Here is a 57,671-nt window from a genome sequence, read left to right as displayed (position 1 = left end):
GAGCAGGGTGGCCCCGAAGGCCTGAACGGACGCACGGCGCGCGGGCCCGGCCTGCGGGTGCGGGGCCCGGCGTGCGGGCGCGGGTTCGGGCCCGGTGTGCTGGTGTGCCGCGGGGCCCGGCCCGTGGCGGAGGGGCCTGGCCCGTGGCGGAGGGGCCTGGCCCGTGGGTGTGGATGGTGGTGGGGTCCCGGCTTGCGGGTGAGGGTGGCCGGGGGCCCCGGCCCGTGGGTGTGGATGGTCCTGGGGCCCCGGCCTGCCGTCAGGCGTTCAGCGCCGCGATGTTGGCTGCCCGGCGCGCGAGTACCTCGTCCCGCCGGTCCGCCGACTGCCCCAGCGCGGCCTTCCGTTCCCGTGCGGAGAGCCGGTCCAGGTAGAGCCGCCCGTCGCAGTGGTCGGTCTCGTGCGCCAGGCAGCGGGCGAAGTAGCCGGTGCCCTCGATCACGAGGGGCTCGCCGTCCCGGTCGAACCCGCGCACCACGGCCCGGTCCGGACGCGGCACCTCCATGGTGGCGCCCGGCACCGAGAGGCACCCCTCCGCTTCGTCGAGGAGCCTCCTGCGCGAGGCCCCGAGCGGCTCCAGGACCGGATTGACGAGATGCCCGACGTGCCGCACCCCGTCGTCGTCCGGGCAGTCGTACACGAACACCCGCAGATCGACCCCGACCTGGTTCGCGGCGAGCCCGGCCCCGTCCGCGACGTACATGGTCAGGAACATGTCGTCGATGAGCGCGGCGAGGTCCGGACCGAACTCGGTGACGTCCCGGCACGGCTTGTGCAGGACCTCCTCGCCGGCCTCGGTGATGCGCCGGACCTTCCCCTGCCGGGCCCCGGGCGCGAGCCGCGGGTACGAGTCGACGGGACGTCCCTGCACGAAGACGCTCGGCATCTGTTGCTCCCTCTGGTGAGTGCCGTGGTGGCGGGAGAACGGGCCCCGGTGTCGGAGCCGCCCCGCCCTGCGGGACTCATGACAGCAGAACGCCCGGGCCGGTCCCAGGAGCAGTCCGGCCACACGCGGCCGTCGGGCCGGTTCGATTCGGGGCGTACGGGACTTTCGGCCCGTCAGGGGAGCGAGATGTCGGCGCGGTCGTACGGCTTGTCGTCAACACCGTGCCAGGCTGGGACAATTCGGGCGCGTGATGCCGGAGTGGCGGAAGCGCATGGGCGGGCCGTGACGCCGAGGGGGCTTCAGAAGGGCCCTGAGGGGCCCTGGAGCGCCTCGGGGCGGGGAGAGGGGCAGTCGGGAGCCCGGGTGCCCCGGGCAGGCCGGGAGGGCCGTCGCCTGGGAGCGGCAACGGCCCTCGAGCCCGTATGTGCGGAGGTTCCGGACGGCGTGCGACGTCAGAGGACGCGGACCGCGCCCGACGCCGGGTAGCCCGACAGGTCCTGGATGACGACACCCTTGGACGGGTTGGCCGCGTCCAGGTACTGGCCGTTCCCGATGTAGACGCCCACGTGGTACGCGGAGCCCTTGCCGCCCCAGTACAGGATGTCGCCGACCTGGATGCTGGAGAGCGGGACGTCCGTACCGGACATCGACTGGTCCTGAGAGACGCGCGGCAGGTCCACACCAACCTGCTTGTACGCGGCCTGCACCAGGGAGGAGCAGTCCCAGGCGTTGGGACCGGTGGCGCCCATGACGTAGGCGTCGCCCACCTGGGCCTTGAGGAACGCGATGACCGTCGCGACGCTGCCGCTGGCGGGCGCCGACACGGACGTGGAGGCGGACGCGGACGCGGAGAGCGTGGCGCGCTCGGTGCTGCGGTTGGCGCGCTCGGCGGCGGCCTTGCGGGCGGCCTCGGCGGCCTTCTTCTTGGCCTCCGCCTTCTGCTTCGCCTCGGCGAGGTCCTTCTTGGCCTCCGTGGCGGCCTTGGCAGCGGCGGCGTCACGCTCGGCGCGCAGCTCGTAGTTCGCCGCGGCCTGCTGGGTGGCGGCGGCGGACTGGGCGACCTGAGCGGACATGTCGGCCGTCAGGGTGGGCAGTTCGATGGTCTGCGTCACCGGCTCGGCGGCGCTCGCCGAGGCCGACGCACCCGCCGCTGCCATGCTGAGAACGCCACCGGCAACGCCGGCGCGCAGGGCGATCGAGGAGGTCGCGCTGCGGCGGGGTTTCCGGTGGCTGCGTATGTGAGCGGTGTGGGACATGGGAATAACCGGTACCAGGGGCTCCTTCATATCTTCAAGAAACGTGTGCTGCGCCACAGTTACTCAATCGGGCCCCGAAAACCCCCGAACGAGACCCTTTATTGACGCCCTAACGGACATTGCGGGCTCCCCGTGACCAGCCTGTGATCACGGTGTTTGATCAATACGCCCGAATTGCCCCGCGCCTACCATCGGTTGGGTTGATTGGCCAAGCCCCGTTCTCATGGACCTCTCATCCATGTGACGGAGGTCACGCAACGGCTGCCCTGCCGGTCGCGTCCCGGCGCGTAGATCACGGCCGTGTCACGACCTCGCGAAGATCGTGAACGCGTGCACGCGTCCACACCTCGCCCCATGAGCCCCCTGACGTGTGAACGCGCCTCTACCAAGAGATCAAGTCCACCGCGAATTTGCATGCAAGAGAACCCTCTTGATATTGAGACGCCCCCTCCGGCCTGCGCTGACAAGCCAAAATGTCACCTCTCGTGATCACTCGGACGCTTCGCGTGTGAAGATCACCGCTCATCCGACTTCATGATCGATCGTCAGGTGGTGGAGATCACAAAGCTTGTGCAATACCCCGTGTCGCAGATCACAGAGCGTCGGGCATAAGATGCACGCGGTTGGGCTTGTGACCTGCTTCACATGTTCCCGATCTTCGCCGGGGCGGGCGGGGTTCGAGGGACAGGAGGGGCGGAAGTGAGCCCGACGCAATCCGCCAGCAGTCAGTGCCGACTGAGAGGAGCGAGGAGCGGTGAACGCTTATGCGCCCATCCTCGTACTGGGAGCCCTCGGGGCAGGCTTTGCGATCTTCTCCGTGGTCATGGCCACGTTGATCGGGCCCAAGCGGTACAACCGGGCCAAGCTCGAGGCCTACGAGTGCGGCATCGAGCCGACCCCCACGCCGGCCGGTGGCGGGCGCTTCCCCATCAAGTACTACCTGACGGCGATGCTCTTCATCGTCTTCGACATCGAGATCGTCTTCCTCTACCCCTGGGCCGTCACCTTCGACGCCCTGGGGATCTTCGGGCTCGTGGAGATGCTGCTCTTCGTGCTCACCGTCTTCGTCGCGTACGCGTACGTGTGGCGGCGCGGCGGCCTGGAATGGGACTGAGGGGCCACACGTCATGGGACTCGAAGAAAAGCTGCCGAGCGGCTTCCTGCTGACCACCGTCGAGCAGGCCGCGGGCTGGGTGCGCAAGGCCTCGGTCTTCCCCGCCACCTTCGGCCTCGCCTGTTGTGCCATCGAGATGATGACCACCGGCGCCGGCCGTTACGACCTGGCGCGCTTCGGCATGGAGGTCTTCCGCGGTTCGCCCCGCCAGGCGGACCTGATGATCGTCGCGGGCCGGGTCAGCCAGAAGATGGCGCCGGTGCTCCGGCAGGTCTACGACCAGATGCCGAACCCCAAGTGGGTGATCTCCATGGGGGTCTGCGCCTCGTCCGGCGGCATGTTCAACAACTACGCCATCGTCCAGGGCGTCGACCACATCGTGCCGGTCGACATCTACCTCCCCGGCTGCCCGCCCCGGCCGGAGATGCTCATGGACGCGATCCTCAAGCTCCACCAGAAGATCCAGGGTTCCAAGCTCGGCGTGAACGCCGAGGAGGCCGCCCGTGAGGCGGAGGAAGCGGCGCTCAAGGCACTGCCCACCATCGAGATGAAGGGGCTGCTGCGGTGAGCGACGCGAACGGCAACGGTGCCAACCCCGAGAAGGACCTCAGCGCGTCCAACCTCCCCGGGCAGCGCGGCCAGGGCGGCGAGGAGATCCGCGTCCAGCGCGGCATGTTCGGCGCGAACAACGGCGGCGACACCACCGGCTACGGCGGCCTGGTCCGCTCGGTCCGGCTCCCGGGACCGGCGAGCCGCCCCTACGGCGGGTGGTTCGACGAGGTCGCCGACGAGCTGGAGGGCGCCCTGGAGGAGCAGGACCTGCTCCCGGGCAACGCCATCGAGAAGACGGTCGTCGACCGGGACGAGCTCACCTTCCACATCGAGCGCGAGCATCTCCTCCTCGTCGCCCGCACCCTGCGCGACGACCCGGCCCTGCGCTTCGAGCTGTGCACCGGCGTCAGCGGCGTGCACTACCCGGACGACAAGGGCCGCGAGCTGCACGCCGTCTACCACCTGCGCTCGATCACCCACAACCGGGTGATCCGCCTGGAGGTCAGCGCCCCCGACAGCGACCCGCACATCCCGTCGCTGTTCTCGGTCTATCCGACGAACGACTGGCACGAGCGCGAGACGTACGACTTCTTCGGAATCGTCTTCGACGGCCACCCCGCCCTGACGCGGATCATGATGCCGGACGACTGGCAGGGCTTTCCGCAGCGCAAGGACTACCCCCTCGGCGGCATCCCCGTCGAGTACAAGGGCGCCCAGATCCCGGCTCCGGACCAGCGGAGGTCGTACTCATGAGCACCTCGCACGCTTCTCCTCGCGAGACCACCGAGGGCACCGTCTACACGGTCACCGGCGGTGACTGGGACGAGGTCGTCGAGACCGCCGCCCGCGCGGACGACGAGCGCATCGTCGTCAACATGGGCCCCCAGCACCCCTCCACCCACGGTGTGCTCCGCCTGATCCTGGAGATCGACGGCGAGACCGTCACCGAGGCCCGCTGCGGAATCGGTTACCTGCACACCGGCATCGAGAAGAACCTCGAATACCGGACGTGGACGCAGGGCACCACGTTCGTGACGCGCATGGACTACCTGACGCCGTTCTTCAACGAGACGGCGTACTGCCTCGGCGTCGAGAAACTCCTCGGCATCGAGGACCAGATCCCGGACCGCGCCTCGATCATCCGCGTGCTCCTGATGGAGCTGAACCGGCTCTCCTCGCACCTGGTGTGCATCGCCACCGGCGGCATGGAACTCGGCGCGACCACGATCATGATCTACGGCTTTCGTGATCGTGAACTCATTCTCGATATCTACGAGCTGATCACCGGCCTGCGGATGAACCACGCGTACATCCGCCCCGGCGGCCTCGCCCAGGACCTGCCGCCCGGCGCGGTGGACCAGATCCGCGAGTTCGTGAAGAAGATGAAGAAGAACCTCCCGGAGTACGACAAGCTCGCCACCGGTAACCCCATCTTCAAGGCCCGTATGCAGGACGTCGGCTACCTGGACCTGGCCGGCTGCATGGCCCTCGGCGCGACGGGCCCGATCCTGCGCTCCACCGGCCTGCCCCACGACCTGCGCAAGGCGCAGCCGTACTGCGGCTACGAGACCTACGACTTCGAGATCCCGACCGCCGACACCTGCGACTCCTACGGCCGCTTCCTCATCCGGCTGGAGGAGATGCGCCAGTCCCTGAGGATCGTCGAGCAGTGCCTGGACCGGCTCCAGCCCGGCCCGGTCATGGTCGCCGACAAGAAGATCGCCTGGCCGGCCCAGCTCGCCCTGGGCCCCGACGGGCTCGGCAACTCCCTCGACCACATCAAGAAGATCATGGGCACCTCCATGGAGGCCCTGATCCACCACTTCAAGCTGGTCACCGAGGGCTTCCGCGTCCCGCCGGGGCAGGCCTACGCGGCGGTCGAATCGCCCAAGGGCGAACTCGGGGTGCACGTCGTGTCCGACGGCGGCACCCGCCCCTACCGGGTCCACTTCCGCGACCCGTCCTTCACCAACCTGCAGGCCATGGCGGCGATGTGCGAGGGCGGCCAGGTCGCCGACGTCATCGTCGCGGTGGCGTCCATCGACCCCGTGATGGGAGGCGTCGACCGGTGACCACATCGTCTTCCGAGCGGGGCGTCAGCCTGGGCATGCCCGAACTGCCCGCCCCCGCCTACCCGGACGACGTCCGGGCCCGTCTGGAGACGGACGCGCGCGAGGTCATCGCCCGCTACCCGGACTCCCGGTCCGCCCTGCTGCCGCTGCTGCACCTCGTGCAGGCCGAGGAAGGCCATGTCACCCGCACCGGCATGCAGTTCTGTGCGGACGTGCTCGGCCTGACCACGGCCGAGGTCACCGCGGTCGCCACCTTCTACACCATGTACCGCCGCCGGCCGAGCGGCGACTACCAGGTCGGGGTGTGCACCAACACCCTGTGCGCCGTCATGGGCGGGGACGCCATCTTCGAGGAGCTCCAGGAGCACCTCGGCGTCGGCAACGGCGAGACCACGGGCGACGGCAAGGTCACCCTGGAGCACATCGAGTGCAACGCGGCCTGCGACTTCGCGCCGGTCGTGATGGTCAACTGGGAGTTCTTCGACAACCAGACCCCGGCCAGCGCCAAGAGCCTCGTCGACGACCTGCGTGCCGGGCGGCCGGTCACGCCCACGCGCGGGGCGCGCATGTGCACCTTCAAGGAGACCGCCCGGGTCCTGGCCGGCTTCCCCGACGAACGGGAGGGAGCCGTGGAGTCCGGGGGGAGCGCGGGACCGGCCTCCCTGATCGGCCTGAAGCTCGCCAAGGGCGAGGCCTCTCCCGCCCGTGTGGTGCACCCGCGCGGCGAGGCGGCCCGGACCGGGGCACCGCACGAGCCGTCACCGACGGAGCACTTGAGCTCGCACGACGCGCCGCAGGACACGTCGGCCTCCGACCCGGCCCACCCGGCCGGGCCCACCGCCGAGGAGGGGGAGTGATGACCTTGGCACCCGAGTTGAAGGACACGAGCCCCGAGAAGCTGCTCGCACCGGTGCTGTCGGCCTTCTGGGACGAGGACAAGTCCTGGACGCTGGACGTGTACCGGCGGCACGACGGCTACGAGGGGCTGCGCAAGGCGCTCGCCATGTCGCCGGACGACCTGATCGCCTACGTCAAGGACTCCGGTCTGCGCGGACGCGGCGGCGCGGGCTTCCCCACCGGGATGAAGTGGCAGTTCATTCCCCAGGGGGACGGAAAGCCGCACTATCTTGTTGTCAACGCCGACGAGTCGGAGCCCGGGACGTGCAAGGACATCCCGCTCCTCTTCGCGAACCCGCACAGCCTCATCGAGGGCATGATCATCGCGTGTTACGCCATCAGGTCGTCGCACGCCTTCATCTATCTGCGTGGTGAAGTCGTCCCCGTGCTGCGGCGGTTGCACTCCGCCGTGCGCGAGGCGTACGAGGCCGGCTTCCTCGGCGAGAACATCCTGGACAGCGGACTCGACCTCGACATCACCGTGCACGCGGGCGCGGGCGCGTACATCTGCGGTGAGGAGACCGCACTGCTCGACTCGCTCGAAGGCCGCCGGGGCCAACCGCGGCTTCGTCCCCCCTTCCCTGCCGTCGCGGGCCTCTACGCGTGCCCGACTGTGGTGAACAACGTCGAATCGATCGCGTCGGTTCCCGCGATCCTGCAGCGGGGCAAGGAATGGTTCCGGTCGATGGGGAGTGAGAAGTCGCCCGGCTTCACGCTCTACTCCCTCTCCGGCCATGTCGCCGGCCCCGGCCAGTACGAGGCGCCGCTCGGGATCACGCTCCGCCAGCTGCTCGACATGAGCGGCGGGATGCGCCCCGGGCACCGCCTCAAGTTCTGGACGCCGGGCGGCTCCTCCACCCCGATGTTCACCGACGAGCATCTCGACGTCCCTCTTGACTACGAAGGAGTGGGCGCCGCGGGTTCCATGCTCGGCACGAAAGCACTCCAGTGCTTCGACGAGACGACCTGCGTGGTCCGTGCCGTCACGCGCTGGACGGAGTTCTACGCCCACGAGTCCTGCGGCAAGTGCACGCCCTGCCGCGAAGGCACCTACTGGCTCGTGCAGTTGCTGCGCGACATCGAGGCCGGCAAGGGACAGATGTCCGACCTCGACAAGCTGAACGACATCGCCGACAACATCAACGGCAAGTCCTTCTGCGCCCTCGGCGACGGCGCCGCCTCGCCGATCTTCTCCTCGCTGAAGTACTTCCGCGAGGAGTACGAGCAGCACATCACGGGACGGGGCTGCCCCTTCGACCCGGCCAAGTCGACGGCCTGGGCCGACCGCACGGAGGTGACCGCATGACCGTGACCACCAATGCTCCCTCAGGCGGGGGAGAGGCGGCGGTCCCGCCGGAGGACCTCGTGTCGCTGACGATCGACGGCGCGGAGATCAGCGTGCCCAAGGGCACCCTGGTCATCCGGGCCGCCGAGCAGCTCGGCATCGAGATCCCCCGTTTCTGCGACCACCCCCTGCTCGACCCGGCCGGTGCCTGCCGGCAGTGCATCGTCGAGGTCGAGGGCCAGCGCAAGCCCATGGCCTCCTGCACCATCACCTGCACCGACGGGATGGTGGTGAAGACCCACCTCACCTCGCCGGTCGCGGAGAAGGCCCAGAAGGGTGTGATGGAGCTCCTGCTCATCAACCACCCGCTGGACTGCCCGGTCTGCGACAAGGGCGGCGAGTGCCCGCTGCAGAACCAGGCCATGTCGCACGGCGGCGCCGACTCCCGCTTCGAGGGCCGCAAGCGGACCTACGAGAAGCCCGTCCCGATCTCCACGCAGGTGCTGCTCGACCGCGAGCGGTGCGTGCTGTGTGCCCGCTGTACCCGGTTCTCCAACCAGGTCGCGGGCGACCCGATGATCGAACTGGTCGAGCGGGGCGCCCTCCAGCAGGTCGGCACCGGCGAGGGCGACCCGTTCGAGTCGTACTTCTCCGGCAACACCATCCAGATCTGCCCCGTCGGCGCGCTGACCTCGGCGGCGTACCGATTCCGCTCCCGCCCCTTCGACCTGGTGTCCTCCCCGTCGGTGTGCGAGCACTGCTCCGGCGGCTGCGCCACCCGCACCGACCACCGGCGCGGCAAGGTCATGCGGCGCCTGGCGGCCGACGACCCCGAGGTCAACGAGGAGTGGATCTGCGACAAGGGGCGGTTCGGGTTCCGGTACGCGCAGCAGCGCGACCGGCTCGAGACGCCGCTCGTGCGCAACGCCGAGGGCGAGCTGGAGGCGGCCTCCTGGCCGGAGGCGCTGCAGATCGCGGCCCAGGGGCTGCTCGCCTCCCGGGGCCGCACCGGTGTCCTGACCGGCGGCCGCCTCACCGTCGAGGACGCCTACGCGTACAGCAAGTTCACGCGCGTGGCGCTCGACACCAACGACATCGACTTCCGCGCGCGCGTGCACAGCGGCGAGGAGGCCGACTTCCTCGCCGCGCAGATCGCCGGGCGGGGCCGGGACCTCGACGGCACGGGCGTCACGTACACCGCGCTGGAGAAGGCCCCGGCGGTGCTGCTGGTCGGGTTCGAGGCGGAGGAGGAGGCGCCCGGCGTCTTCCTGCGGCTGCGCAAGGCCTGGCGGAGGCACGGGCAGAAGGTCTACTCCCTGGCCACGCACGCCACGCGCGGTCTGGAGAAGGCCGGCGGCACGCTGCTGCCGGCGGCACCCGGCACCGAGACCGAGTGGCTGGACGCGCTCGCGAGCGGTGCCGGGCTGGAGGACGACGGTGCGCTCGCCGCCGAGGCGCTGCGCGCCGAGGGAGCGGTGATCGTCGTCGGCGAGCGGCTGGCGGCCGTGGCCGGCGGGCTCACCGCCGCCGTCCGTACCGCCGCCGCGACCGGTGCCCGGCTGGTGTGGATCCCGCGCCGGGCCGGGGAACGCGGCGCGATCGAGGCGGGTGCGCTGCCGTCGCTGCTGCCGGGCGGGCGCCCGGCCACCGACCCGCGGGCGCGGGACGAGGTCGCCGGCGTCTGGGGCGTCGCGGGGCTTCCGCACCGCTACGGCCGTGACACCGGCCAGATCGTGGAGGCCGCCGCGACCGGTGAGCTCCAGGCCCTGCTGGTCGCGGGTGTGGAGATCGCCGACCTGCCCGACCCGGCACGCGCGCGTGCGGCGCTCGACGAGGTGGGCTTCCTGGTCTCGCTGGAGCTGCGGCCGAGCGAGGTCAGCCGCAAGGCCGACGTCGTGCTGCCCGTCGCGGCGGTCGCCGAGAAGGCCGGCACCTTCCTCAACTGGGAAGGCCGCATCCGCTTCTTCGAGGCGGCGCTCAAGCCCGACCAGATGACCCGCCGCTCGGCGCCCACCGACGCGCGCGTGCTGCAGATGCTGGCCGACGCCATGGACGTCCATCTCGGACTGCCGGACCTGCGCACCGTGCGCGGCGAGATCGACCGGCTCGGCGCCTGGGACGGACCGCGGGCGGGCGAACCCCTGGAGACCGCGGCCGCGCTGCCGCGGCCGGCCACCGGGGAAGCCGTGCTCGCGGGGCACCGGCTGCTGCTCGACCAGGGCCTCCTCCAGCAGGGCGACGAGGCCCTCGCCGGGACCCGGCACGCGGCACGCGCGCGGGTGTCGTCCGCGACGGCCGCCGAGGCGGGCGTCAAGGACGGCGACCTGCTCGCGGTGACCGGCCCCCAGGGAGTCGTGGAACTCCCCCTCCAGATCAGCGACATGCCCGACCGGGTGGTGTGGCTGCCGCTGAACTCCACCGGCGGCGGCGTCGCCTCCGACACCGGGGCGCGGCCCGGCTCCCTCGTCCGCATCGGCCCGGCGACGCTCGCCGGCGAGGCCCCAAAGGAGGTGGAGGCATGAGCCCCCAAGGAGGCGGCGGCATGAGCCCTTTCCTCGCCGCTGAAGACCTCTCGATGTTCGGCACCGACCCCTGGTGGCTGGTCGTCATCAAGGCGGTGTTCTGCTTCGCCTTCCTGATGGTGACCGTGCTGGTCTCCATCGTCATGGAGCGCAAGGTCGTCGCGTGGATGCAGTTGCGCATCGGCCCCAACCGGCACGGCCCCTGGGGCATGCTCCAGTCGCTCGCCGACGGCATCAAGCTGATGCTGAAGGAGGACGTGATCGTCAAGCGCGCGGACAAGGCGGTCTACGTCCTCGCGCCCGTCATCGCGGCGATCCCGGCCTTCATGGCGATCGCGGTGATTCCCTTCGGCCCGGCCGGCAACGAGATCTCGATCTTCGGCCAGCGCACCACGATGCAGCTCACCGACCTGCCGATCGCGATGCTCTACATCCTCGCGGTCGCCTCGGTCGGCATCTACGGCATCGTCCTGGCGGGCTGGAGCTCCGGCTCGACGTACCCGCTGCTGGGCGGCCTGCGCTCGTGCGCGCAGATGATCTCCTACGAGATCGCGATGGGTGCCGCCTTCGCCTCGGTGTTCCTGTACTCGGGATCGATGTCGACCTCGACGATCGTCGAGCAGCAGGCCGACCGCTGGTACATCGTGCTGCTGCCGGTCTCCTTCGTCATCTACATCGTCACGATGGTCGGCGAGACCAACCGCGCCCCCTTCGACATGCCGGAGTCCGAGGGTGACCTGGTCGGCGGCTTCAACACCGAGTACTCGTCGATCAAGTTCGCGATGTTCATGCTCGCCGAGTACGTCAACATGGTGACCGTCTCGGCCGTCGCCACCACCCTGTTCCTCGGCGGCTGGCGGGCTCCCTGGCCCATCAGCACCTTCTGGGAGGGCGCCAACCACGGCTGGTGGCCGCTCCTGTGGTTCACGGTCAAGGTCCAGCTGCTGCTGTTCATGTTCATCTGGATCCGCGGCACCCTTCCGCGCGTCCGCTACGACCAGCTGATGAAGCTCGGCTGGAAGGTCCTCATCCCGGTCTCCCTGGTCTGGCTGATGCTCGTCGCGAGCGTGCGGGCCTTCCGCAACGAGGGCTACGACTTCGCCGACATCGCCCTGTACGTGGGCGGCGCCGTGCTCGCCCTGCTGCTGCTCTCCTTCGTCGCCGACATGTTCCGCGAGAAGGCCAAGAAGGCCGAACAGCCGGCCGAGACCCCGGCCGCCTTCGACCCGATGGCGGGCGGATTCCCCGTACCGCCCCTGCCCGGACAGGAACTTCCGCCGGTCCCGCGCCGCTCGCGCCGTGAGCGGGAGCTGATTGTCAGTGGTGGGACCGATACTCAGAGTGACGAATCTCTGGGCGGAACTACGGATGGAAAGGAGGCGTCCGATGGCTGAGGAACTCGAGCGTTCGAAGGCTGAGGAACCGAAGGACACCAAGCCCGGCTTCCAGAACCCCGTGGCCGGCTTCGGCGTGACCTTCAAGGCCATGTTCAAGAAGCGGCTGACCGAGCAGTACCCGGAGCAGCAGAAGACCACGGCTCCGCGCTTCCACGGACGGCACCAGCTCAACCGCCATCCGGACGGCCTGGAGAAGTGCGTCGGGTGTGAACTGTGCGCCTGGGCCTGCCCCGCCGACGCGATCTACGTGGAGGGCGCGGACAACACCGACGAGGAGCGCTACTCGCCGGGCGAGCGGTACGGCCGCGTCTACCAGATCAACTACGCCCGCTGCATCCTGTGCGGCCTGTGCATCGAGGCCTGCCCCACCCGGGCGCTCACGATGACCAACGAGTTCGAGCTGGCCGACTCCAGCCGGGCCAACCTCATCTACACCAAGGAGCAGCTGCTCGCCGGTCTCGAGGACGGCATGGTCGACTCGCCCCACGCCATCTACCCCGGCACGGACGAGCAGGACTACTACCGGGGCCTGGTCACGGAGGCCGCGCCCGGCACCGAGCAGCAGGTCGCCCACTCCAAGGGCGAGGTCGTGCAGGAAGCCGACTCGACCTTCGGCGGGACGGAACCCGCCTCGGAGGGAGTGATCGGCCGATGACCACCCAGCTCGCCGCCTACTCCACCTCCACCGGAGAGGCCGTCCAGTTCTGGATCCTCGGCACCGTCGCGGTGATCGGCGCCCTGTGCACCATCCTCATGAAGAGGGCCGTGCACAGCGCGCTCTGCCTCGCCGGCACCATGATCATCCTCGCGGTGTTCTACCTCGCCAACGGCGCCTACTTCCTGGGCGTCGTCCAGATCATCGTCTACACCGGCGCGATCATGATGCTGTTCCTGTTCGTGGTGATGCTCGTCGGCGTCACCGCGGCGGACTCCCTGAAGGAGACCATCAAGGGCCAGCGCTGGCTGGCCCTGCTGTGCGGACTCGGCTTCGGTGTCCTGCTGCTCGGCGGGATCGGCAACGCGTCCCTGACGGAGTTCAACGGCATCGGCCAGGCGAACGCCGGGGGCAACGTGGAGGGCCTCGCCGCCCTCCTGTTCACCAAGTACGTCTTCGCGTTCGAGATCACCGGCGCGCTGCTCATCACGGCCGCCGTCGGCGCCATGGTGCTCACCCACCGCGAGCGCACCGAGCGCGCCAAGACGCAGCGGGAGCTCGCCGTGGAGCGCGTCCGGTCGGGCAACCAGCTGCCGCCCCTGCCGGCCCCGGGTGTCTACGCCCGGCACAACGCGGTCGACATCGCGGGCCTGCTGCCCGACGGCACACCGTCCGACCTCACCGTCAGCAAGACCCTGCGCGAGCGCGGCCAGATCCGTGACGTGTCGCAGGAGGCGCTCAACGACCTCAAGGCCCTGGAACAGCGGTCCGAGGAGCGTCTGGAGCGCAGGGCGGTCGGGCCGGCGAAGTTCCAGCGGTCCGAGGAGGCGTCGAAGTGAACCCCGTCAACTACCTCTACCTGGCGGCCCTGTTGTTCACGATCGGCGCCACCGGTGTGCTGATCAGGCGCAACGCGATCGTCGTGTTCATGTGCATCGAGCTCATGCTCAATGCCTGCAACCTCGCGTTCGTCGCCTTCTCCCGTATGCACGGCAACCTCGACGGCCAGATCATCGCCTTCTTCACGATGGTCGTCGCCGCCGCCGAGGTCGTGGTCGGGCTCGCGATCATCGTGTCCCTGTTCCGTGCCCGCCACTCGGCCTCGGTCGACGACGCCAGCCTGATGAAGCTGTAAGGGGTCGGAAGAATCGTGGAGAACCTCATTGCGCTGCTGGTGGCGGCGCCCCTGCTCGGAGCGGCGGTCCTGCTGTGCGGCGGTCGGCGGCTGGACGCCGTCGGCCACTGGCTCGGCACCCTGTTCGCGGCCGTCTCCTTCGTGCTCGGCCTGGTGCTGTTCACCGACATGCTGGGCCGGGACGCCGAGAACCGCGTCCTGAGCCAGCACCTGTTCAGCTGGATCCCGGTCGAGGGCTTCCAGGCGGACGTCGCCTTCCAGCTCGACCAGCTGTCCATGACGTTCGTGCTGCTGATCACGGGCGTCGGATCGCTGATCCACCTGTACTCCGTCGGGTACATGGAGCACGACGAGCGGCGCCGCCGCTTCTTCGGCTACCTGAACCTGTTCCTCGCGGCGATGCTGATCCTCGTCCTCGCCGACAACTACCTGCTGCTGTACGTCGGCTGGGAGGGCGTCGGTCTCGCCTCCTACCTGCTGATCGGCTTCTGGCAGCACAAGCCCAGCGCCGCCACGGCCGCGAAGAAGGCGTTCCTGGTCAACCGGGTCGGCGACATGGGCCTGTCCATCGCGATCATGCTGATGTTCCTGTGGTTCGGCACCTTCGCCTTCGGGCCGGTGCTCGGCAGCCACGGGGAGGCCGGGCTCGCCGGAGCCGCCGGTGAGGACAAGCTCACCGCGATCGCGCTGATGCTGCTCCTCGCCGCCTGCGGCAAGTCCGCCCAGGTGCCGCTGCAGTCCTGGCTCGGGGACGCGATGGAGGGCCCGACCCCGGTCTCGGCCCTCATCCACGCCGCGACCATGGTGACGGCGGGCGTCTACCTGATCGTCCGCTCCGCGGCCGTCTTCAACGGCGCCCCGGACGCGCAACTGGTCGTCACCATCGTCGGGGCGGTCACGCTGCTGTTCGGTGCGATCGTCGGTTGTGCGAAGGACGACATCAAGAAGGCCCTGGCCGGCTCGACCATGTCGCAGATCGGCTACATGATCCTCGCCGCCGGCCTCGGCCCCATCGGCTACGTCTTCGCGATCATGCACCTGGTGACGCACGGCTTCTTCAAGGCCGGGCTGTTCCTCGGCGCCGGTTCGGTCATGCACGGCATGAACGACGAGGTCGACATGCGCCGCTACGGCGGGCTCCGGAAGTACATGCCCGTCACCTTCGTCACCTTCGGCCTCGGCTACCTGGCCATCATCGGCTTCCCGGGCCTGTCCGGCTTCTTCTCCAAGGACAAGATCATCGAGGCGGCGTTCGCCAAGGGCGGCACCGAGGGCTGGATCCTCGGCGCCTGCGCCCTGCTCGGCGCGGCCATCACCGCGTTCTACATGACGCGCGTGATGCTGATGACGTTCTTCGGCGAGGAGCGCTGGCAGCCCGACGAGCAGGGCAACGAACCGCACCCGCACGAGTCGCCCAGGATCATGACGATCCCGATGATCGTGCTGGCCGTCGGGTCGGTGGCCGGAGGCGCGTTCTTCAGCATCGGGGACCGCTTCATGCACTGGCTGGAGCCCGTCACCGGGCACAGTCACGGCAACCCGCCGATCAGCGCGGGTGTGGTCACCGGCGCGACCGTCGCCTGCATGATCATCGGCGTCGCCGTCGCCTGGGCCCAGTACGGCCGCCGCCCGGTCCCGGCCGTCGCCCCGCGCGGCTCGCTGCTCACCCGGGCGGCCCGGCGTGACCTGCTCCAGGACGACTTCAACCACGTCGTCCTGGTCCGCGGCGGCGAGCACCTCACGCGGTCCCTGGTCTACGTCGACCACACCCTGGTCGACGGCGTCGTCAACGGCACGGCGGCCTCGGTCGGCGGCCTCTCCGGGCGGATGCGCAAGCTGCAGAACGGCTTCGCCCGCTCCTACGCGGTCTCGATGTTCGGGGGTGCGGCGGTCATCGTCGCCGCGACCCTGCTGATGAGGGCGGTCTGATACCGATGTCCTTTCCTCTGCTGACAGCGACAGCGGCGCTCCCGGCCGTCGGGGCGATCGCCACGGCCGCCGTACCGGCCGCGAAGCGCACCGCCGCCAAGTGGCTGGCGCTGCTCTTCTCGCTCGCCACGCTCGTCCTGGCGATCACCGTCCTGGTCCGCTTCGACCCGGACGGCGACCGCTACCAGCTCACCGAGTCCCACGCCTGGATCGCCGACTTCGGCGTCCGCTACGAACTGGGCGTGGACGGCATCGGCGTGGCGCTCATCGCGCTGACCGCCCTGCTGATCCCGTTCATCATCCTGGCGGGCTGGCACGACGCCGACCCCCTGGAGACCGGCAGCAGCCGGTGGCGGCCGACACAGGGCTTCTTCGCCCTGATCCTCGGCGTCGAGGCGATGGTGATCCTCTCCTTCGAGGCCACCGACGTCTTCCTCTTCTACATCTTCTTCGAAGCCATGCTGATCCCGATGTACTTCCTCATCGGCGGCTTCGGGGACCGTGCCCACGAGCACGGCGAGAAGGCGGCGGCGACGCAACGGTCGTACGCGGCCGTGAAGTTCCTCCTCTACAACCTGGTCGGCGGTCTGATCATGCTGGCCGCGGTGATCGGGCTGTACGTGGTCGCCGGGAACTTCTCGCTCCAGGAGATCGCCGAGGCCCGCGCCAACGGCACGCTCGACATGGCGACCAGCACCGAACGCTGGCTGTTCCTCGGGTTCTTCTTCGCCTTCGCGGTGAAGGCGCCGCTGTGGCCGCTGCACACCTGGCTGCCCAACGCCATGCAGGAGTCCACCGCCCCGGTCGCCGTGCTCATCACGGCGGTCGTCGACAAGGTCGGCACCTTCGCGATGCTCCGCTTCTGCCTCCAGCTGTTCCCGGAGGCCAGCAAGTGGGCGACACCCGCCATCCTCGTCCTCGCCCTGATCAGCATCATCTACGGGGCGCTGCTGGCGGTCGGCCAACGGGACATCAAGCGGCTGGTGGCGTACGCGTCGATCTCCCACTTCGGCTTCATCATCATGGGCATCTTCGCGATGACCAGCCAGGGTCAGTCCGGGGCGACGCTGTACATGATCAACCACGGCATCTCGACGGCCGCGCTGATGCTGGTGGCGGGCTTCCTGATCTCCCGGCGCGGCTCGCGGCTCATCGCCGACTACGGCGGAGTGCAGAAGGTCGCCCCGGTGCTCGCCGGCACGTTCCTGATCGGCAGCCTCGCGACGCTGTCACTGCCGGGGCTGGCGCCGTTCGTCAGTGAGTTCCTGGTCCTGGTCGGCACGTTCACGCGGTACCCGGTGATCGGCATCATCGCCACCTTCGGCATCGTCCTCGCCGCGCTCTACACCCTCGTCCTCTACCAGCGGACGATGACGGGCCCGGTGAAACCGGCGGTCTCGGCGATGCCGGACCTGCGGGTCCGTGAGCTCGTGGTCGTCGCCCCGCTGGTCGTCCTGCTGATCTTCCTGGGCGTCTACCCCAAGCCCCTCACGCAGATCATCGATCCGGCGGTCAAGCAGACCATGTCCGACGTTCAGAAGAAGGACCCCCAGCCCGAGGTGGAGGCGGCCAAGTGAGCGCAACAGCCGTCCACAGCCTGTGGACAACCGCGGCCGATCCGATCACCAAGATCGACGCACCGAAGTTCGAGTACGGACAGCTGGCGCCGACCCTGATCGTCGTCGGCGCGGCGATCGTCGGGATCCTGATCGAGGCGTTCGTCCCGCGAAAGTCTCGCTACTACGCCCAGATGTTCGTGTCCGTCGTCGCGCTCGCCGCCGCCTTCGCCGCGGTCGTGGCGCTCGCGGCCGACGGGTACGGCACGACCAAGGCGCGCATCGCGGCGATGGGCGCGATCGCCGTCGACGGACCGGCCCTGTTCCTCCAGGGCACGATCCTGCTGGCGGCCCTCGTGGGCCTGTTCACCTTCGCCGAGCGGCGTCTCGACCCGGAGGCGCACGGCAACCGCGTCGACTCCTTCGCCGCGCAGGCCGCCTCCGTGCCGGGCAGCGAGAGCGAGAAGGCCGCGGTCAAGGCCGGTTTCACCACCACCGAGGTGTTCCCGCTGCTGCTGTTCGCCGTCGCCGGCATGCTGGTCTTCCCGGCGGCCAACGACCTGGTGACGCTGTTCGTGGCGCTGGAGGTCCTCTCCCTGCCGCTGTACCTGCTGTGCGCGCTGGCCCGCCGCAAGCGGCTCATGTCGCAGGAGGCGGCGGTGAAGTACTTCCTGCTCGGCGCCTTCGCCTCCGCGTTCACCCTGTTCGGCATCGCCATGCTGTACGGCTACGCGGGCTCGATGTCCTACGCCACGATCGCGCAGGTCGTCGACGGCACCGTGCAGGACGTCAACCCGGCGCTCGCCGGCACCATGGGCAACGACGCGCTGCTGCTGATCGGCGCCGCGCTGCTGGTCATGGGCCTGCTGTTCAAGGTGGGCGCGGTGCCGTTCCACATGTGGACACCGGACGTGTACCAGGGCGCTCCGACGCCGGTGACCGGTTTCATGGCGGCGGCGACGAAGGTGGCGGCGTTCGGTGCGCTGCTGCGACTGCTGTACGTGGTCCTGCCGGGGCTGCGCTGGGACTGGCGGCCGGTCATGTGGGCCGTGGCCATCGTCACCATGCTGGGCGGCGCGATCGTCGCCATCACCCAGACCGACATCAAGCGGCTGCTGGCGTACTCGTCGATCGCGCACGCCGGGTTCATCCTGGCGGGTGTCATCGCGACCACGCCCGACGGCGTCTCGTCGGTGCTGTTCTACCTGGCCGCGTACTCGTTCGTGACGATCGGCGCCTTCGCGGTGGTCACGCTCGTCCGCGACGCCGGGGGCGAGGCGACACACCTGTCCAAGTGGGCGGGGCTCGGGCGCAGGTCCCCGCTGGTGGCGGCCGTGTTCGCGGTGTTCCTGCTGGCCTTCGCGGGCATTCCGCTGACGTCCGGCTTCGCCGGGAAGTTCGCCGTGTTCAAGGCGGCGGCGGAGGGCGGGGCGGCCCCGCTCGTCGTGATCGGTGTGATCTCGTCGGCGATCGCGGCGTTCTTCTACATCCGCGTCATCGTGCTGATGTTCTTCAGCGAGCCGCGGCCGGAGGGTCCGACCGTGGCCGTGCCGTCGCCCCTGACGATGACGGCGATCGGGGTGGGCGTGGCGGTCACGGTGGTGCTCGGCGTGGCGCCGCAGTACTTCCTGGACCTGGCGGGACAGGCGGGCGTGTTCGTGCGCTGACGTCCGCGCAGGGCTGTACGGGGTCCGGTCTCCTTCGGGAGCCGGGCCCCGCGGCGTTCTCCGGGCAGGCGGCCGCCGCGCCGAGCCGTGGCGAACGTATGTCCGTGCACCACCTGCACCGGGCGGGACCTGTGGATAACTCCGGGGCTGTCGGTGCGGGCGCCTATGGTGGACGCAGTGGTCGAGGCGCGACGCACGGGGGGCACGACGATGGGCGCTACGGGCGGGACGGGTGTGATGACGGAACTGGACGCGGAGACCGGAGCCGGGGCGACCGGGGCCGGGATCGGCGCGGGCAGTGGTCCCGCCGGGCCCCTCGGCGCCGACGCGAGCGAGGCGCTGGCCGCGCTGCACCGGGTCTTCGGGTACGAGGCCTTCCGGGGCGAGCAGGAAGCGGTCATCGAGCATGTGGTGGCGGGCGGTGACGCCGTCGTGCTCATGCCCACCGGCGGCGGAAAGTCGCTGTGCTACCAGATCCCGTCCCTGGTCAGGCCGGGCACGGGCGTGGTCGTCTCCCCGCTCATCGCCCTGATGCAGGACCAGGTGGACGCGCTGCGGGCGCTCGGCGTGCGGGCCGGGTTCATGAACTCCACGCAGGACTTCGACGAGCGGCGGATGGTCGAGGCCGAGTTCCTCGCCGGCGAGCTGGACCTGCTGTACCTCGCGCCGGAGCGGCTGCGGGTGGGGAGCACGCTCGACCTGCTCTCCCGCGGCAAGATCTCCCTCTTCGCGATCGACGAGGCGCACTGCGTCTCCCAGTGGGGCCACGACTTCCGGCCCGACTACCTGGCACTGTCCCTGCTCGGCGAGCGATGGCCGGACGTGCCGCGGATCGCCCTGACGGCGACGGCCACGCACGCGACGCACCAGGAGATCACCCAGCGCCTGAACATGCCGGCGGCCCGCCACTTCGTGGCGAGCTTCGACCGGCCCAACATCCAGTACCGGATCGTGCCCAAGGCCGACCCGAAGAAGCAGCTGCTGAGCTTCCTGCGCGAGGAGCATGCGGGCGACGCGGGCATCATCTACTGCCTTTCGCGCAACTCGGTGGAGAAGACCGCCGAGTTCCTCAGCCGCAACGGCATCGAGGCGGTGCCGTACCACGCGGGCCTGGACGCGGGCACGCGCGCGGCCCACCAGTCCCGCTTCCTGCGGGAGGACGGCCTGGTCGTGGTGGCGACCATCGCCTTCGGCATGGGCATCGACAAGCCGGACGTCCGCTTCGTCGCCCACCTCGACCTCCCCAAGTCGGTCGAGGGCTACTACCAGGAGACGGGCCGGGCCGGCCGCGACGGGCTGCCCTCGACGGCCTGGATGGCCTACGGACTGAACGACGTCATCCAGCAGCGCAAGCTGATCCAGTCCGGTGAGGGGGACGAGGCCTTCCGGCGCCGGGCCCAGGCCCACCTCGACTCGATGCTGGCGCTGTGCGAGACGGCCCAGTGCCGCCGGGGCCAGCTCCTCGCCTACTTCGGCCAGGACCCCGACCCGTCCGGCTGCGGCAACTGCGACACCTGCCTGACCCCGCCGGAGACCTGGGACGGCACCGTCGCGGCGCAGAAGGCGCTGTCGACCGTCGTCCGGCTGCAGCGGGAGCGCGGACAGAAGTTCGGCGCGGTGCAGATCGTCGACATCCTGCTGGGGAAGCGGACCGGCAAGGTCATCCAGTTCGACCACGACCAGCTGTCCGTGTTCGGCATCGGCGAGGAGTTGTCCGAGTCGGAATGGCGGGGCGTCATACGGCAGTTGCTCGCCCAGGGGCTGCTCGCGGTGGAGGGCGAGTACGGCACGCTGGTGCTGACCGAGGCCAGCGGGGCGGTGCTGCGGCGGGAGCGGGACGTGCCGATGCGCAAGGAGCCGAAGAAGCCGGTGACCTCCCGGTCGGGGTCCTCGTCCGCCGGCTCCGGGCGGGGCGAGCGCAAGGGCAAGGCGGTCGCCGCCGAGCTGCCCGAGGAACTGCTGCCGGCCTTCGAGGCGCTTCGTGCCTGGCGTGCCGAACAGGCCCGTGAACAGGGCGTCCCGGCCTACGTGATCTTCCACGACGCCACATTGCGGGAGATCGCCACGGTGTGGCCGACGTCGGTGGGGGAGCTCGGCGGGATCAGCGGGGTCGGCGAGAAGAAGCTCACCACGTACGGGGAGGGGGTGCTGGAGGTTCTCGCGTCGCTGGGCGGGCCGTCGGGCTCCGCCCCCTCGGGCGACTCGTCCACGGCCTCTTCCTCGGCCCCTTCCCCGGCCCCGGCCCACGCCCCCGGCCACGACGCGGGAGCGCCGGACCACTGGCCGGAGATGGACGAGGAACCGGAGCCCGAGGACTGGATATAGGGCCGGGCTCCGGCCACGTCATCGGCAGCGGCGAGCCGCCGGGCCGGTCACAAGGCCCGGCCCGCGTAGGCCCTGACATCCGCGTCGGAGTCCGTCGTCGCCGTGGCGAGGGCGGCCCGGGCCTCCTCGGCCGTGCGGTGCCGGGTCAGCGCGAGCACGGCGGCCTTGCGGACGTCGGCGTTGGGGTCGGCCAGGGCCTTGGCGAGGGCCGGGACCGCCACGTCGGCGTCCGCGACGGACAGGGCCGTCGCGGCTCCGGCCCGCACCTGCCAGGCCGGCTCGGCCAGGGCGGCCACGGCGCGTGAAGCGAGCGGCGCCGGGCAGCCGGTGGTGCCCAGTGCTCCATAGGCAGCTGCCCGCACCAGGGCGTCGGGGTCGTCGAGGAGGCCGGTGAGGGCAGCTTCGATCGCGCCATCGGGGGCACCGGTGCCGTCCGGGACACCGCCCGCCGGCCGCTCGGCACTCACCGTGGCCAGGCCCTTGGCGATCGCGACCCGTACCTCGCGGGAGGGGTCGGTGCCCGCCGCACCGGCCAGTTCGCCGGCCGCGTCGACCGACACCAGGGCCCGTACGGCCTCGATGCGGACGGCGATGTCGGAGTCGGTGAGGGAGTCAGCGAACAGGGCTGCGTCACCGAGGCGCAGGGCGCGCAGGACGTCCAGAGCAGCCGCGCGGACCACCGGATCCGGCTCGGCCAGGGCGGCGGCGAGGCCGTCACGCAGATCGGGCTCGGCCGGGAGCGTCTCGACGAGCTCACGCAGTGACGCGGCCGCGGCGGCACGCACCTCGGCGGCGGTGTCGCGCAGGGCGGCGGCGAGCGCGGTGCCCGTCCCGGGCGGCAGCGTCTCGGTGAGCACGGCGACGGCCTCACGACGGACGGCGGGCGCCGGGTCCGCCAAGTACGGCTGGAGGGCGTCGAGTTCGGGCTCCTCCTCGGCGAGGGCGACGAGTTCGAGCAGGCGGGCGGAGGACTCCTCACCGGATGGGGCGGCGGCCGAGGCCTCCGGCGCCGGAGTGGGCTCCGGACCCGCCGTGCCCACCAGGGCCGCGACCGGCGCCACGTCCCGCGAGCCCGCCATGGCCACGTCCTCGGCGTGCACCTCGCCGAGGACACGGGACGGACCGCCGACGGGGTCGAAACCGTCGACGGGAACGAGATAGGGAGCCACGGGACGTGCCGTGAACTCCATGGCACCGGAGGGGGACTTGTGCAGATCGAGGTGGTGGAACCAGGACGTGTCGTCACGCCGGGGGTGGTCCAGGCGCTCGTGGTAGAGGCCCCAGCGGGACTCCGTGCGGGCCAGGGAGGAGCGGGCGGCCATCTCCGCGCAGTCGCGGATGAAGGTGACCTCGGCACAGCGCATCAGCTCGTGCGCGGTGCGGGCGCCCATCTCGGCGATGTCGGTGTGCATCCGCTGGAACGCCTCCAGGGCCAGCGACAGCCGGGCACCGGACTTGGGCGGGGCCACGTAGTCGTTCACGAAGCGGCGCAGCTTGTACTCGACCTGGGGCTGCGGCGGGCCCTCGGGGTTGCGCAGCGGGCGGTAGATCAGTTCGTGCGCCTCCCGGAGCTGCTCCGCGGGCAGTTCGCCCGTGTAGGCCTGGTACTGCGAGGCGTCCGCGCCCGCCAGGTCACCGAAGACGAACGCGCCGATCATGTAGTTGTGCGGGACGCAGGCCAGGTCACCGGCCGCGTACAGCCGCGGGACGGTCGTGCGGGCGTGGTCGTCCACCCGGACGCCGGAGGCGGAGTGGCCGCCGCACAGGCCGATCTCGGAGATGTGCATCTCGATGTCGTGGGTGCGGTAGTCGTGGCCGCGCCCGGAGTGGAAGGTGCCTCGGGTGGGGCGCTCGGTGGAGTGCAGGATCGTCTCCAGGGCCGAGACCGACTCCTCGGGGAGGTGGCTCAGCTTCAGGTAGACGGGGCCCCGGTCGGACGCCACCTCGGCGGCGAACTCGGCCATCATCTGGCCCGACCAGTAGTCGGAGTCGACGAAGCGTTCGCCGTGCCGGTTGACCTGGTAGCCGCCGAAGGGGTTGGCGACGTAGGCGCAGGCCGGGCCGTTGTAGTCCTTGATCAGCGGGTTTATCTGGAAGCACTCGATGCCGGTGAGTTCGGCGCCCGCGTGGTAGGCCATGGCGTAGCCGTCGCCCGCGTTGGTGGGGTTCTCGTAGGTGCCGTAGAGGTAGCCGGAGGCCGGCAGGCCGAGGCGGCCGCAGGCGCCGGTCGCGAGGATCACCGCGCCCGCGCGGACCTGGACGAACTGCCCGGTGCGGGTGTTGAAGCCGGCCGCGCCCACGGCCTGCCCGCCGGCGGTGAGGACGCGCACCGGCATGACCCGGTTCTCGATGCGGATCCTCTCCCGCATCTCGCGCCGCCGCAGCTGCCGGTACAGGACCTTCTTGACGTCCTTGCCCTCCGGCATCGGCAGTACGTAGGAGCCGGAGCGGTGCACCTGGCGGACGGAGTAGTCGCCGTGCTCGTCCTTCTCGAACTTCACGCCGTAGGACTCCAGCCGCTGCACCATGTCGAAGCCGCGGGTGGCTGTCTGGCGGACGGTGGACTGGTCGACGATGCCGTCGTTGGCGCGGGTGATCTCGGCGACGTAGTCGTCGGGTTCGGCCCGGCCCGGGATGACCGCGTTGTTCACGCCGTCCATGCCCATGGCGAGCGCGCCGGAGTGGCGCACGTGGGCCTTCTCCAGCAGCAGCACGTTCGCGCCGTGCTCGGCGGCGGTCAGCGCGGCCATGGTGCCGGCGGTGCCGCCGCCGATGACGAGGACGTCGCAGCTCAGTTCCTCGGCGTCGGCGAGGGACGGGACGGCCAGGGGGGTGTCCGCAGGGGGATTCACGGAGGTGGTCACCGGGGTGCCTTTCACGTACCGAGCGAGGTGAGGACGTCGCGCCGCAGGGCCACGCGCGCCGGGTCGTCGTGTGCGCCGCGCTCGCGCGGACGGGGGATGTCCCGGACGGCGACGAGGCCGCCCGCGCCGAGCAGGGCCACGCGGTCGCCGAGGAACAGGGCCTCGTCCACGTCGTGGGTGACGAAGACGACGGTGGCGCCCGTGCCCTGGAGCACCTCCACCAGCAGGTCCTGCATCCCGGCACGGGTCTGCGCGTCGAGCGCGCCGAACGGCTCGTCCATCAGGACGGCGCGCGGGCGTCCGGCCAGGGCGCGGGCCAGCTGGACGCGCTGGCGCTGCCCGCCGGAGACCCGGTGCGGCAACTGCCGTGCCTGCGAGCCGAGTCCGACCCGCTCCAGCCAGGCCTGGGCCTGCTCCCGGCGCTCGGCGCGGGGTACGCCGCGGATGGCGAGGGGGAGTTCGACGTTGGCGCGCAGGGTGCGCCAGGGGAGCAGGGCGTCCTCCTGGAAGACCAGGGCCCGGTCGGCCGAGGGGCCGGTCAGCGGGTGCCCGTCCTGGGCGATCTCGCCGGTGAGCGGCGACAGCAGGCCGGCCAGGGTGCGCAGCAGGGTCGACTTGCCGCAGCCCGAGGGGCCGACGACGGTGAGGATCTCGCCGGGCGCGATGTCCAGGTCGACCTTCTCCAGGGCGGTTGCGCCGGGGCGGCCGAGGGAGGCGTCGCTGAGGCTGAGGCGGGTGCCGCGCACCGGGGCGGCGCCGGAGGCGGTTTCGGACGAGGTGCCCGGGGTGGCGTCGGAGGCGGCCTGGGACGAGGCGCTCCGGGCGGTTTCGGACGAGGTGCCCGGGGTGGCGTCGGCCGCGGTCCGGGGCGAGGCGTTCCGGGCGGTCGCGGGCGGGGTGCCCGGGGTGGCGTCGGAGGCGGCCTGGGACGAGGCGCTCCGGGCGGTCTCGGACGAGGTGCCCGGGGTGGCGTCGGCCGCGGTCCGGGGCGAGGCGTTCCGGGCGGTCGCGGGCGGGGTGCCGGGGGCGGCCCCGGGCGGGGTGTTCGGGACGGTCTCAGACGAGGTGCTCATCGCGTGCCTCCTCGGATCGGGCACCGCCGGGGACGACGGCGGGGGCGGCCGGCGCCGGCTTCACGGACCGGCTTGGCCGGGGCGGCCGGGCACCGGGCACGTACGCGGTGCGGGGCAGCCAGCGGGTGAGGCGGCGGCCCAGGAGTTCCACGGCGGTGGAGGTGAGCCAGCCGAGCACGCCGATGGTGACCATGCCGACGAACACGCCGGGGTAGTCGACGACGGTGTAGTCCTGCCAGGTGCGGTAACCGACGCCGTACTGGCCGGAGATCATCTCGGCGGAGATCACACAGATCCACGAGACGCCGATGCCGACGGACAGACCGCCGAACACGCCGGGCAGCGCGCCCGGCAGCACGACCGAGCCGAGGATCCGCCACCGGCCGCCGCCCATGGTGCGCACGGCCTCCTCCCACACGGGCGTCAGGGCGCGCACCGAGTGCCGGGTGGAGACCAGGACCGGGAAGAAGGCGGCGGTGCAGGTGATGAAGACGATGCCCTGCTCGTTGGAGGGGAACAGCAGGATCGCGACGGGCACCAGGGCGATGGCCGGGATCGGCCGGATCACCTCCAGCACCGGACCGAGCAGGTCCTCGGCCAGACGCGAGCGCGCCACGAGCACGCCCGTGGCCACACCGAGGACGGCGGCCAGCAGGAAGCCGGTGAGGATCCGGGTGAGGCTGTCGGTGAGGTCCGTCCAGTAGTCCGGCCCGGACACCCGGGCCGCGAAGGCCCGGGCCACGTCGGTGACCGTCGGGAACTGCGAGAAGCGCAGCCACAGGTCGACGTCCAGGCTGGTCAGCGCCTGCCACAGGCCGAGCGCGGCGACCAGCGAGAGGACGCGCAGCGCATACCGCCTCACGACGCCCGCTCCAGAGCGTCGGCGTAGGAGACGACCCGCGCTCCGCCGTGCCCGGCGATGTACGCCTGCGCGGTGTCGGGCGCGACGAAGGGCAGCAGCCTGTCGCCGTCGGCCACCCACACGGCCTTGTCGGCGAACCAGAGGGTGCCGGTGGTGGTGTCGGGGACGTAGGCGGCGCGCAGGCCGTCGCGGTGCCCGGCGACGTAACGCAGCAGCTTGGAGGGGGAGTCGAAGGTGACGGTCTTGGAGGCGCCCTTGGGCCAGGCCTCGCTCGCGGCCGGTGCGGGCTTCGTGGCGAGATGCTTGGTGTACGCCGTCGTTCCGAGGGCCTTCTTCACGTACTGGTCGTCGACGAAGGAGTCGACGTCCACGTCTCCGGTGAGCTTCGCCGACTTGAGGATCGAGACGTCCTGCTTCAGCGCGGAGACGAGCTGGGGCTTGATGGCCGGGTCGAAGGTGGCGATGCCGTGATCGCCGTTGTAGAGGTAGACGACCTCGGCGGGCAGGCCCGTCGCCTTCGCGACCTTCTCGGCGGCGTCCACCGGGTGCTGGTTCAGGTAGTCGGTCGCCTCCGCCTGAGCCTTCAGGAACGCCTCCAGCACGGCCGGGCGCTGCTTCGCGAAGTCCTCGCGGGCGGTGACGCCGTGGAAGGTGGGCAGGTTCAGCCGGGCGCCGTCGTAGATCGCCTTCGCCTTGCCCTGGAAGGCGAGCAGGCCCGGCCAGGCGACGAACTGGGACAAGGCGTCCGTGCTGCCGGCCGCGAGGGCGGAGGCGCCGACGGAGGGCTGCTGGTTGAGCTTCTCGATGCCGCTGTCCGGATCGATGCCCGCGCGCTGCAGGGCCCGTACGAGGGTGCCGTCGGCGGCCGAGCCGACGCTCGTGGAGACCTTCTTGCCCTTGAGGTCCTTCAGGGAGGTCAGCTTGGAGTCCGGCGCGGTGACGATGGTGTTGAGGCCGCCGCGCAGGTTGTAGCCGGTGACCGAGACCAGGCGGGTGGGGCTGTTCAGCTGCTTGCCGCGGGCCGCGTTGATGAGGAGCGGGAAGTCGCCCATCGAGCCGATGTCGATCTTCCCGGCGGTCATCTGTGCGGTGATGGGCGCGCCGGTGGCGTAGTCCTGCCAGTCGACCTTGTAGTGGACGCCGTCGTGCAGGGCGTTGAGCTGCTTCTCGAAGGAGCCGAGGGAGCGGAGCAGGGTACCCGCCGTGACGGTGTTGATCGTTCTGGACTGGTAGCCCACGGTGACGGTGACCGTGGAGCCGCTGCCCGCCTCCGCGTCACCGCCGCAGGCGCTGAGCGGGAGCAGGAGGACGACGGCGGATATCGCGACGGCTGTGCGTTTCAGGGTGGTTCGGGACATGGCGGTTTCGGCCTCTCACCGGAGCAGATAGGGCATGTTGACCGTGACGGCTCCGGTGGGGCAGCGGGCCGCGCACGGGCCGCAGTACCAGCACTCGTCGACATGCATGTAGGCCTTGCCGTTGCGCTCGTCGATGGCGAGGGAGTCCAGCGGGCACATGTCCACGCAGAGCGTGCAGCCGTCGATGCACTTCGACTCGTCGATGGTCACGGGCACGTCGGCCCGCTGGGGCGCCAAGGGCATGGCTGTCTCCAGGGATGTGCGCGAGCGGGTCGGCTACCGGTTCCGGTGCAGCAGGCCGCTCATGGTGATGCGGTCGCCGCGGAAGCGGATGAACTCCAGGTCGACCGGGCGGCCGTCCGCGAGGTGGGTGAGGCGTTCCAGCATGAGGACGGCGGCGCCGCGCGGGGCCTCGAGCACGGCGGCCGAGTGGGTGTCCGCGCTGACCGCTTCCAGGGTGATCTCGGCGTGGCCGAGGCGCTGTCCGGTGACGGCTTCCAGGAGGCGGAAGACGTCGGTGTTCTCCAGATCGGCGCCGAGCAGTTCGGTGCCGATGTCCAGGGGGATGTAGGTGAGGTCGAGGGACAGGGGCAGTCCGCCGAGCCTGCGCAGGCGTTCGATGTAGAGGACGTCGGTGCCGGGCGCGAGCCCGAGGCGGTCGGCGACCGGCGCGGGTGCCGGGGCGGGGCCCACGGTGCGGACCTCGTTGGTGACCCGGCCGTGCTCGCGGAGGGTTTCCGCGAGGCCCATCAGGCGGTCGAGGCCGTGGGGGTACTTGTGGGCCACGACCACGGTGCCGACGCCGGGCTGACGCTCCACGAGGCCCTCGGCCCGCAGCAGGTCGAGGGCCTCGCGGACCGTGTTGCGGCTCGCGCCGTACTCGGTGGCGAGGGTCGACTCGTGAGGGAGGATCCCGTCGGGGAAGGCCCCGGTGAGCAGCAGACGCCGGAGCAGGTCCGCCAGTTGCCGTGCCCGGTCGGCGCGCAGCCGTCGCCGCGCGCGGTGGGCGGCGACGGTGGTCGCGGCTCCCTGTCCGGCGTGGTCTCGGATGCGGTCACTGGGCATGGTTCGGACCATACCTATCCGATAGGAAAAGTGGTGTTGCAGGAATGTTGCGCCACTTGGAATGTGACGTGTCCGACGAGAGAGCTGGCCGTTTGACCGTCCCCTGACCGGATCCGCCACCGACCGCCCGGCCGGTGCGCCACCGACCGCCGGGCCGGTGCGCCACCGACCGCCGGGCCGGTGCGCCACCGACCGCCGGGCCGGTGCGCCACCGACCGCCGGGCCGGTGCGCCACCGACAGCCGGTCGCCTCTCGGGCGATCCCGCTCCGACCGCCCGCCGCCTCTCGGCCGGTGTGGCTACGACAGCGCCGTCAGGCCCGGTGCGAACGCGATCAGCAGGGGCAGCAGCGGCACGAGCGCCGCCGTGGTGGTGGTCAGGGCGCGGTGCCGGCGGCCCAGCCGGGGCGGGGGTTCCAGGAGCCGGTCGACCCGCTCGCCCAGCAGGCGGTGGCTGGAGGCGCAGGACAGGACACCACGGTGCTGGTTGAGCTCGATCAGGGCCAGGGCCGTGGTCAGGTGGCCGCAGCGGCGGGAGGCCGTGTCGTCGGCGGCCAGTTCGACCAGGCGGTGGGTCTGGTGGCAGAAATGGGCGAACAGCGGGATGCGGGGGAAGCCGGTGGCCAGGGCGGTGGACAGGTGCAGCAGCCAGTCGTGGCGGGCGCGGGCGTGGCCCCGCTCGTGGGTGAGGACGGCGTCGAGCTGGTGGCCGGTCAGACGGTGCAGGGCGCCTGTGGTGACGATCAGCTGGGGAGGATGGCCGGGCATCCACCAGGCGTCCGGGTACTCGTCCTCCAGGACCAGCAGCGGGCCCCGGGCCGCGGGCAGCCCGGCCGGCAGGTCGGGGGCACGCTCGCGCAGATGGGCCCGGGCCTGGGCCCGGCGCCGGCGGGCCTCGACGAGTTCCCGCGCGAGCATCGCGGTGGTCCAGGCGGCGCCGCAGGCCAGCAGCAGGGTGAGCGTGGCGGCCCACGGCGGGGCGGCGGACAGGTCGTACGCCGCGGTCACCGCGGGGGGTGCAGGGGCGAAGAGCTGCGCGCGGACCGTGCCGAAGACGGCCGCGGCGCCCAGGGAGAGCGCCGTCACGCACGCCAGCAGGACGGTGGCGACCAGGCACTGCCAGACCCACAGCGCGACCACCGGTTCCCGCTCGGGCCAGGACGCCCGGGTCAGCGCACGGGGGACGGGAACGGCGGCCGTCACGGCGACGACGCTCAGCAGGAGCAGGCAGACGGTCATGGCCACGGGCTCCGGTTCCTCGTCACAAGAGGGGCGGCTACGGGTCGTGCGGGGGAGAGCGGCAGCCGAGCGCACCGGTGGCCACGACGAGCGTGGCGAACGTGCGGGCACACCGCCCCGCGCCCAGTATGACGGGCCGGGCGGTGTGCGTCAGGGGGCTGACGGCAACAGAGGAGACGGAGGGGCGACCGTGGGACGCCCAGCGGAACCGGCTCCCGGCAGATCCGCCTCAGCCCGGACCACCCGCCCCGCCACCTCACCTCGCTGAGCCCGCCCCGTACGCGGCGGGTTCAGCCCCGGACCACCCGTCCCGCCCCGTCACCTCGCCGAGCCCGCCACGCATGCCGCGGGTTCAGCCCCGGACCACCCGTCCCGTCACCTCGCCGAGCCCGACCCGCACACCGTCGGGTCCCGGGGCCCAGGCCGTGAGGGTCACCTCGTCGCCGTCCTCCAGGAACGTGCGCTTGCCGTCGGGAAGTTCCAGCGGATCGCGGCCGTTCCAGGTCAGCTCCAGCAGGGAGCCGCGCTCCCGTTCCGCCGGGCCGCTGACCGTGCCGGAGCCGTAGAGGTCGCCGGTGCGCAGGGAGGCCCCGTTGACGGTCATGTGGGCCAGTTGCTGGGCGGCCGTCCAGTACATCGTGGAGAAGGGCGGCTCGGAGACGACGTGGCCGTTGACGGCGACGCTGATCCGCAGGTCGTAGCCGCCGGGTTCCTCGTCGCTGTCGTCCAGGTAGGGCAGCAGCTCGTGCGTCCGGGCCGGGGGCGCCACGAGGGCCTCCTCCAGGGCGTCCAGCGGGGTGATCCACGCCGACACCGACGTGGCGAAGGACTTGCCGAGGAACGGGCCGAGGGGCACGTACTCCCAGGCCTGGACGTCGCGCGCGGACCAGTCGTTGAGGAGGCACAGTCCGAACACGTGCTCGCGGAAGTCGCCGAGGGCCACCGGCGCGCCCATCCGGGACGGCACGCCGACGACGAAGCCGACCTCGGCCTCGATGTCCAGGCGGACGGACGGGCCGAAGACGGGAGCGGCGTCCGTGGGGGCCTTGCGCTGCCCGGACGGCCGTTGGACCTCCGTGCCGGAGACGACGACCGTGCCGGAGCGGCCGTGGTAGCCGATGGGCAGGTGCTTCCAGTTGGGGGTGAGGGAGTCCTCGGCGTCGGGCCGGAACATCTGCCCGACGTTGCGGGCGTGGTTCTCCGAGGCGTAGAAGTCGACGTAGTCCGCGACCTCGAACGGCAGGTGCAGGGTCACCGACGACAGAGGGTGGAACAGCGGCGCGACGGTCTCGCGGTGGGACGGCACCGTCACCCAGGCGGTCAGCGCCCGGCGGACGTCCGACCAGGCCGTGCGGCCGGCGGCCAGCAGCGGGTTGAGGGTCGGCTGCGCGAGCAGGGAGGCGTAGGGCGAGCCGAGCGCGTGGGCCGCGGCGCCCGCGTCCAGTACGTGGTCGCCGAGCCGGACGCCCACGGCCCGGTGGGACGAACCGGGCAGGGAGAACACGCCGTACGGCAGGTTGTGCGGGCCGAAGGGGTCGCCCTCGGGGACATCGAAGGGGGGCATCGGGTGCTGCCTCGCTTTCGGGTGTGCCATGTCGTCGCCACGTGTTCGTGGTCATGCCACACGTTACGGGTGACGCGCCGGTCCTGGGCAGAGTCCGAGGAGGCGGAGAGGGGCGAACGGGGCAGGTGGGCCCGGGTGGGACCGGACGGGGCGACTCCGGCGCGCCGGACGGGACGCCGCATTCGTACGTGCCGGAAGTTATCCACAGGACGCGACGCAATCTTGACGGAGCGGTGCGAACGGGGCGACTCTGGGCGGGTGCCGGAAGGCCTCGGGGAGGGGGCTTTCCCACGGCACATCTGGGGGGCGGATGGCCATAGGGGAGGCCGGTCCGGGTTCGGTACGGCGTGGTGCACAGCCGAAGCGGCTGGAAGAGACCATGCGCGTCCGGCTCGGCCGGGAATGTGTGTACGTACCGTCGTGCCGTTTCGGGCTGTACGTGGCGCTGCGCCACTGGTGCCCGCCCGGCGGACGGGTGCTGATGTCGCCGGTCAACGACGACGTGATCTTCTTCGTCGTGCTCGCGGCCGGACTGCGCCCGGTGCAGGCGCCGTTGAACCCGCTCGACGCGTCCATCGACATCGATGCCGTGCCGGACGGGGTGTGGGGCTCGGTGTCGGCCGTGCTCACGACGAACCTGTACGGAAACCCGGACCCGGCACCGCGCCTCAGGCGAAAGTGCGACGCGCTGGGGATCCCGCTGTTCGAGGACGGGGCGCACGCGATCGGCAGCCGGGTGGGGGACCGGCCGGTCGGGGCATGGGGCGAGGCGTCCGTGTTCAGCCTGTCCAAGCACGTCGGCGCCAAGGCCGGAGGCATGCTCTCGCTCGCCGACCCTGGGTTGCGGGAGGCGGTGCAGAAGACCTGCGAGGGACTGCTCGCGCCGCGCCGGGCGAGCGCCGAACTCGCCTATCTGGTCCGGCCGTACGCGGAGGCGGCGGTGCGCGGGATGCGGCTGCGGCGCGCCGCCTGGGCCGCGATCCGGTTGCTGGGGCTGGCGGACCGCGAGGAGATCCGGATGCCGCTGCGCCCGGACGAACTCGCCCTCGCCGCCCAACACACGCCCGGGCTCGACGCCCACCACCCGTGGGTACGCGTCGACATGCACGACTACCGCCTCCGGTCCGGCCGGCTGCGGCTGCGGCGCATCGGGCACAAGCTCGACCGGCTGGACGACGTGCTGGACGCCTGCCGGGCGGGCACCGAACTGCTGCTGTCCACCCCATGGGCCAAACTGCGCGAAGGCCAGGGGACGCAGCCGCTGTTCCGGGTCCCGCTGTTCGTGGCCGACCGGGACGCGGCGATCGCGGCGCTGGCGCGGCAGGGCATCGTGGTCGGCTACCTCTACGACCCGCCGCTGGACGACTACGCAGGTGCGGAGTTCACCGACCCCTCACCGGCCCCCGAGGCGGCCCGCTGGTTCGCGCGGCACGCGCTGCCCGTGGACCCGCTGCGGGCACGGGCGGTCATCGAGGTGCTGGAGCGGTCCGGGGCGCAACCGGCCCCGGCGCCGGGAGAGCTGCCCGGGAACCGGCCGGCATCGGGAGGGCTGGGACACTCCCGTGGCTGACATCCAGGTGCACGAGCCCGCCGCCGCGCGCACCGACGGCGGCGGGCCGAAGCCTGCCGACAGCGACCACACCCACGACTCGCTGTTCAAGAACGCCTACTTCCTCATGCTCAGCACCGGCGTCTCGGCCGTACTGGGCCTGGGATTCTGGCTGGTTGCCGCCCGCTACTACACGGAGGAGGCCGTCGGTCAGGGCTCGGCCGCGATCGCCGCGATGCGGCTGCTCGCCAGCATCACCGCGACGACGATGATCGGCGCCGTCGTCCGCTTCGTCCCGCGCGCGGGACGCGAGACCGGACGGCTGGTGTGGGGCACGTACGTGGCCAGTTCGCTGGTCGTGGCGCTCGCCGCCGCCGTCTTCCTGCTCACGCTCGACGCCTGGGGAGCGTCCTACGCGCCGCTGGGCACGCCCCTGGCGGGTGCCGTTTTCGTCGCCGCCTGTGTGGCCTGGGCGTTGCTCACCCTCCAGGACGGGGTGCTCACCGGGCTGCGCAAGGCGGAGTGGGTGCCCGCCGGGAACGCGGTGTTCTCGGTCGGCAAGCTGGCCCTCCTGGGCGTCTTCGCCGGCACGCTGCCGGTCCTCGGCATCTTCGTCTCCTGGGCGGTGGCGATCGCCTTCTCCACGCTGCCGCTGGGCTGGCTGATCTTCCGCCGGCTCATCCCGCGCCAGGCGGCGGCCGACGGTGACAAGGAACCCCCGAAGATCCGGGACATGGGCCGCTTCCTGGCCGGCGACTCGCTGGGCGCCCTGTTCAGCCTGGCGATGATCAACCTGCTGCCGGTGATGGTCGCGGTCCGCTTCAGCGCCGCCGAGAACGGCTACTTCTACGTGGCCTACACCGTCGGCGGCACGATGGAGTTCATGGCCATCAACATGGCCTCGTCGCTGACCGCGCACGCCTCGCACGACCCGCGCCAGCTCGCCGACGGAGTCCGGGGCGCACTGCGGCGGATGACGCTGCTGCTGGTCCCGGTCGTGGCGGTGCTGGTCGTCTTCGCCCCGCAGATCCTCACGCCCTTCAGCCCCGACTACGCCGAGCACGGCTCGACCGTGCTGCGGCTGCTCGCCCTCGGTGCCCTGCCCCGGGTCGTGGTGGAGCTGTACATCGGCGTCCTGCGCGTACAGGGGCGCACGGGTGTGCTGGCCGCGCTCCAAGGGGCCATGTGCGCCCTGGTGCTGGGCAGCGCGGCCGTGCTGTTCACCCCGTCCGGGATCGCGGGAGCCGGCTGGGCGGTGCTGCTGAGCATGACGCTGATCGCCGTGGTCTCCACGGCCGGACTGCGCGCGGCCCTGCGCCACGACGACAGCACCCCCGCCGTCCGTCCGCAGGCCGGCCCCGTCTACGGCACCCAGTGGGCGAAACTCAACGCCACCGCCGGATACGGCACGACCTGGGCCCGCCGGGCCGCCTACCGGTCCAGGGACGGCGACCAGGACACGGTCACGCTGTTCATCGGGCGCCCCGGCTACGAGCGCGAGGCGCTGCAGGCGGACACCCTGGCGCTCATCGTGCGGCCGGACGGACCGACCAGGGAACCACCGCCCCACCAGCCCTCGGAACCGGACCTGAAGCCGCAGGAGCGGCGGCTGCGAGGGGCCCTGTGGAGCCTGCTCGGTGTCGCCGTCGTCTTCTTCTGGGCCCCGCTGCGGGACCTGCCGTGGCTCGACCGGGCGACCGAGACCGCTCTGTCCGGGCGTCAGCTGCTGGAGGGCCTGCCCCTGCCGTCGCTCACCGCGGGCGGCCTGCTGCTCGTGGTGTTCGTCGCCGCCGTCACGCTGAGCACCCGGCGCGACCCGTGGTTGCCCGGCACGGCACTGTGCGCCGTCCTGTGCGCCCTGTACGCCGCCCCGATCGCCCTCGGACGGGAACCGCGGCCGGTGCACGGGGCGTTGTACGAGAAGACCGCCGGCTTCCTGGCGGACGCGGTGGGCCTCGACGGGCCCGAGCCGCTGCTGCGCTGGGCGCCGCCGGTCTGCCAGCTGCTGTGTCTCGTACCGCTGGGGCTGCTGCTCGCGAGCGCGGGCGGCCGGCTGACGTGGCCGGGGCGCTGGGGGGTTCTGTATCTCGTCGCGGTCGGCGGCTGGGTGTGGCGCGACGCGCTCGCACCCCTCGCGCCGCCCCTGCTCGTCGTCCTCACGCTGCTCCTGCTGCTCCGCCGCGCCGCCTCGGCGTGGGCGCGCTCCCGCACCACGGCCTCGACCGGCCCCCCGGCCGGCCGAACGGCCGACAGAACACCGGCCGACCGGCCCCGCGACTGATCACACCCGAAGCGGAGACGGATCCCGAGCCGAGACCGCTGACATCCGAAGCCGAGACCGCTGACACCCGAAGCCGAGACCGATCCGAGCTCAGGCCCGAAGAGAGCCGAAGAGAGCCGAAGAGAGCAACAGCCAGGGGGGAACCACCGTGCGTCCGCCAGTCACACCGAGGGAGAGATCCACGCCGGAACCCACACCCGCACGGGACGGCGCGAACACCCCCGCCGGTAGCCCCGAGACCGCCAGTCAGTCCTCCAGCCCCACCTCCTCGGAGTCGTCGAACCCCGCCCACGAGCCCGTGACGGACCTGTCCGACCTGCCCCCCGCCTGGTCCGGCCGCCGTGCCCTCGCCTGGCCCGGCGTCCCGCTGCTCGTCGCGCTCGCGCTCTGGGTGTATGCCGTGCGGCACACCGACGTCTCGCGGCTCGACGACTACGGGCTGGTCAGCGCGCTGCACCCGGCCTTCTGGGCAGGGCTCGCGGTGCTCACCACCGGGTTCTGGTTCACGGTCCGCGACGCGCGCCGCTCGGGAGCCTGGTCGGCGGCGTACGTGCTGGGCCTGCTGGTGATGGAGCGGGCCACGCAGGCCGTGCTGTACCCCACCCCGCTGTACGCCTGGGCGTGGAAGCACGAGGCGGTCGTCGACCACCTGCTGACGGCCGGCGGACTGCAGAGCGCCGACCAGGTCGGCGACATGGCGGTGTACGACCAGTGGCCGGGCTTCTTCGCCGCCCAGGCCGCCCTGCAGCGGCTGCTGGGCGTGGACTCGACGGCGATGTACATGGCCTGGTGGCCCCTGGTCTCCAGCCTGATGCTGCTGCTCCCGCTCCTGCTGATCTACCGCACCTTCACCGAGGACCGGCGGCTGATCTGGACCGCGGTCTGGCTCTTCTACGTCGCCAACTGGGTCGGCCAGGACTACTTCTCCCCCCAGTCCATGGCGTACGCGCTGCACGTGGGGGTGCTCGCGGTCGTCCTGCGGCGCTTCGGCCGGTCCGCCGTGCGGCGGGGACAGCCGCGGCAGGCGGTGTGGACGGTGGTGATCACCGTCATGATCGTGGCGATCGTCATCTCCCACCAGCTCACCCCGGGCATGCTGGTCGTCTGCCTGCTCGCGCTGTGCCTGAGCCGCCGCTACCGCGACTGGGTCCCGGTCGTCACGACCGTCGTGATCTTCCTGGCCTGGTGCCTCACGGCCGCGCTGCCCTTCCTGTCCGCCGCGATGCCGGACATGATCCGCTCCATCGGCGACGTCGGGGCCAACGTCGAGACGGGCTACGGCGCCACCCCGACCGGGACCGGGGCGATCGCGACGTCCTGGGCGGCCCGGCTGCTGTCCGGTTCGGTCCTGCTGCTCGCGGCCGTCGGCGTGTGGCGCCAGCGGGTCCTGCGCCACCGCGCCCGGCCCCTGCTGCTGGTCGCGGCGGCCCCGCTGCCGATGTTCGCGGCGAGCAGCTACGGCAGCGAGATGATCTTCCGGGTGCTGCTGTTCATGCTGCCCGGCGCCGCCTTCTTCGCCGCCGCGGCGCTGCTGCCCAAGGTCCGCACCCTGGCCGCCGACGCCGCCGCGCGGGAGGCAGGCAACCGGAAGGCCACCGACAACCCCGCCCGGGCCCGCCGGTGGGGCATCGGCACCTGGGTGCCGCTGGCCGCTCTTCTCGGCACCACCCTGGCGTTCGTGCCCGCCTACTCGGGCAAGGACCGGATCAACTACTTCCCGCCCCAGGAAGTGGCCCTCGTACGGCAGCTCTTCGACCAGGCGCCCGACGGCTCGCTGGTCGTGGCCGCCAACCGCAACTACCCGGACGCCTACGCCGACTACTGGAGCGTCGACCACTACTGGTTCCTCGACGACGGCCGCAGCCACGTCGACAAGATCGTCAAAAGTCCCGCCGCCACCCTCGCGCGTGACATGGCCGGAGTGGAGCGCCCGGCCCGGGCCTACTTCCTGCTCACCCAAGGGCAGCTGGCCAACTCCGAGATGAACGGGCAGCTCGACCAAGCGCAGCTGGAGCGCATCCAGAAGTCCGTCGCCGCATCGCCGAGGTTCCGGCTCGTGGCGGAGAACAGCGCCGGATGGCTCTACGTACTGAAGCAGGCTGAGGGAGCGGAGCGATGACACCGCAGGAACTCGTGGTCCGGATGCTGCCCCCCTTCGGCGGCTGGCTGGCGCTGGCCGCGCTCGCCCTGCCCGGCGGATCGCCGCTGCGGGGCGCCGCGGTCGTGCTCTTCCTGGCGGCGGGGCCGGGCGCGGCCGTGGTCAGAGTCTGCGCCCCCGCCCTGGGGGCGCGGCCCGCCGAAGGGCCCGTGGAGCGCCGGGACCCGGACTTCGCCCGCCACTCCGACCTGCTGGAGCGGCTGATGCTGACGCTGTTCCTGAGCGTCGGTGCCGTGATGCTCGTCGCGACCGTGCTGATCGCCACGCACACCTTCAGCGCGCAGCGGGTGCTGTTGACGCTGACACTGCTGACCACACTCACCGCGTTCTGCCCGCCGCTGCGCGCCTCCCCGCAGCCGAGGGCGACACCGAGGACACCGAAGGGTTCCGCTCAGTGAGGTTCCACCGCCCCCACCGTCCCTCTCGCCGCACGCCGAGCACGACCGGAGGACAGCACCGGAACGACCCGCACAAGGCACAGGCCACCGGCCCGCCGGCATCAAGCCGCCGCCGACTGCTGATCACGTCCGCCACGGTCGTCAGCGCGGTCCTGGTCGCCGTGCTCGCCCTGCGCAACGCCTCCGGGCCGCAGGAGCAGGGAGCGGCCGGGTCCCCGGCGGACTGCCACCCGACGGCCCTTCTGGTCCCGCCCTGCGGCGCCTGGTTCGGGGCGTTCGTGCCGCACGAGCGCGACGACCTGCCGCAGAAGGTGCGCGCCTATGAGGAGAAGGTGGGCCGTGAGCTGGACATCGTGTACACGTACCACGACATGTCCCTGCCCTCGGGCACCCGGCGGGAGGGCCAGTTGCTCACCCCGGAGGAGCGGCAAGTCGGCGAGGACCACCTGCTGCTGCTCTCCTGGGAGAGCAAGTGGTGGGGCGGCACCAGGCAGCAGCAGCCGACCTGGAAACGGATCGCGGACGGCGAGCTGGACGACAGGGTCATCGACGTCCAGGCCCGGCGCATCAAGGACTACGGCAAGAAGGTGTTCCTCTCCTTCGACCTGGAGATGGACACCCGCACCCCGGCAAGCGGCACCCCCGCCGACTACGTGAAGGCCTACCGGCACATCCACGACCGGTTCCGCGCACTGGGCGTGGACAACGTGGTCTGGACGTGGATCACCACCGGATACCTGAACCACGCCGACGAGATCGAGAAGATGTACCCGGGCGACGACTACGTCGACTGGATCGGCTACAACCAGTACAACTACTACCTCTGCCACGACGCGGGCTGGCTGACCTTCGCGCAGACCCAGAAGGCCACGCACGACTGGATCCGCGCGAACATCTCCGACGACAAGCCGCTCATGCTCTCGGAGTTCGGCACCGCTGCGGACGCGGACCGTCCGCAGCGGCAGGCCGAGTGGTATGCGCAGGTGCCCGGCGTGCTGAAGGGCCTGGACGGCGTCAAGGCCGCCCTCCAGTGGAACTACCGCGACCCCGGACCGCACTGCAACCTGGCGGTGGCGAACGACGCGGCCTGGAGCAGCCTGCGCAAGGCCGTCTCCGACCCGTACCTGAACCAGCCGCTCCGGTGACCCGGGCCGGGGTCAACCCGCGAACTCGGGCCCGTGCACGACCGCACGGGCCCGCCGGTACCACCGCCACGCGATCGTCTTCGGCCCGTCCCGGTAGGGCGCGACCCGCGCGCCCGCCCCGGCCAGCCAGTCCTCGACATCGGCGACGGTGTGGGTACGCCGGACGATGAGCCGGGCGATGCGGTACCGCTCGTCGCGGTCGGAGCTGAGGGCGTGCCGCACGGCCGTCGCCGTCTCGTAGCCGGCCCGGGCCGACATGGCCCGTACCCGGGGGCTGTTGTAGCCGTGCGGGTAGGCGAGGTGCCGGATCTCGTGCCCGAGGGCGTCCTCCAGTACGGCCTTGGAGGTGCGCAGTTCGTACGCCAGGGCCTTGGCGGACAGGGTGTCGAGCTGGGCGTGCGTCACGGTGTGGCTGCCGATCTCCATGCCGGAACGTTCCAGCTCCGCGGCGGCGGCCAGACGCATCATCGGGGCGGGCGGCAGCAGACTGCGGCCGCCCGGGGCGATGGCGCCGGTGGTCAGATAGGCGGTGGCGGGCAGCGCGCGTGCGGCCAGGGCCTCGGCCGTGGGACCGGGCAGATCGGCGAAACCGTCGTCGAAGGTGAGCAGCACGGGCCGGGGCGGCAGCGGCGCCCGCCCGGCCAGGTGATCGGCGATCGCGCTGATCGTGACGGGCGTACGACCGCTGCGGACCACGGCGTCGAGATGCGCGGCGAACTGCTTCGGCGTGACCGTGAACTCGGCGATCCAGTCCGGAGGATCGTCCATCACCGAGTGGTACAGGAAGACGGGGAGGGCGGGAGTGCCGTCGGCAGGCGGCGGGGACGCCGGCCGCTCGCCCTCCCGGGGCGGGGACGTCGGCCCTTCGCCTTCGCGCGGCGGGGACGTCGGCCGCTCGCCTTCGCGCGGCGGGGACGTCGGCCCTTCGCCTTCGCGCGGCGGGGACGTCGGCCGCTCGCCTTCGCGCGGCGGGGACGTCGGCCCTTCGCCCTCCCGGGGCGCGTACGTCGGCCGCTCGCCCTCCCTCGGCGGGGATACCGGCCCCTCACCCTCCCGCGCCGGGGATGCCGGCCCCTGGCCGTCCCACGCGCCCCGAGCCGCCCGGCCTCTGCCGTCCGTCTTCATCTCGCCCCCCGGGCCGTCTTCTCACGAGCGGTCGCGCGCAGCACCCGCCGCGCCTTCAGATAGCCGACCGGCCCGTACAGCATTCCCCTGCGCTGCAGCCGCGACAGCCGCCGTGGCCAGGGGTGCGTGCGGGCGTCGTGGTCGCCCGGAGCGCCGGCGCTGTCCGCGCCGTCCGCTCCGTCCGCACCGTTCGTATCGCGTACCGCCGTCAGCGCGCGGGCGTGGGCGAGTCCGCGGGGCAGCCTCGCGAGGAACGCGGGCAGCAGCGCGGGCCGGTTCACGAGCACGGCGGTGAGGTAGGCCGTGAGTCCGGCGCCGTAGCCGTAGGCCTGCGTCTCCAGGTCCCGCCAGGTTTCCCGGTGGTGGTGCCACACCAGGGCGTACGGCGTGTAGCGCAGCCGGTGCCCCTGTGCCAGGACGCGCACGAAGCCGTAGAGGTCGTCGCCGCCCCGGGCCGCCGTCCCGGCCCCGGTGGCCGGGTCGAAACCGCCGACGGAACGCAGCACCGCGGTGCGGAACGCCATGTTCGCGCCCGAGCCGAACCGTCCGGCCGTGAACGGGAACAGCGGCTCGTCGCCCGGCGGGTGCGCCGGGTCGTACGTCCTTGGAGTGAAGCCTTTCGCGAAGCCGCCGTGGCTCTCCAGCAGCACCTGGGCCGGAGTGGTCAGCCGCGCGGGCAGGATCAGCCCGGTGCTGCACCCGAGCCCGGGGTCGGCGGCGAAGGGCCCGGTCAGCTCGGTCAGCCAGCGCGGATCGGCGACCACGTCGTCGTCGGTGAAGGCGACCACCTCGCCGCCGACGGCGTCCAGCCCGGCGTTGTGGGCGGCTGCGAGCCCCGGAACGGGCTCAGAGACGTACCGCACCCGCTCGGCGTACTTCCGCTCGACCAGCTCCCGCGTCTCGCTCGTGACGGGCGCGTTGTCGACCACGACGATCTCGAACCGCGGATGGTCCTGCGCCAGCAGCGAGTCCAGCGCCCGGGCCAGCTGCCCGGCCCGCTCCCGGGTCGCCACGACGACGCTCGTGATCGGAGGCTCCCCGGACCCGCCGACGTCGCCGCTCGTGATCGGCGGCTCCCCGGACCCGCCGACGTCGGCGGGCCCGCATTCCGCCCGGGCCCGCTCCGCCAGTACGGCCCTCGGATCCGCCCCTTCCGGCACCCGCCCGAGCAGCGTCCCCACGGGCCGGCCGCCCCTCCTGACCAGCACGAACACCTCTCCGTGCGTCACGGGCGGACTCCCCGGGCCGGGTCTGAGCACCGCCTCGTCACCGTCGAGGTCCAGCTCGGCGACCTGCACCGCCCCGATGTCCAGGAACCGCCGTATCTCCTCCTGCGCACGCACCGAACGGGCCATGCGCCCACCCCCCTTGTGTGTCAGGTACGACGCAGCCGAGCCGCGCCCTTGAGCGTCCGCGCGGCCAGTGACGCGAGCTGCGGCCTGCTGCGGACGAAGCTGTGCGCGCGGCGGGCCGGCTCACGGCTCAGCCAGTGCAGGGTCGCGCCCACCCCCGGACGGGTCACCGCGCCCTCGTACACGGGCAGTTCGCCCGTCTTCAGCGCGTCCTTGTACTCGGCCGCGCCCCGCCCCAGGTCGAGCGTGCCGATGCCGGCGGCGGCCGCCGCCTCGGCCATGCGCAGATGCAGCACCAGACCCGGCGAGAACTTCGCGAACTCCGGGTCGTAGGACGGGAACCAGCAGGCCAGTACGGAGGCGGAACGCAGTCCGAAGTGCGCGGCGACGGGCCGCTCACCGGCGTACAGCACGGACAGCGTGCCGCTGCACTCCGGTGCCCGGGTCCGGGCCAGCTGCCCGACGAGCCGGGTGATCCACTCCTGGGCGAACCGGTCGCGGCGGCCGGTCCTGCGGTACTGCGCGGACTTCCATTCCATGAGCGTGCGCAGCGCGGCCGGGTCCCGCTCGTCGAACACGAACCGCAGTTCACCGGCCTGCCGGCCCAGCCTGCGCTCCTTGGCCAGGGTCGTCTTCAGGAACTTCGGCGCCTGTGCGCGCAGCACCGACTCGTAGGTCTCGTAGCCCTTCTCCACGTCGATGACGTAGGTGGCGTACTCCTCGGCCGCGTACCGGACGAACAGCCGCTGCTCGGCCTCCAGATTGTCGAAGGCGAAGCTCGACAGCGAGCATGCCTTCAGCAGTTCGCCCGTCTCGACGTCCAGGCCCGGCCGCAGGATCGCGCCCTGTGCGTCCGAGACGCCCAGTCCGATCGCCCTGCCCTGCCCCAACGGGCCCCGCTCATAGGGCAGGAAGCCGGCCGGCTCCGGCCCCTCGTACACCACCGCGATCCGGGCCCCCGGCCGGAACAGGCCGACGGCTTCGGTGAACTCCGGCTCCATGAAAGGGTTGCGCGGTGCCTTCGAGGCGGCGCGCAGCGCACGCCAGCGCTCCCTCTCCCCTTCGCCGAGCTCCCCGGGCCCGGCCACGCGAATGCGCCCACTGTTCAACCCGACCCCCCGATCAAGTCCCCCCTGGACACATGGAAGGTACCGCTCTATGCGGCCTCACGGGTAGGTAGCGGAGCATGTTGTTGCCAACCGGTGCAGAGGCCTTCAACCGGGCAATCGGCGTCCGCCGTGCGATGAAACGAAGGGGCGCGCTGTCCGTATTCTCTGATCATGGCCGCACCCCTCGCATATTCACTCATCGCCACCGATCTGGACGGGACGCTGCTGCGCGGCGACGACACCCTGTCCGACCGGTCCCTCGCCGCGCTCGCGCGGGTGGCGGACGCCGGTGCCCAGCACCTCGTGGTGACGGGCCGGCCGGCGCCGAGAGTGCGGCCGCTCCTGGACGACCTCGGGTGCACGGGGCTCGCGGTGTGCGGGCAGGGCGCGCAGGTGTACGACGCCGGCGCGGACCGGCTGCTGTGGTCCATCACCCTGGACCGGGAGCTGGCGGAGACCGCCCTCGGCAAGATCGAGGCCGAGGTGGGGCAGGTCTACGCGGCGGTCGACCAGGACGGGGTGGACGGGCTCACGCTGATCGAGCCGGGCTATCTGATGCCGCACCCGACCCTGCCCGCGGTCCGGGTCGAGCGGCGCGAGCAGCTGTGGGACGAGCCCATCAGCAAGGTGCTGCTGCGGCACCCCTACCTGACGGACGACGAGTTGGCGGCGACGGCCCGCTCGGTGGTCGGCTCCCTGGCGACGGTGACGATGTCGGGGCCCGGCACGGTCGAGCTCCAGCCGTGCGGGATCACCAAGGCGACGGGCCTGGCGCTGGCCGCCGAGCACCTGGGGCTGCGGCCGGCGGACACCATCGCCTTCGGCGACATGCCCAACGACATCCCGATGTTCGACTGGGCCGGTCACGGCGTCGCGATGGCCAACGCCCACCCCGAACTGAAGGCCGTGGCCGACGAGGTCACCCTGTCGAACGAGGACGACGGCATCGCCGTCGTCCTCGAGCGACTGCTGGGCGGGTCGGCTCAGTACGGGCCGTTGACGTTGTCGATCGAGCCGTAGCGGTCGGCCGCGTAGTTGCAGGCCGCCGTGATGTTGGCGACCGGGTCGTACGGGTCGAAGGAGGTGCCGGGCACGTGGTAGGCGGCGAACGTCGGGTCGATCACCTGGAGCAGGCCCTTGGACGGGGTGCCCGCGGCGGCGTTCGAGTCCCAGTTGTTGATCGCCAGGGGGTTGCCGGACGACTCGCGCATGACGTTGCGGTAGATGCCGTCGTAGGAGCCCGGGATGCCCCGCTGCGCCATGATGTCCAGCGACTCGCGGATCCACCCGTCGAGGTTGTTCGCGTAGGTCTTCGCGGACGCCTGGGTGGCCTGGGCGACGCCGCCGGCGGGCTTCGCGGCCGGCTTGGCGGGGGCGGACGACTGGGTCGCCGTCTTCTTCGGGGCGATCGGCTTGGTGGTCTTCACCTTGAGCTTCAGCCCCGGGTGGATCAGCTTCGGGTTGTCGCCGACGACCGCGCGGTTGTCCTTGTAGAGCTGCTTCCAGCCGCCCGAGACGTCGTACTTGTCCGCGATGCGGGCCAGCGAGTCGCCCTTGACCACGGTGTACGTCAGGGACTTGGCGGGCTGGGCCGCCTGCTTCACGGACTGCGCGACGGGGGCGCTCTGGGGTTCGGCGGCGCTCGCGTGCGTGGCGCCGAGGAGCGGAAGGGTGAGTGCGGCTCCGCCGGTGCCCAGGGCGACGATGCCTCGGGTCAGCGGGTTGGTTCTGGGGCGACGGTGCGTGCCTCGTCCGGCCATGGCGATGTTCCTCTCCGGCGCCTGCGAGGTGAGCTGTCGGGTTCGGGCCGGGAGGTGCCCGGCCGCGTACGGCGCTGTGTGCCGTACGCGGCTTCACCCCGAGCCGTGCCGCTGTGCGGCCCGGCGACTTACCTGGGTCCCCCGCTCCTGCCACGCGTGAGTGAGTCGGTTGATGTGGGGAGTCCGGGCGGCGGCAGGATTAGGCGTCCGCCGGACAGGGCCGGAACGTATGCGAGAGCACATGTCGGGAACAAGCACCTCAGTCACATATTGCGCGGTTGACCTTGGTCGGGGGCGTTTGGGCGGCTTGATCCTTTGCGGTAGCCAAGCCTCAACTGGCTTTCGGGGGAAGGCGGTACGGGCCGGTGCGGAAGCGCGGCGGAAAAGGGGAAGAAGTGATTCAACTCACTGATCACGAGTCTGCGGGGCAATTTCCGCCAAGGGGAATTCAGTGACTCATCACGGCAAATCGTGCATAACTCCCTACCCCCGGGTAGGTCGATAAATATCTGTTCTTATGGGTTGATCGAAAACATAGCGGTCGTGATCGGATACCACCCGGCCTGTAACCACGGGCGCTGGCGGTGATCGAAACGTGACCGGATACGCTGACTCGAGTGAGGGCAGCGACCTATCGACAATCCGCGTAATCACCGGCAGACACAGCAGACAGGAGACCCCTCGTGACCGACGTCGGGCCGTTCGGGCTGAGCGTGCGGGACCAGGCTCTGGAAGCCGACGTCCAGGCCGGATTGACGGCTGTCGAGGAAGGCTTGCTCGAGGCCACCAAGAGTGAGGTGCCCTTCATCACGGAGGCCGCCCAGCATCTGGTGCGGGCCGGTGGCAAGCGGTTCCGCCCGCTGCTCGTGATGCTCTCCGCCCAGTTCGGTGACCGCCACGCGCCCGGGATCGTGCCGTCGGCCGTCGTCGTGGAGCTGACCCACCTCGCCACGCTCTACCACGACGACGTCATGGACGAGGCCGCCGTGCGCCGTGGTGTCGCGAGTGCGAACACCCGCTGGGGCAACTCCGTCGCGGTCCTCACCGGTGACTTCCTCTTCGCCCGCGCCTCCCACATCCTGGCCGACCTCGGCCCGGAGGCCGTCCGGGTGCAGGCCGAGGCGTTCGAGCGTCTGGTGACCGGCCAGATCCTCGAGACGGCCGGGCCGCAGGACGGCCGGGACCCCGTGGAGCACTACCTGGACGTGCTGGGCGGCAAGACCGGTTCGCTCATCGCCGTGTCGTGCCGGTTCGGCGCGATGATGTCCGGCGCCGACGAGACCGTCGTGCACGTGCTGACCCAGTACGGCGAGCGGCTCGGCGTGGCCTTCCAGCTCGCGGACGACGTCCTCGACATCGCCTCCGACTCCCACGAGTCCGGCAAGACCCCCGGCACCGACCTGCGCGAGGGCATCCCCACCCTGCCGGTGCTCCGGCTGCGCGAGCGCGCGGCCCGGCTCGGGCTCGCCGAGGACATCGCCCTGTGCGAGCTGCTCGACTCCGACCTCACCGACGACGACCGGCACACCGAGGCCCTGCGCCTGCTGCGGGCCCACCCCGCGCTGGAGCAGGCCCGGCGGGACACCGTCCGCTACGCCCAGGACGCCCGTTCGGCGCTGGCGCCGCTGCCCGAGTGCACCGCGAAGACGGCACTCCAGGAGCTGTGCGACGCGGTGGTGCACCGGGCCGGCTAGGCCGTCCCCGCCGGCGATCCGGACCCCTGCGACCGGACCCCTGCGACCTCTGCGGCCCCCACGACCCCTACGGGTCGGGGGAGAAGCCGCCCTCTCGTGTCATACCCCAGCAGTACGCGGAGTTGAGCCCGCGGTCTGACGTATCTCCCCGGCCGATTTGGTCAGATGGTGACCACGGAACACACCACTCCTCACCTGTTCGGGTGAGAATGGCGGCTCAGGGACGAGTGCGTGGACGACACGGACAGCCGCCGCCGACCACGGAGGTAGGGCACACATGGCACCGTACGCATCCGACGACAGCACGATCGCCGGAGAGGTCGACGAGCAGCGCTCCGGGCGGCGCAAAGCCGCGCGGTACATCGTCCCGGTCACGGTGATAGGGGTGGCGGCCGCGACGATCGGGCTGGTCCCCGCACTCGCCGACTCCGGTGACCCCGACCTCCCGAAGATCACCGCACAGCAGCTCATCGAGAAGATCGCGAAGTCGGACGTCCAGCAGCTGTCCGGCACGGTGAAGATCAGCACCGACCTCGGCCTGCCGGACCTCGGCGGCCTGGAGTCGGGCCTGCTGTCCGGCGCAGCGGGCCAGGGCGAGGGCGGCTCCTCCGCCGACCCGACGGCCAAACTCACCCAACTGGCCTCCGGCACGCACACCCTGCGCGTCGCTGCCGACGGCCCGGACAAGCAGAAGCTGTCGCTGCTGGAGAACGCCGCCGAGTACAGCGTCATCCACAACGGCAAGGACGTCTGGGGCTACGACAGCAAGTCCAACGAGGTCTACCACGGCACCGCCTCCGAGGGCCCGGAGCGCGGCAAGGACCAGCAGCCGCCGGCCACGCCGAAGGACTTCGCCGAGGAGGCCCTCAAGGCGGTCGACGACACGACGTCCGTGACCGTGGACGGCACCGCCCAGGTCGCCGGCCGGGACGCCTACAAGCTCGTCGTCGAGCCGAAGCAGTCCGGCTCGACGGTCGGCGCGATCACCGTGGCCGTGGACGCGAAGACCGGCATGCCGCTGAAGTTCACGCTCACCCCGGCGAGCGGCGGCGCGGCCGTCGTCGACGCCGGCTTCACGAAGGTCGGTTTCGCCCAGCCGGCCGCCTCCACCTTCGACTTCACGCCGCCCAAGGGCGCGAAGGTCACCGAGGAGAAGGACGCGGACAAGGCACCTGACAAGGCTTCGGGCGAGACTCCGCGCAAGCACCCCGGCAAGCCCTTCGACCTGGGTGCGGCGCCGGGCCACGCCCCCAAGGCCGGGAAGGACTTCGGCCAGGGTCTCGGCGGCCACGACGGTATGAAGACCATCGGCGAGGGCTGGAACGCCATCGCCACCTTCGACACCGGCGGCGAGGGCGTGCCCTCGGGCAAGGCCGGCGGCGAGTTCGGCGGCTTCATCGACTCGCTCGGCGACAAGGTCCACGGCAAGTTCGGCTCGGGCACGGTGTTCTCGACCCGCCTGGTCAACGCCCTCGTCACCGACGACGGCAAGGTCTACGCGGGCCTGGTCACCAAGGACGCGCTCGTGAAGGCGGCCGACGCCGGCAAGTAGGTCCCTCAGCCGTGAGGGGCGTCGAGAGAACGAGGAAGCCGATGGGAGAGGCGTCCGCCGGGGAACCGGACCTCGGGGAGTCGCGGGACGAGGCCGGGGAACCGGACCTCGGGGAGTCGCGGGACGAGGCCGGGGAACCGGAACTCGGGGAGTCGCGGGACGGGGCCGGGGAACCGGACCTCGGGGAGTCTCGGGACGAGGCCGGGGAACCGGAACTCGGGGAGTCGCGGGACGAGGCCGGGAAAGCGGGCCTCGGGGAGTCTCGGGACGAGGCCGGGGAACCGGAACTCGCGGGGTCGCGGGGCCCGGCCGCAGAACCGGTCATCGCCACCCGTGCGCTCACCAAGCGCTACCGCGGCGGGCAGCTCGCCGTCGACGGCCTGGACCTGACCGTCCCGGCGGGCAGCGTCTTCGGCTTCCTCGGACCCAACGGCTCCGGCAAGACCACCACCATCCGCATGCTGATGGGCCTCATCGAGCCCACCTCCGGCACGGCCCGGGTGCTGGGGCAGCCCATGCCCCGGGCCACCCGCGCCGTGCTGCCGCACGTCGGCGCCCTCATCGAGGGCCCCGCCCTCTACGGCTTCCTCTCCGGCCGCGACAACCTCGTCCGCTACGACAGCGCAGACCCGGCCGCCGACCCGCGCACCCGGCGGGCCCGGGTCGCCGCCGCGCTGGACCGGGTGGGCCTGACGGCCGCGGCGGGCAAGAAGGCCAAGGCGTACTCCCTCGGCATGAAACAGCGCCTGGGCCTCGCGGCAGCGCTGCTCCAGCCGCGCCGGCTGCTCGTCCTGGACGAGCCCACCAACGGCCTCGACCCGCAGGGCATGCGCGAGATCCGCGCCCTCGTCCGGGAACTCGCCTCGGACGGCACGACCGTCTTCCTCTCCTCCCACCTCCTCGACGAGATCGAGCAGGTCTGCACGCACGCGGCCGTGATGGCGCAGGGCCGGCTGATCACGCAGGGCCCGGTCGCCGAGCTGTCCGCCGGGGCGCGCGGCCGGCTGGTGGTGACCACGCCGGACCAGGCGGAGGCGGCCCGGGTGCTGAAGGAGCAGGGCGTGGGCGACGTCGTAGTCACCGACGACCGGGTGACGGGCGAACCACCGGACCGCGACCTCGCGGAGGTCAACGCCGCGCTGGTGACGGCCGGGGTCCGGGTGCGCGGCTTCACGGTGGAACGGGCCTCGCTGGAGGACGCGTTCGTGGCGCTGACGGGGGAGGGCTTCGATGTCGCGGGCTGAGCCGAGCGCCCCTCAGGGGCGCGGGGAACTGCGCGACCGGCCACGGACGGTCCGCACCCGCCGTACGACCTTCCATGCCGCCCTGCTCCGCAACGAACTGCTCACCACGTTCCGCCGCTGGCGTACCTTGGCCCTGCTCGCGGTGCTGGCGGCCGTCCCCGTCCTCGTGGGCATCGCGGTGAAGATCGAGACCGGCGACGGTTCCTCGGCCGGCGGCGGAGGCGGCGGACCCGCCTTCATCTCGCAGATCACCAACAACGGCCTGTTCCTCGTCTTCACCGCCCTGGCCGCCACGCTCCCGTTCTTCCTGCCCATGGCGGTCGGGGTCGTCGCGGGCGACGCGATCGCCGGCGAGGCCAACTCCGGCACGCTGCGCTATCTCCTGGTCGCCCCGGCCGGCCGCAGCCGCCTGCTGCTCACCAAGTACGCGACGGTCGTCATCTTCTGCCTGGCCGCAACGCTCGTGGTCGCCGTCTCGGCGCTGACGGTCGGTGCGCTGCTCTTCCCGCTCGGCGACCTGACGACCATCTCCGGTACGCAGATCGGTTTCGCCGAGGGCCTGGGCAGAGCCCTGCTGATCGCCCTGGCCGTCGCCGCGTCCCTGACCGGCGTGGCCGCGCTCGGGCTGTTCGTCTCGACGCTGACGGGCAGCGGCATCGCGGCGATGGCGACGACGGTCGGCCTGCTGATCACGGTCCAGATCCTCGACCAGATCCCGCAACTGCACGCCCTGCAACCGTACTTCTTCTCCCACTACTGGCTGTCCTTCGCCGACCTCATGCGCGAGCCGGTCTACTGGGACGACCTGGCGAAGAACCTCGGCCTGCAGGCCCTGTACGCCGCGGTGTTCGGGTCGGCGGCGTGGGCACGCTTCACGGCCAAGGACATCACCGCGTAGGGCTCAGTCCTCGTAGAGGAACCTGGCCGGGGTCGCCTCCTGCGCGAAGAAGGTCTTGGCGCGGGTCAGGGCCGCGTCGTCGTTCAGCACGTCACCGGGCTTGCTGCCGTTGCCGAGCAGCACCCCGCCGAAGCGCATCCCCATGTACGCCGCCGAGTTGTGCAGCGTCCCGACGAGCGGGTCGGCGACCACCTCCTGCGGGTGCGCGAGGGCGGTGACGCCCCACAGGGTGCGGCCGGCCAGGGTCGCCTTGAAGTCGAGGCCGGGCGTGCGCAGCCAGCCCGACCAGTAGTCGAGGTAGCGCTTGGTCTGCGCGGAGACCGAGTACCAGTACAGCGGCGAGACGATCACGATGTCCGTCGCCGCGAGCGTGGCGTCGAGCAGCCGGGCCACGTCCCCCTCGGTCGGGCGGACGTGGTCGCTGTCGTGCCGCAGGTCCTCGAAGTCCGGCACGGAGAGCCCGGTGAGGTCGAGCCACTCCTGCTCGACGTCCGGGGGCAGCTGCTCGGCGGCCCGGCGGGCCAGCTGCTCGGAGTTGCCCTCGGCGCGAGCGCTGCCCAGGACGAAAAGGAAACGGCGGGTCATGGGTGCCCCTCTGGAAACTCGGCGTACGTCAATTACACGCGTGTGCATCATATGCGTACGCAAGTAAATATGCCAGGGGTGTCCGTCAGAGGCGCGCATCCGGGAGCTGCGCCCGGGTGTCAGCCTTTGACGCGTGTCTCCGCCGCCCGTGCCACGGCCAGCAGCAGCGCTTCCCGCCCGTGCGGCGCCACCAGCTGGAGCCCGGCCGGGCAGCCGTCGCCGCCGAACCCCGCGGGCAGACTCAGCGCGGGGTGCCCGCTGAGGTTGAACGCCCAGGTGAGAGAGGTGGAGTAGCGCTCTCCGGGGCCCTCGTGACCGTGTGGGGCGGTGGGTGCCGTCGGGGTCAGCAACAACTCGGCTTCCCCGAAGACCCCGGCGAGCCGTTGGTCGTTCTCCGCCCGCACGCGCTCGGCCCGGGCCACATCGGCCCGGGCCGCATCGGTCCTGGCCGGATCGGCTCCTGCGGTGCGCAGGGCGAGCCAGGCCGGCCCGGGGTCCGTCAGCCGGAGCGGCACCCGCGGCCGTACGAGGCGAACGACCCCTGCCGCCTCGAGCCGTTCCACGGCAGCCCGGGCCAGCGCCACGGGCTCCGGGTCGGGTCCGGCGAACCCGAGGTCGGGTGACCAGACGGCGGTGACGGGAACGGCGGCCTCGGCCGGCACCGGCTCCTCGGACACCACCGCCCACCACAGCCCGGCGTCCGCCGCCGAGCGGGCGAGCACCCCCGGCACGGTGAGTCCCGTGCGGTCCCCCGACGGCAGCCGCCCGTTCGTCGTCTTCAGGCCGACCACCCCGCACCACGCCGCCGGGATCCGCACCGATCCTGCTCCGTCGCCGCCCGTCGCCAGCGGCACCAGCCCGGCCGCCACGGCCGCCGCGGCACCGGCCGACGAGCCGCCCGGCGTCCGGTCGGCCCGCCAGGGGTTGACGGTCCGGCCCCGGGCCCCGAGCCCCCATGTCTGCCAGGGCGTCCCCGGCCCGGGCACGGACGTGGCCCCGACGGCCACGCAACCGGCTGCGAGCAGCGGACCTACCGCACGCAGCCCGTTCCGCCCTTTCACCGCGATCGGCACACCGGCCAGCGGCAGGGACGGACCCGCGCCCCGCCCGTCGAGCCGCGTGCCCACCTCGCCGACCCGCCCCAGCGGGTCGAGCCGCGTGTCCATCTCGCCCGCTCGTCCCAGCAGGTTGAGCCGCGTGTCCGTCTCGCCCGCTCGTCCCAGCGGGTCGAGCCGTGTGTCCATCTCGCCCGCTCGCCCCAGTGGGTCGGGCCGGGCGTCCGTCTCATCCGCTCGTCCCAGCGGGTCGGGCCGCGTGTCCGTCTCATCCGCTCGTCCCAGCGGGTCGGGCCGCGTGTCCGTCTCACCCGCTCGCCCCAGCCCGTCGAGCCGGGCGTCCATCTCGCCGGCCCGCCGCAACGCCTCCTCGCCCCACACCTCGACGAACGCGCACAGGTGCGGATCGGCCAGCTCGATCCGGGCCAGGGCCGCCGCGACCACGTCCGTCGCGCGCAGCTCCCGGGCCCGTACACCCGCCGCGATCTCCTCGGCCGACAGCGGTACGTCCGACAGCGGTACGTCCGGCAGGGGGACGTCCGGCCCAGGGACGGCCGTCAGCGTGCCGCTCCTGTCAGCCGGGCCAGGGCCGCCGTCTCGCGCGGCGGGTGACCCCGCTCGCCGAGCCGCCAGGACGCCACCCACGGCACGCGGTACACGTCGATCACCGACTCCAGCGACCGGACCCGCTGGGCGAGCGGGCGCGGCAGCCGGCCCGGGGCGTCCGCCACGAGGACGACGGCGTCCAGGTCGAGCCCCTGCGGGGCCTGGCCGCGCCGGAAGATCTCCACCACCCCGGCGACCGTGTCGAGCCCCGCCGCGTGGGTCCGAGCGACCAGCAGCACCGACGGGGGATCGCCGGGCCCGGGCCAGGACCGTCCGCAGTCATGACCGCCGTAGACCGCGGCGAGCGTGGAGACGCCCGCGCCGCCGTGCGTGCCGACCCAGGAGAAACGCCGCGCCGCGGCATGGGCGTGCGCGGGCTCCGGCGGCCCCTGCCCGGGGGGCGTCACCGGGCCGCGCAGCCAGATCTCGGGCCCCTGTCGCATGCCTGTGTGCATGCTCCTCTCCTCCCTCGTAGGGCTGGTTCTCATGCCCTCCCCGACGGCCGCGCCGGGCCGACGGCCCTTGGGACGAGCCTGTGACACCGTGGTGACGTGAGAAACGGGGGCGAGCGGACACACTCGACAGTAGGTGTACGACGCCGAGTGAGGGGACGATGTCGCGACTCAGCCGCGAGAAGAAGCGGGAACACAAGCAGGCCGCACACGCGGCGACCCCGGCGGCGCCGATCGACGTCCATGTCCCCGGGGCCGGTTCGGACGTGGGCGGGGGAACCGGTGGGGTGTCCGACGGTGCCTCCGTCGGCGGGGTCCCGGTCTTCGCGGCCCCCGGCGAGGAGATCCAGCGGGCCGTCCTGAACCGCCTCCACCACATCGCCCTCGCCACCGGCCACCCCGTCCTCGCGACGATCCGCGACGAGCGCATCGGCTACGTCGTCCCGCTCCAGGTCGATCCGGACGGCTCCAGCCACTTCACGTCCGAGCCCATCGCCACGACCCCGCCCGAGCCCATCGCCACGACCCCGCCCGAGCCGCAGCCCGCCCGAGGCGCCGACGCGCCGGCCCCGCCCGAGCCGCGGCACGACCGGAGCGGCGGTGTCATCCCCCCGCCGCCGGAGCCGCCGGAGCCGCCGCGCTCGCCGGGTGACAGCGCCACGCATGTGCTGCGTCCCGTGCCGGACTCCGGCCGTGGTTCGGCGCCGACGTTCCGGCTGCGGGCCGTGTCCGAGCCGCAGCCGGCCGAGGAACCCGTACCGACGTTCGAGCTGCGGGGCGTGCCGGAGTCGGCCCGACCCGCGCCGGAGGACGCGGCCCCGGGTCCGGCGGTGGGACCGGCGCCGGAAGACGTGGCCCCGGCTCCGGGTCCGGCGACGCCGCCCGGCACCGTCGCGCCGCCCACCGGCGCGTTCGGCCCGCCCCCGCCCATGGACGCGCGGCCGCTCCCCGTCCCCGAAGCCCAGCCGGCTCCGCGACCCGCAGTGGTTCCCGAGCACGCCCTGATCGCAGCCGACCCCGACCCCAAGCCCACGCCTCCCCGCGGCTTCGACGCCGTCGCGGAGGCCGTGCTCGGGGACGAACCCCTCACCGCCCCGGGCGACTCCACCGCGCCCGCGCTCCTCGCGGAGCCGGTCGTACGGATCAACGAGGCGGTCAAGGAGGGCAGGATCGAAGAGGCCGCGGGCCTGGCGGAGCAGACCCTCCTCCAGGCGTCGGGAACGCTGGGGCCGGAGCACCCCGAGGTACTCCGGCTCAGCGAACTCACCGCTTACATCGCCTACTTGGCCGGTGACCCGCTCCGCGCCTTCCAGCTGTCGCTCGACGTGGCCGGTGCCCACCGCCGGGCCGGTGACGCGGAGGCCGCCTACGGCAACGTGGAGAGTGCGGCCACCGCCTGGCGGGCGGTGCGCGACCCGGCGCTCGGGCTGGAGCTCGGGCGGGACCTGATCGGCCTGTGGACGGAACTCTCCGCCGAGGGCGGCCCCGCCGCCGAGGAGGTCGAGCAGCTGGAGTCGGCCCGCGCCCGCATGGGCCGACTCACCGACCGCGCCGCCCGCAACCAGTAGAGGCGCTGCCCCGGGGGGCTAGTCCGACAGCTCCCACACCGCGTACGCGAGGGCGTCGCTGTTGCGGTTCAGCGCGGTGTCGTTGATGTTGGCGGTGGTGTCGCAGGACGAGTGGTAGCAGCGGTCGAAGGCCCGCCCCGCCGTACCGCCCCACTTGGCCGCCTGCGCCGCCGTCATCGTCCGGCTGGCCCCCGTGAACAGGCCGCCCACCGGCACACCCGCGCTCTTGAACGGCGCGTGGTCGGAGCGGCCGTCGCCCTCGGTCTCGATCTCGGTCGGGACACCGATGCCGCCGAAGTAGTCCTTGAAGGTCTTCTCGATCGCCGGGTCGTCGTCGTAGACGAAGTAGCCGGGGTTCGGGGAGCCGATCATGTCGAAGTTCAGGTAGGCGCCGATCTTCGAACGATCGCCGGTGGCCAGCCGGTTGACGTAGTAGCGGGAGCCGACCAGGCCGAGCTCCTCCGCTCCCCACCAGGCGAACCGCAGGTGCTTGGCGGGCTTGTACTGCGCCCGGGACACGGCCAGGGCGGTCTCCAGGACGGCCGCGGAGCCCGAGCCGTTGTCGTTGATGCCGGGCCCGGAGGTGACGCTGTCGAGGTGCGAGCCGGCCATCACGACCTGGTTCGCGTCGCCGCCCGGCCAGTCGGCGATCAGGTTGTAGCCGGTGCGGCTGGAGGCGGTGAACTGCTGGATCGTGGTGGTGTACCCGGCCGCGTCCAGCTTCGCCTTGATGTAGTCGAGCGAGGCCTTGTAGCCGGCCCGGCCGTGCGCCCGGTTGCCGCCGTTGGCGGTGGCTATGGACTGCAGCTGGGACAGGTGGGTCTTGACGTTCGCCACGGGTATGTCCGGCGCGGCGGCGGATCTGGAGGGAGCGGATGACGCGGCGTCCGCCACGGCACCGCCGGTCAGGAGCATGGCTGTTGCCATGCCGCCCGCGGCGACGGCGCGCGCGGAAACGGAGAGCTTCATGTGGGGGCTCCGGATTCCGTCAGGAGGCCCGTGGGGTGTCCACGGGCCGCCCACAGTGAATGGGGTGCCTGGATGGTGAAGCTGGTACTGACTCTCCGTCAAGGTCGTTATCCGGCCAGGGCGTTACGGAGGGCGGGCCTCCGTCGCTCAGGTCACTGCACGCAGAACTCGTTCCCCTCCGGGTCCGCCATCACGACCCACTCGCCGCCCTGCTCCTTCACGTGCCGCAGTGCGCCGGCCCCGAGCGCCTCCAGCCGTGCGACCTCCTCGTCGCGCCGCCCCTGCCCCGGGTGCAGATCGAGGTGCAGCCGGTTCTTGACCGTCTTCGCCTCCGGCACCCGCTGGAACAGCAGCCGCCGCCCCAGTCCGGTCCCGCTCTCCTCGTCGAACGGGTCCTCGGGGTGCCGTACGGCGACGAGGTCCTTGAAGGCACGGCGGCCGTGGAACTCGACCGTGGCCTCCTCGGGCAGGGCGCCGAAGCCGAGCAGCTTCCCGATCAGGGCGCTGTTGTCCTCGACCTCGTACCTCAGGGCGGCGGCCCAGAAGTCGGCCTGTGCGTGCGGGTCGTTCGCGTCGATGACGAGTTTCCAGTGCACAGGCGTGGGCGATGCGGGTGTCTGCGTCATGTGACCACTTATAAACGCAGTCGGCTCCCGGAAGGGCTCGACCTCACCGTCTTTGCCGAGGAACCGGAGCAGTCCGCACCCTGCGCTATGCGCACTGCGGGAACCGCGAGAAGGCCCGGGCACGCCGGACCCGCCACGCTCCTACGACGCCGCAGCGTCCGCGGCTTCCGCCGCACGGGTGTCGTACTCGGTCCGGGCCGCCGCGATCTCCTCCTGGTGCTTCTCCGTCCAGGCCACCAGGGACTGGATCGTGGTGTGCAGCGTCCGGCCGAGGGAGGTCAGCTCGTACTCGACGCGCGGCGGCACCACCGGGTGCACCGTCCGCTTCACCAGGCCGTCCCGCTCCAGCGAGCGCAGGGTCACGGTCAGCATCCGCTGGCTGACCCCGTCGATCTCCCGGCGCAGCTCGGTGAAGCGCAGCCGCCGGTGCTCCAGCAGCGCGATGACCAGCAGCGACCACTTGTCGCCGATCCGGTCGAGGATCTGCCGGACCTGGCAGTCCTCCCGCGTGTCCCACTGGAAGGGATCGGCATCGCCGTAGTCCACGGTGCTCCGGCAGTGACTCGGTGACTTCGAAGTGCCTTCTTCCATGTCCGCCGATGCTGCCGCAGGGTGGGCCCTGGTTACAAGAGGGAACCGACCCTCACTTGCGTAACCGTCCCTGACCGGAGGAGTGTTGACTGATGGGCACCCGTGCATGGGCGCTACTGCTCGTTCTGTGCGGAACGATCTTCCTCGAAGGCATCGACGTCGCCATGATGGCGGTGGCGATCCCGGCCGTCCGGGCCGACCTGGGCCTTTCCACCGGCACCGCGGCCTGGGTCATGAGCGGCTACGTGCTCGGCTACGCCGGCTTCACCCTGCTGGGCGGGCGGGCCGCCGACCTGCTCGGACGGCGGCGGATGTTCCTGCTCTGGCTGGCCGTCTTCCTCGCCTTCTCGGGGCTCGGCGGCTTCGCGACGGACGGCTGGATGCTGATCGTCGCCCGGTTCGTCACCGGTGTCGCCGCCGCCTTCATGACCCCGGCCGCGCTCTCCCTGATCACCACGTCGTACGAGGAGGGCCCGCAGCGCAACAAGGCGCTGCTGGTCTTCGCCGGCACGGGCGCGGCCGGGTTCTCCCTCGGCCTGGTGATCGGCGGTCTGCTCACCGAGGTCGGCTGGCGCTGGGTGTTCTTCGCCCCCGTGCTGCTGGCCGCCGCCCTGCTCGCCGCCGCCGTACGCCTGATCCCCCGGCGGGACGCCCCGCCCGAGCTCCGGCGCACCTTCGACCTCCCCGGCGCGGTCACCGCCGCCGGTGCCATGCTGCTGGCGGCCTACACCGTCGTCCGCCTGGAACACGGCCTGCACGACTGGCCGCTCACCCTGGCCTCCGGTCTCGCGGCCGTCGGGCTGGCCGGTGTCTTCGTCGCGGTCGAACGCCGCTGCCCCGACCCACTGGTCCGGCTCGGACTGCTGCGTCAGGGCCCGGTCGTGCGCGCCGACCTGGGGGCGCTGCTCTTCCTCGGGGCCTTCTTCGGCTTCCAGTTCGTCGTCACGCTCTACCTGCAGGAAGTACGCGGCTGGTCGTCCCTGCAGACGGCGGTCGCCCTGGTCGTCATGGGCATCGACGCCGTCCTCGCGCCCACGCTCACCCCGAGACTGGTCGCCCGCTGGGGCAACGCCCGGGTGATCGTCGGCGGGTTCGTCCTGGCCGTGGCCGCCTACGCGCTGTTCCTGCCGGTCGGCATGAGCTGGTCCTACGCCGCGATGTTCCCGACGCTGCTGCTCGCGGGCCTCGCCTTCGCCCTGGCCTACGGGCCGCTGACGATCGCGGCGACGGACGGGGTGGCGGAGTCGGAGCAGGGCCTGGCCGGCGGGCTGCTGGCCACGGCGACGCAGTTCGGCTCCGCCATCGGCATCTCCGCGGTGACCGCGGTCTACGGCCTGGCGTCCACCGGGTCCGGTCCGGAGGCCACGCTCTCGGCGTTCCGCGCGGCACTGACCGTGCCGGTCGTGCTCGTGGTGCTCGGCACGCTGATCTCGCTGGTCAGCGTCCGGGAGGCCCGGCGGGCGGCGCGCAGCGCGTCCCAGGTGAGCAGCGTCAACGCCAGCCACACCAGTGCGAACCCGGCCCAGCGCTCCGGCGGCATCGCCTCGTGGAAGTAGAGGATGCCGAGCAGGAACTGCAGGACCGGCGTCGAGTACTGGAGCAGGCCGATGGTGGACAGCGGCACGCGGATGGCCGCCGCACCGAAGCAGACCAGGGGGAGTGCGGTGACGATGCCGGCCGAGG

General features: G+C 71.8%; 48 protein-coding genes, 1 pseudogene and 1 riboswitch (2 of these 50 cut by a window edge). Of the genes and pseudogenes, 28 read left to right on the top strand and 21 right to left on the bottom strand.

What is annotated here, in order from left to right; all coding sequences use genetic code 11:
* On the top strand, positions 1-25 hold the 3' end of the coding sequence (locus ACFCXS_RS03135) for a geranylgeranyl reductase family protein (protein ID WP_376641300.1). The gene continues 1,268 nt to the left of window position 1, outside the view; 25 of the gene's 1,293 nt are visible here — the last part of the coding sequence; the start codon falls outside the window, past its left edge; it ends in the stop codon at positions 23-25.
* 234 nt (positions 26-259) lie between these two features.
* Here ACFCXS_RS03135 and def read toward each other — a convergent pair whose 3' ends face one another.
* Both def and ACFCXS_RS03125 read right to left on the bottom strand, forming a co-directional pair.
* Complete coding sequence (def, locus tag ACFCXS_RS03130; protein WP_376641298.1) at positions 260-886, bottom strand: peptide deformylase; 627 nt, start codon at positions 884-886, stop codon at positions 260-262.
* 452 nt (positions 887-1,338) lie between these two features.
* Complete coding sequence (locus tag ACFCXS_RS03125; RefSeq protein WP_376641515.1) at positions 1,339-2,172, bottom strand: C40 family peptidase; 834 nt, start codon at positions 2,170-2,172, stop codon at positions 1,339-1,341.
* 724 nt (positions 2,173-2,896) lie between these two features.
* On the opposite strand from ACFCXS_RS03125, the gene ACFCXS_RS03120 reads away from it, so the two are divergent.
* The 15 genes from ACFCXS_RS03120 (at position 2,897) to recQ (ending at position 21,248) form a co-directional block, all read left to right on the top strand.
* Positions 2,897-3,256, top strand: a complete 360-nt coding sequence (locus ACFCXS_RS03120; protein ID WP_003992243.1) for an NADH-quinone oxidoreductase subunit A — start codon at positions 2,897-2,899, stop codon at positions 3,254-3,256.
* 13 nt (positions 3,257-3,269) lie between these two features.
* Positions 3,270-3,824, top strand: coding sequence for an NADH-quinone oxidoreductase subunit B family protein (locus ACFCXS_RS03115; RefSeq protein WP_030494814.1), 555 nt, complete (start codon positions 3,270-3,272; stop codon positions 3,822-3,824).
* A complete protein-coding gene (locus ACFCXS_RS03110; RefSeq protein WP_376641296.1) occupies positions 3,821-4,561 on the top strand; it encodes an NADH-quinone oxidoreductase subunit C in 741 nt (246 codons plus the stop codon). Before ACFCXS_RS03115 ends, ACFCXS_RS03110 begins: the two co-directional genes overlap by 4 nt.
* On the top strand, positions 4,558-5,880 hold the full coding sequence (locus ACFCXS_RS03105; protein WP_053669589.1) for an NADH-quinone oxidoreductase subunit D: 1,323 nt from the start codon (positions 4,558-4,560) through the stop codon (positions 5,878-5,880). Before ACFCXS_RS03110 ends, ACFCXS_RS03105 begins: the two co-directional genes overlap by 4 nt.
* Complete coding sequence (nuoE, locus tag ACFCXS_RS03100) at positions 5,877-6,737, top strand: NADH-quinone oxidoreductase subunit NuoE (RefSeq protein WP_376641294.1); 861 nt, start codon at positions 5,877-5,879, stop codon at positions 6,735-6,737. The genes ACFCXS_RS03105 and nuoE overlap by 4 nt, the downstream gene beginning before the upstream one ends.
* Positions 6,737-8,083 carry an NADH-quinone oxidoreductase subunit NuoF gene (nuoF, locus tag ACFCXS_RS03095; RefSeq protein ID WP_376641292.1) on the top strand — a complete coding sequence of 449 codons (1,347 nt, stop codon included), beginning with the start codon at positions 6,737-6,739 and terminating at the stop codon, positions 8,081-8,083. Before nuoE ends, nuoF begins: the two co-directional genes overlap by 1 nt.
* Positions 8,080-10,584 carry an NADH-quinone oxidoreductase subunit G gene (locus ACFCXS_RS03090; protein WP_376641290.1) on the top strand — a complete coding sequence of 835 codons (2,505 nt, stop codon included), beginning with the start codon at positions 8,080-8,082 and terminating at the stop codon, positions 10,582-10,584. Before nuoF ends, ACFCXS_RS03090 begins: the two co-directional genes overlap by 4 nt.
* A gap of 20 nt (positions 10,585-10,604) precedes the next feature.
* The gene (nuoH, locus tag ACFCXS_RS03085) at positions 10,605-11,978 is read left to right on the top strand and encodes an NADH-quinone oxidoreductase subunit NuoH (protein ID WP_376641514.1); all 1,374 of its coding nucleotides are present in this window, start codon (positions 10,605-10,607) and stop codon (positions 11,976-11,978) included.
* A complete protein-coding gene (nuoI, locus tag ACFCXS_RS03080) occupies positions 11,971-12,636 on the top strand; it encodes an NADH-quinone oxidoreductase subunit NuoI (RefSeq protein WP_376641288.1) in 666 nt (221 codons plus the stop codon). Before nuoH ends, nuoI begins: the two co-directional genes overlap by 8 nt.
* Positions 12,633-13,475: an NADH-quinone oxidoreductase subunit J gene (locus tag ACFCXS_RS03075; protein ID WP_376641286.1), complete on the top strand. Its 843-nt coding sequence runs from the start codon at positions 12,633-12,635 to the stop codon at positions 13,473-13,475. Before nuoI ends, ACFCXS_RS03075 begins: the two co-directional genes overlap by 4 nt.
* A complete protein-coding gene (gene nuoK, locus ACFCXS_RS03070) occupies positions 13,472-13,771 on the top strand; it encodes an NADH-quinone oxidoreductase subunit NuoK (protein WP_003992252.1) in 300 nt (99 codons plus the stop codon). Before ACFCXS_RS03075 ends, nuoK begins: the two co-directional genes overlap by 4 nt.
* 15 nt (positions 13,772-13,786) lie before the next feature.
* On the top strand, positions 13,787-15,700 hold the full coding sequence (gene nuoL, locus ACFCXS_RS03065) for an NADH-quinone oxidoreductase subunit L (protein WP_376641284.1): 1,914 nt from the start codon (positions 13,787-13,789) through the stop codon (positions 15,698-15,700).
* 5 nt (positions 15,701-15,705) lie between these two features.
* Positions 15,706-17,277, top strand: coding sequence for an NADH-quinone oxidoreductase subunit M (locus ACFCXS_RS03060; protein ID WP_376641282.1), 1,572 nt, complete (start codon positions 15,706-15,708; stop codon positions 17,275-17,277).
* Positions 17,274-18,923, top strand: a complete 1,650-nt coding sequence (gene nuoN, locus ACFCXS_RS03055; protein ID WP_376641279.1) for an NADH-quinone oxidoreductase subunit NuoN — start codon at positions 17,274-17,276, stop codon at positions 18,921-18,923. Before ACFCXS_RS03060 ends, nuoN begins: the two co-directional genes overlap by 4 nt.
* 237 nt (positions 18,924-19,160) lie before the next feature.
* Positions 19,161-21,248, top strand: a complete 2,088-nt coding sequence (recQ, locus tag ACFCXS_RS03050; protein WP_376641277.1) for a DNA helicase RecQ — start codon at positions 19,161-19,163, stop codon at positions 21,246-21,248.
* Positions 21,249-21,295: 47 nt separating this feature from the next.
* Here recQ and ACFCXS_RS03045 read toward each other — a convergent pair whose 3' ends face one another.
* From ACFCXS_RS03045 to fahA, 8 genes are all read right to left on the bottom strand, one after another.
* Positions 21,296-24,112: a fumarate reductase/succinate dehydrogenase flavoprotein subunit gene (locus ACFCXS_RS03045; protein ID WP_376641275.1), complete on the bottom strand. Its 2,817-nt coding sequence runs from the start codon at positions 24,110-24,112 to the stop codon at positions 21,296-21,298.
* Between the two features lie 11 nt (positions 24,113-24,123).
* Entirely contained in the window at positions 24,124-24,858 is a 735-nt protein-coding gene (locus ACFCXS_RS03040) for an ABC transporter ATP-binding protein (RefSeq protein ID WP_376641513.1), read from the bottom strand.
* 310 nt (positions 24,859-25,168) lie between these two features.
* Positions 25,169-26,047 carry an ABC transporter permease gene (locus ACFCXS_RS03035; protein WP_376641273.1) on the bottom strand — a complete coding sequence of 293 codons (879 nt, stop codon included), beginning with the start codon at positions 26,045-26,047 and terminating at the stop codon, positions 25,169-25,171.
* A complete protein-coding gene (locus ACFCXS_RS03030; protein WP_376641271.1) occupies positions 26,044-27,405 on the bottom strand; it encodes an ABC transporter substrate-binding protein in 1,362 nt (453 codons plus the stop codon). The genes ACFCXS_RS03035 and ACFCXS_RS03030 overlap by 4 nt, the downstream gene beginning before the upstream one ends.
* 15 nt (positions 27,406-27,420) lie before the next feature.
* Positions 27,421-27,648 (bottom strand): ferredoxin family protein, encoded by a 228-nt coding sequence (locus tag ACFCXS_RS03025; protein ID WP_003992261.1) that lies wholly within the window; start codon positions 27,646-27,648, stop codon positions 27,421-27,423.
* Between the two features lie 33 nt (positions 27,649-27,681).
* Entirely contained in the window at positions 27,682-28,470 is a 789-nt protein-coding gene (locus ACFCXS_RS03020) for a GntR family transcriptional regulator (protein ID WP_376641269.1), read from the bottom strand.
* 298 nt (positions 28,471-28,768) lie between these two features.
* Entirely contained in the window at positions 28,769-29,707 is a 939-nt protein-coding gene (locus ACFCXS_RS03015; protein WP_376641512.1) for a M56 family metallopeptidase, read from the bottom strand.
* A gap of 352 nt (positions 29,708-30,059) precedes the next feature.
* The gene (gene fahA, locus ACFCXS_RS03010) at positions 30,060-31,271 is read right to left on the bottom strand and encodes a fumarylacetoacetase (RefSeq protein WP_376641267.1); all 1,212 of its coding nucleotides are present in this window, start codon (positions 31,269-31,271) and stop codon (positions 30,060-30,062) included.
* Between the two features lie 310 nt (positions 31,272-31,581).
* On the opposite strand from fahA, the gene ACFCXS_RS03005 reads away from it, so the two are divergent.
* From ACFCXS_RS03005 to ACFCXS_RS02985, 5 genes are all read left to right on the top strand, one after another.
* Positions 31,582-32,841: a DegT/DnrJ/EryC1/StrS family aminotransferase gene (locus ACFCXS_RS03005; RefSeq protein WP_376641265.1), complete on the top strand. Its 1,260-nt coding sequence runs from the start codon at positions 31,582-31,584 to the stop codon at positions 32,839-32,841.
* Complete coding sequence (locus tag ACFCXS_RS03000) at positions 32,834-35,101, top strand: lipopolysaccharide biosynthesis protein (protein ID WP_376641263.1); 2,268 nt, start codon at positions 32,834-32,836, stop codon at positions 35,099-35,101. The genes ACFCXS_RS03005 and ACFCXS_RS03000 overlap by 8 nt, the downstream gene beginning before the upstream one ends.
* Positions 35,102-35,399: 298 nt before the next feature.
* A complete protein-coding gene (locus ACFCXS_RS02995; RefSeq protein WP_376641261.1) occupies positions 35,400-37,220 on the top strand; it encodes a glycosyltransferase in 1,821 nt (606 codons plus the stop codon).
* Entirely contained in the window at positions 37,217-37,657 is a 441-nt protein-coding gene (locus tag ACFCXS_RS02990; RefSeq protein WP_376641260.1) for a hypothetical protein, read from the top strand. Before ACFCXS_RS02995 ends, ACFCXS_RS02990 begins: the two co-directional genes overlap by 4 nt.
* Positions 37,654-38,802: a glycoside hydrolase family 26 protein gene (locus tag ACFCXS_RS02985; RefSeq protein ID WP_376641258.1), complete on the top strand. Its 1,149-nt coding sequence runs from the start codon at positions 37,654-37,656 to the stop codon at positions 38,800-38,802. Before ACFCXS_RS02990 ends, ACFCXS_RS02985 begins: the two co-directional genes overlap by 4 nt.
* A 12-nt stretch (positions 38,803-38,814) precedes the next feature.
* On the opposite strand, the gene ACFCXS_RS02980 is transcribed toward ACFCXS_RS02985, so the two are convergent.
* The 3 genes from ACFCXS_RS02980 to ACFCXS_RS02970 all read right to left on the bottom strand — a co-directional run bounded on the left by ACFCXS_RS02980 (position 38,815) and on the right by ACFCXS_RS02970 (position 42,373).
* Positions 38,815-39,570 carry a polysaccharide deacetylase family protein gene (locus ACFCXS_RS02980; RefSeq protein ID WP_376641256.1) on the bottom strand — a complete coding sequence of 252 codons (756 nt, stop codon included), beginning with the start codon at positions 39,568-39,570 and terminating at the stop codon, positions 38,815-38,817.
* A 353-nt stretch (positions 39,571-39,923) separates the two neighbouring features.
* Complete coding sequence (locus ACFCXS_RS02975; protein WP_376641254.1) at positions 39,924-41,282, bottom strand: glycosyltransferase; 1,359 nt, start codon at positions 41,280-41,282, stop codon at positions 39,924-39,926.
* Between the two features lie 20 nt (positions 41,283-41,302).
* Positions 41,303-42,373: a GNAT family N-acetyltransferase gene (locus tag ACFCXS_RS02970; RefSeq protein ID WP_376641511.1), complete on the bottom strand. Its 1,071-nt coding sequence runs from the start codon at positions 42,371-42,373 to the stop codon at positions 41,303-41,305.
* A 186-nt stretch (positions 42,374-42,559) separates the two neighbouring features.
* Between ACFCXS_RS02970 and ACFCXS_RS02965 the strand changes: the two genes are divergently transcribed.
* Positions 42,560-43,408, top strand: coding sequence for an HAD family hydrolase (locus tag ACFCXS_RS02965; RefSeq protein WP_376641253.1), 849 nt, complete (start codon positions 42,560-42,562; stop codon positions 43,406-43,408).
* Here the strand turns inward: ACFCXS_RS02965 and ACFCXS_RS02960 are convergent.
* The gene (locus ACFCXS_RS02960; RefSeq protein ID WP_376641251.1) at positions 43,372-44,148 is read right to left on the bottom strand and encodes a LysM peptidoglycan-binding domain-containing protein; all 777 of its coding nucleotides are present in this window, start codon (positions 44,146-44,148) and stop codon (positions 43,372-43,374) included. The genes ACFCXS_RS02965 and ACFCXS_RS02960 overlap by 37 nt on opposite strands.
* A gap of 5 nt (positions 44,149-44,153) precedes the next feature.
* Positions 44,154-44,329: riboswitch (cyclic di-AMP (ydaO/yuaA leader) on the bottom strand.
* A gap of 502 nt (positions 44,330-44,831) precedes the next feature.
* On the opposite strand from ACFCXS_RS02960, the gene ACFCXS_RS02955 reads away from it, so the two are divergent.
* The 4 genes from ACFCXS_RS02955 to ACFCXS_RS02940 all read left to right on the top strand — a co-directional run bounded on the left by ACFCXS_RS02955 (position 44,832) and on the right by ACFCXS_RS02940 (position 49,536).
* Complete coding sequence (locus tag ACFCXS_RS02955) at positions 44,832-45,842, top strand: polyprenyl synthetase family protein (protein WP_344467302.1); 1,011 nt, start codon at positions 44,832-44,834, stop codon at positions 45,840-45,842.
* 277 nt (positions 45,843-46,119) lie between these two features.
* On the top strand, positions 46,120-47,394 hold the full coding sequence (locus ACFCXS_RS02950) for an outer membrane lipoprotein carrier protein LolA (RefSeq protein WP_376641249.1): 1,275 nt from the start codon (positions 46,120-46,122) through the stop codon (positions 47,392-47,394).
* A 41-nt stretch (positions 47,395-47,435) separates the two neighbouring features.
* Entirely contained in the window at positions 47,436-48,638 is a 1,203-nt protein-coding gene (locus ACFCXS_RS02945) for an ATP-binding cassette domain-containing protein (RefSeq protein ID WP_376641247.1), read from the top strand.
* Entirely contained in the window at positions 48,625-49,536 is a 912-nt protein-coding gene (locus ACFCXS_RS02940; RefSeq protein ID WP_376641245.1) for an ABC transporter permease, read from the top strand. Before ACFCXS_RS02945 ends, ACFCXS_RS02940 begins: the two co-directional genes overlap by 14 nt.
* Before the next feature lie 3 nt (positions 49,537-49,539).
* Here the strand turns inward: ACFCXS_RS02940 and ACFCXS_RS02935 are convergent, their stop codons facing one another.
* From ACFCXS_RS02935 to ACFCXS_RS02925, 3 genes are all read right to left on the bottom strand, one after another.
* Complete coding sequence (locus ACFCXS_RS02935; RefSeq protein WP_376641243.1) at positions 49,540-50,121, bottom strand: flavodoxin family protein; 582 nt, start codon at positions 50,119-50,121, stop codon at positions 49,540-49,542.
* A 119-nt stretch (positions 50,122-50,240) separates the two neighbouring features.
* Entirely contained in the window at positions 50,241-51,365 is a 1,125-nt protein-coding gene (locus ACFCXS_RS02930; RefSeq protein WP_376641510.1) for an amidase family protein, read from the bottom strand.
* A gap of 368 nt (positions 51,366-51,733) precedes the next feature.
* A complete protein-coding gene (locus tag ACFCXS_RS02925; RefSeq protein ID WP_376641241.1) occupies positions 51,734-52,237 on the bottom strand; it encodes a DUF6668 family protein in 504 nt (167 codons plus the stop codon).
* Positions 52,238-52,395: 158 nt separating this feature from the next.
* Here ACFCXS_RS02925 and ACFCXS_RS02920 point away from each other — a divergent pair, with 158 nt between their 5' ends.
* Positions 52,396-53,802 (top strand): tetratricopeptide repeat protein, encoded by a 1,407-nt coding sequence (locus ACFCXS_RS02920; RefSeq protein ID WP_376641239.1) that lies wholly within the window; start codon positions 52,396-52,398, stop codon positions 53,800-53,802.
* An 18-nt stretch (positions 53,803-53,820) separates the two neighbouring features.
* On the opposite strand, the gene ACFCXS_RS02915 is transcribed toward ACFCXS_RS02920, so the two are convergent.
* From ACFCXS_RS02915 to ACFCXS_RS02905, 3 genes are all read right to left on the bottom strand, one after another.
* A complete protein-coding gene (locus tag ACFCXS_RS02915; RefSeq protein WP_376641237.1) occupies positions 53,821-54,771 on the bottom strand; it encodes a M28 family metallopeptidase in 951 nt (316 codons plus the stop codon).
* Between the two features lie 152 nt (positions 54,772-54,923).
* Entirely contained in the window at positions 54,924-55,397 is a 474-nt protein-coding gene (locus tag ACFCXS_RS02910) for a VOC family protein (protein WP_376641236.1), read from the bottom strand.
* A gap of 141 nt (positions 55,398-55,538) precedes the next feature.
* On the bottom strand, positions 55,539-55,988 hold the full coding sequence (locus ACFCXS_RS02905; protein WP_376641234.1) for a winged helix-turn-helix transcriptional regulator: 450 nt from the start codon (positions 55,986-55,988) through the stop codon (positions 55,539-55,541).
* Between the two features lie 92 nt (positions 55,989-56,080).
* Between ACFCXS_RS02905 and ACFCXS_RS02900 the strand changes: the two are divergent.
* A pseudogene (locus tag ACFCXS_RS02900) lies at positions 56,081-57,235 on the top strand (MFS transporter); the annotation flags it as partial.
* Positions 57,236-57,315: 80 nt separating this feature from the next.
* Here ACFCXS_RS02900 and rarD read toward each other — a convergent pair.
* On the bottom strand, positions 57,316-57,671 hold the final stretch of the coding sequence (gene rarD / locus ACFCXS_RS02895) for an EamA family transporter RarD (protein WP_376641509.1). 595 nt of this gene lie beyond the right edge of the window; only the last 356 of its 951 coding nucleotides appear in the window; the start codon falls outside the window, past its right edge; the stop codon is at positions 57,316-57,318.

The organism is Streptomyces sp. NPDC056373, assembly GCF_042262425.1.
Classification (GTDB): domain Bacteria; phylum Actinomycetota; class Actinomycetes; order Streptomycetales; family Streptomycetaceae; genus Streptomyces.
This window is presented reverse-complemented; position numbering and strand designations above follow the sequence as displayed.

Bases quoted from the DNA above. Each gene is read 5' to 3' on its own strand.
- ACFCXS_RS02930 (WP_376641510.1), bottom strand. From the start codon at position 51,365: ATGGACACACGGCTCGACCCGCTGGGACGAGCGGGCGAGACGGACACG.
- ACFCXS_RS02905 (WP_376641234.1), bottom strand. From the start codon at position 55,988: ATGGAAGAAGGCACTTCGAAGTCACCGAGTCACTGCCGGAGCACCGTG.
- ACFCXS_RS02950 (WP_376641249.1), top strand. From the start codon at position 46,120: ATGGCACCGTACGCATCCGACGACAGCACGATCGCCGGAGAGGTCGAC.
- ACFCXS_RS03015 (WP_376641512.1), bottom strand. From the start codon at position 29,707: ATGACCGTCTGCCTGCTCCTGCTGAGCGTCGTCGCCGTGACGGCCGCC.
- ACFCXS_RS03060 (WP_376641282.1), top strand. From the start codon at position 15,706: ATGTCCTTTCCTCTGCTGACAGCGACAGCGGCGCTCCCGGCCGTCGGG.
- ACFCXS_RS02960 (WP_376641251.1), bottom strand. From the start codon at position 44,148: ATGGCCGGACGAGGCACGCACCGTCGCCCCAGAACCAACCCGCTGACC.
- ACFCXS_RS02945 (WP_376641247.1), top strand. From the start codon at position 47,436: ATGGGAGAGGCGTCCGCCGGGGAACCGGACCTCGGGGAGTCGCGGGAC.
- ACFCXS_RS02910 (WP_376641236.1), bottom strand. From the start codon at position 55,397: ATGACGCAGACACCCGCATCGCCCACGCCTGTGCACTGGAAACTCGTC.
- ACFCXS_RS03005 (WP_376641265.1), top strand. From the start codon at position 31,582: ATGGCCATAGGGGAGGCCGGTCCGGGTTCGGTACGGCGTGGTGCACAG.
- nuoF (WP_376641292.1), top strand. From the start codon at position 6,737: ATGACCTTGGCACCCGAGTTGAAGGACACGAGCCCCGAGAAGCTGCTC.
- ACFCXS_RS02915 (WP_376641237.1), bottom strand. From the start codon at position 54,771: ATGAAGCTCTCCGTTTCCGCGCGCGCCGTCGCCGCGGGCGGCATGGCA.
- recQ (WP_376641277.1), top strand. From the start codon at position 19,161: ATGACGGAACTGGACGCGGAGACCGGAGCCGGGGCGACCGGGGCCGGG.
- ACFCXS_RS02920 (WP_376641239.1), top strand. From the start codon at position 52,396: ATGTCGCGACTCAGCCGCGAGAAGAAGCGGGAACACAAGCAGGCCGCA.
- ACFCXS_RS02940 (WP_376641245.1), top strand. From the start codon at position 48,625: ATGTCGCGGGCTGAGCCGAGCGCCCCTCAGGGGCGCGGGGAACTGCGC.
- ACFCXS_RS03105 (WP_053669589.1), top strand. From the start codon at position 4,558: ATGAGCACCTCGCACGCTTCTCCTCGCGAGACCACCGAGGGCACCGTC.
- ACFCXS_RS03025 (WP_003992261.1), bottom strand. From the start codon at position 27,648: ATGCCCTTGGCGCCCCAGCGGGCCGACGTGCCCGTGACCATCGACGAG.
- nuoI (WP_376641288.1), top strand. From the start codon at position 11,971: ATGGCTGAGGAACTCGAGCGTTCGAAGGCTGAGGAACCGAAGGACACC.
- ACFCXS_RS03030 (WP_376641271.1), bottom strand. From the start codon at position 27,405: ATGTCCCGAACCACCCTGAAACGCACAGCCGTCGCGATATCCGCCGTC.
- ACFCXS_RS03115 (WP_030494814.1), top strand. From the start codon at position 3,270: ATGGGACTCGAAGAAAAGCTGCCGAGCGGCTTCCTGCTGACCACCGTC.
- ACFCXS_RS03075 (WP_376641286.1), top strand. From the start codon at position 12,633: ATGACCACCCAGCTCGCCGCCTACTCCACCTCCACCGGAGAGGCCGTC.
- ACFCXS_RS02965 (WP_376641253.1), top strand. From the start codon at position 42,560: ATGGCCGCACCCCTCGCATATTCACTCATCGCCACCGATCTGGACGGG.
- ACFCXS_RS03020 (WP_376641269.1), bottom strand. From the start codon at position 28,470: ATGCCCAGTGACCGCATCCGAGACCACGCCGGACAGGGAGCCGCGACC.
- ACFCXS_RS02935 (WP_376641243.1), bottom strand. From the start codon at position 50,121: ATGACCCGCCGTTTCCTTTTCGTCCTGGGCAGCGCTCGCGCCGAGGGC.
- ACFCXS_RS03090 (WP_376641290.1), top strand. From the start codon at position 8,080: ATGACCGTGACCACCAATGCTCCCTCAGGCGGGGGAGAGGCGGCGGTC.
- ACFCXS_RS02975 (WP_376641254.1), bottom strand. From the start codon at position 41,282: ATGGCCCGTTCGGTGCGTGCGCAGGAGGAGATACGGCGGTTCCTGGAC.
- def (WP_376641298.1), bottom strand. From the start codon at position 886: ATGCCGAGCGTCTTCGTGCAGGGACGTCCCGTCGACTCGTACCCGCGG.
- ACFCXS_RS02990 (WP_376641260.1), top strand. From the start codon at position 37,217: ATGACACCGCAGGAACTCGTGGTCCGGATGCTGCCCCCCTTCGGCGGC.
- fahA (WP_376641267.1), bottom strand. From the start codon at position 31,271: ATGCCCCCCTTCGATGTCCCCGAGGGCGACCCCTTCGGCCCGCACAAC.
- ACFCXS_RS02980 (WP_376641256.1), bottom strand. From the start codon at position 39,570: ATGGACGATCCTCCGGACTGGATCGCCGAGTTCACGGTCACGCCGAAG.
- ACFCXS_RS03125 (WP_376641515.1), bottom strand. From the start codon at position 2,172: ATGAAGGAGCCCCTGGTACCGGTTATTCCCATGTCCCACACCGCTCAC.
- nuoH (WP_376641514.1), top strand. From the start codon at position 10,605: ATGAGCCCTTTCCTCGCCGCTGAAGACCTCTCGATGTTCGGCACCGAC.
- ACFCXS_RS02925 (WP_376641241.1), bottom strand. From the start codon at position 52,237: ATGCACACAGGCATGCGACAGGGGCCCGAGATCTGGCTGCGCGGCCCG.